The 57,671-nt window shown below is 42.7% G+C and carries 46 protein-coding genes (1 of these 46 running past the window's edge); 21 read left to right on the top strand and 25 right to left on the bottom strand.

Going from position 1 to position 57,671, the window contains the following annotated elements:
* Both ccoO and ccoN read right to left on the bottom strand, forming a co-directional pair.
* Positions 1-94, bottom strand: the 5' end (the start) of a protein-coding gene (ccoO, locus tag R7044_RS21370; RefSeq protein WP_005377475.1) for a cytochrome-c oxidase, cbb3-type subunit II. 527 nt of this gene lie to the left of the window's left edge; 94 of the gene's 621 nt are visible here — the first part of the coding sequence; its start codon is at positions 92-94; the stop codon falls past the left edge of the window.
* A 12-nt stretch (positions 95-106) separates the two neighbouring features.
* A complete protein-coding gene (ccoN, locus tag R7044_RS21365; RefSeq protein ID WP_033905306.1) occupies positions 107-1,534 on the bottom strand; it encodes a cytochrome-c oxidase, cbb3-type subunit I in 1,428 nt (475 codons plus the stop codon).
* A gap of 257 nt (positions 1,535-1,791) precedes the next feature.
* Here ccoN and R7044_RS21360 point away from each other — a divergent pair, with 257 nt between their 5' ends.
* The 3 genes from R7044_RS21360 to R7044_RS21350 all read left to right on the top strand — a co-directional run bounded on the left by R7044_RS21360 (position 1,792) and on the right by R7044_RS21350 (position 5,154).
* On the top strand, positions 1,792-2,148 hold the full coding sequence (locus R7044_RS21360; protein ID WP_005377473.1) for a hypothetical protein: 357 nt from the start codon (positions 1,792-1,794) through the stop codon (positions 2,146-2,148).
* A 113-nt stretch (positions 2,149-2,261) separates the two neighbouring features.
* On the top strand, positions 2,262-3,443 hold the full coding sequence (locus R7044_RS21355) for an FIST signal transduction protein (protein ID WP_017634895.1): 1,182 nt from the start codon (positions 2,262-2,264) through the stop codon (positions 3,441-3,443).
* Positions 3,433-5,154 (top strand): ATP-binding protein, encoded by a 1,722-nt coding sequence (locus tag R7044_RS21350; RefSeq protein WP_064377240.1) that lies wholly within the window; start codon positions 3,433-3,435, stop codon positions 5,152-5,154. The genes R7044_RS21355 and R7044_RS21350 overlap by 11 nt, the downstream gene beginning before the upstream one ends.
* A 638-nt stretch (positions 5,155-5,792) precedes the next feature.
* On the opposite strand, the gene R7044_RS21345 is transcribed toward R7044_RS21350, so the two are convergent.
* From R7044_RS21345 to matP, 3 genes are all read right to left on the bottom strand, one after another.
* Positions 5,793-6,116: a hypothetical protein gene (locus tag R7044_RS21345; protein ID WP_025766620.1), complete on the bottom strand. Its 324-nt coding sequence runs from the start codon at positions 6,114-6,116 to the stop codon at positions 5,793-5,795.
* 114 nt (positions 6,117-6,230) lie between these two features.
* Entirely contained in the window at positions 6,231-6,542 is a 312-nt protein-coding gene (locus R7044_RS21340) for a DUF3634 family protein (RefSeq protein WP_005377468.1), read from the bottom strand.
* Positions 6,543-6,557: 15 nt separating this feature from the next.
* Positions 6,558-7,007, bottom strand: coding sequence for a macrodomain Ter protein MatP (gene matP, locus R7044_RS21335; protein ID WP_005396497.1), 450 nt, complete (start codon positions 7,005-7,007; stop codon positions 6,558-6,560).
* 210 nt (positions 7,008-7,217) lie between these two features.
* Here matP and R7044_RS21330 point away from each other — a divergent pair, with 210 nt between their 5' ends.
* A complete protein-coding gene (locus R7044_RS21330) occupies positions 7,218-8,858 on the top strand; it encodes an AAA family ATPase (protein WP_171346171.1) in 1,641 nt (546 codons plus the stop codon).
* 70 nt (positions 8,859-8,928) lie between these two features.
* Positions 8,929-9,447 (top strand): bifunctional 3-hydroxydecanoyl-ACP dehydratase/trans-2-decenoyl-ACP isomerase, encoded by a 519-nt coding sequence (fabA, locus tag R7044_RS21325; protein WP_005390081.1) that lies wholly within the window; start codon positions 8,929-8,931, stop codon positions 9,445-9,447.
* Positions 9,448-9,587: 140 nt separating this feature from the next.
* On the opposite strand, the gene rmf is transcribed toward fabA, so the two are convergent.
* The 14 genes from rmf to R7044_RS21255 form a co-directional block, all read right to left on the bottom strand.
* Positions 9,588-9,761, bottom strand: coding sequence for a ribosome modulation factor (gene rmf, locus R7044_RS21320; RefSeq protein WP_005377453.1), 174 nt, complete (start codon positions 9,759-9,761; stop codon positions 9,588-9,590).
* A gap of 181 nt (positions 9,762-9,942) precedes the next feature.
* Positions 9,943-11,676: a DUF3466 family protein gene (locus R7044_RS21315; RefSeq protein WP_206957982.1), complete on the bottom strand. Its 1,734-nt coding sequence runs from the start codon at positions 11,674-11,676 to the stop codon at positions 9,943-9,945.
* Between the two features lie 7 nt (positions 11,677-11,683).
* Positions 11,684-13,603: an ABC transporter ATP-binding protein gene (locus R7044_RS21310; protein ID WP_005377449.1), complete on the bottom strand. Its 1,920-nt coding sequence runs from the start codon at positions 13,601-13,603 to the stop codon at positions 11,684-11,686.
* A complete protein-coding gene (locus R7044_RS21305; RefSeq protein WP_017821808.1) occupies positions 13,581-13,823 on the bottom strand; it encodes a glutaredoxin family protein in 243 nt (80 codons plus the stop codon). Before R7044_RS21305 ends, R7044_RS21310 begins: the two co-directional genes overlap by 23 nt.
* A 21-nt stretch (positions 13,824-13,844) precedes the next feature.
* Positions 13,845-15,965 (bottom strand): bifunctional 23S rRNA (guanine(2069)-N(7))-methyltransferase RlmK/23S rRNA (guanine(2445)-N(2))-methyltransferase RlmL, encoded by a 2,121-nt coding sequence (gene rlmKL, locus R7044_RS21300; protein ID WP_053350765.1) that lies wholly within the window; start codon positions 15,963-15,965, stop codon positions 13,845-13,847.
* Positions 15,966-16,451: 486 nt separating this feature from the next.
* Complete coding sequence (locus tag R7044_RS21295) at positions 16,452-16,994, bottom strand: cell division protein ZapC (RefSeq protein ID WP_017634282.1); 543 nt, start codon at positions 16,992-16,994, stop codon at positions 16,452-16,454.
* Between the two features lie 168 nt (positions 16,995-17,162).
* On the bottom strand, positions 17,163-18,173 hold the full coding sequence (gene pyrD / locus R7044_RS21290) for a quinone-dependent dihydroorotate dehydrogenase (RefSeq protein WP_017634281.1): 1,011 nt from the start codon (positions 18,171-18,173) through the stop codon (positions 17,163-17,165).
* Between the two features lie 311 nt (positions 18,174-18,484).
* A complete protein-coding gene (locus R7044_RS21285; protein WP_005377441.1) occupies positions 18,485-23,326 on the bottom strand; it encodes an NAD-glutamate dehydrogenase in 4,842 nt (1,613 codons plus the stop codon).
* Positions 23,327-23,527: 201 nt separating this feature from the next.
* A complete protein-coding gene (locus R7044_RS21280; protein ID WP_005377440.1) occupies positions 23,528-23,746 on the bottom strand; it encodes a DUF2835 domain-containing protein in 219 nt (72 codons plus the stop codon).
* A gap of 65 nt (positions 23,747-23,811) precedes the next feature.
* A complete protein-coding gene (gene pepN / locus R7044_RS21275; protein WP_025766613.1) occupies positions 23,812-26,418 on the bottom strand; it encodes an aminopeptidase N in 2,607 nt (868 codons plus the stop codon).
* Positions 26,419-26,644: 226 nt separating this feature from the next.
* The gene (locus R7044_RS21270; RefSeq protein ID WP_005377438.1) at positions 26,645-27,310 is read right to left on the bottom strand and encodes a hypothetical protein; all 666 of its coding nucleotides are present in this window, start codon (positions 27,308-27,310) and stop codon (positions 26,645-26,647) included.
* A 194-nt stretch (positions 27,311-27,504) separates the two neighbouring features.
* Positions 27,505-29,511 (bottom strand): carboxy terminal-processing peptidase, encoded by a 2,007-nt coding sequence (gene prc / locus R7044_RS21265; RefSeq protein ID WP_033905323.1) that lies wholly within the window; start codon positions 29,509-29,511, stop codon positions 27,505-27,507.
* Positions 29,512-29,528: 17 nt separating this feature from the next.
* Positions 29,529-30,155 carry an RNA chaperone ProQ gene (proQ, locus tag R7044_RS21260; RefSeq protein ID WP_005377435.1) on the bottom strand — a complete coding sequence of 209 codons (627 nt, stop codon included), beginning with the start codon at positions 30,153-30,155 and terminating at the stop codon, positions 29,529-29,531.
* A 97-nt stretch (positions 30,156-30,252) separates the two neighbouring features.
* Positions 30,253-30,726: a GAF domain-containing protein gene (locus tag R7044_RS21255; RefSeq protein ID WP_005377433.1), complete on the bottom strand. Its 474-nt coding sequence runs from the start codon at positions 30,724-30,726 to the stop codon at positions 30,253-30,255.
* Positions 30,727-30,818: 92 nt separating this feature from the next.
* On the opposite strand from R7044_RS21255, the gene R7044_RS21250 reads away from it, so the two are divergent.
* The 4 genes from R7044_RS21250 to rsmF all read left to right on the top strand — a co-directional run bounded on the left by R7044_RS21250 (position 30,819) and on the right by rsmF (position 38,118).
* The gene (locus R7044_RS21250; protein WP_017634277.1) at positions 30,819-32,615 is read left to right on the top strand and encodes an ABC transporter ATP-binding protein; all 1,797 of its coding nucleotides are present in this window, start codon (positions 30,819-30,821) and stop codon (positions 32,613-32,615) included.
* Positions 32,616-32,639: 24 nt separating this feature from the next.
* Positions 32,640-33,890 (top strand): paraquat-inducible protein A, encoded by a 1,251-nt coding sequence (locus R7044_RS21245; RefSeq protein ID WP_213874484.1) that lies wholly within the window; start codon positions 32,640-32,642, stop codon positions 33,888-33,890.
* Positions 33,883-36,531 (top strand): MlaD family protein, encoded by a 2,649-nt coding sequence (locus tag R7044_RS21240; RefSeq protein ID WP_225455796.1) that lies wholly within the window; start codon positions 33,883-33,885, stop codon positions 36,529-36,531. The genes R7044_RS21245 and R7044_RS21240 overlap by 8 nt, the downstream gene beginning before the upstream one ends.
* A 150-nt stretch (positions 36,532-36,681) precedes the next feature.
* Complete coding sequence (gene rsmF / locus R7044_RS21235; protein WP_225455795.1) at positions 36,682-38,118, top strand: 16S rRNA (cytosine(1407)-C(5))-methyltransferase RsmF; 1,437 nt, start codon at positions 36,682-36,684, stop codon at positions 38,116-38,118.
* A gap of 283 nt (positions 38,119-38,401) precedes the next feature.
* Here rsmF and R7044_RS21230 read toward each other — a convergent pair whose 3' ends face one another.
* Positions 38,402-39,235, bottom strand: a complete 834-nt coding sequence (locus tag R7044_RS21230; protein ID WP_042523003.1) for a S1 RNA-binding domain-containing protein — start codon at positions 39,233-39,235, stop codon at positions 38,402-38,404.
* A 192-nt stretch (positions 39,236-39,427) separates the two neighbouring features.
* Between R7044_RS21230 and R7044_RS21225 the strand changes: the two genes are divergently transcribed.
* Positions 39,428-40,780: a hypothetical protein gene (locus R7044_RS21225; RefSeq protein WP_005377421.1), complete on the top strand. Its 1,353-nt coding sequence runs from the start codon at positions 39,428-39,430 to the stop codon at positions 40,778-40,780.
* Between the two features lie 33 nt (positions 40,781-40,813).
* Here R7044_RS21225 and R7044_RS21220 read toward each other — a convergent pair whose 3' ends face one another.
* Complete coding sequence (locus R7044_RS21220; RefSeq protein ID WP_005377418.1) at positions 40,814-41,311, bottom strand: DUF4442 domain-containing protein; 498 nt, start codon at positions 41,309-41,311, stop codon at positions 40,814-40,816.
* A 372-nt stretch (positions 41,312-41,683) separates the two neighbouring features.
* Between R7044_RS21220 and R7044_RS21215 the strand changes: the two genes are divergently transcribed.
* Positions 41,684-42,742, top strand: a complete 1,059-nt coding sequence (locus tag R7044_RS21215; protein WP_005390197.1) for a 3-deoxy-7-phosphoheptulonate synthase — start codon at positions 41,684-41,686, stop codon at positions 42,740-42,742.
* 21 nt (positions 42,743-42,763) lie between these two features.
* Positions 42,764-43,246, top strand: coding sequence for a YajQ family cyclic di-GMP-binding protein (locus R7044_RS21210; protein ID WP_005377415.1), 483 nt, complete (start codon positions 42,764-42,766; stop codon positions 43,244-43,246).
* Between the two features lie 102 nt (positions 43,247-43,348).
* Here R7044_RS21210 and R7044_RS21205 read toward each other — a convergent pair whose 3' ends face one another.
* Positions 43,349-44,269: a bifunctional precorrin-2 dehydrogenase/sirohydrochlorin ferrochelatase gene (locus R7044_RS21205; protein WP_033905330.1), complete on the bottom strand. Its 921-nt coding sequence runs from the start codon at positions 44,267-44,269 to the stop codon at positions 43,349-43,351.
* A 460-nt stretch (positions 44,270-44,729) separates the two neighbouring features.
* Between R7044_RS21205 and R7044_RS21200 the strand changes: the two genes are divergently transcribed.
* The 6 genes from R7044_RS21200 to R7044_RS21175 all read left to right on the top strand — a co-directional run bounded on the left by R7044_RS21200 (position 44,730) and on the right by R7044_RS21175 (position 49,966).
* The gene (locus R7044_RS21200; protein ID WP_033905331.1) at positions 44,730-45,758 is read left to right on the top strand and encodes an amino acid ABC transporter substrate-binding protein; all 1,029 of its coding nucleotides are present in this window, start codon (positions 44,730-44,732) and stop codon (positions 45,756-45,758) included.
* Between the two features lie 73 nt (positions 45,759-45,831).
* A complete protein-coding gene (locus R7044_RS21195) occupies positions 45,832-45,957 on the top strand; it encodes a hypothetical protein (RefSeq protein WP_258516054.1) in 126 nt (41 codons plus the stop codon).
* Between the two features lie 19 nt (positions 45,958-45,976).
* Positions 45,977-47,182, top strand: a complete 1,206-nt coding sequence (locus R7044_RS21190; RefSeq protein WP_033905332.1) for an amino acid ABC transporter permease — start codon at positions 45,977-45,979, stop codon at positions 47,180-47,182.
* Position 47,183: 1 nt separating this feature from the next.
* Positions 47,184-48,281: an amino acid ABC transporter permease gene (locus R7044_RS21185; RefSeq protein WP_005389988.1), complete on the top strand. Its 1,098-nt coding sequence runs from the start codon at positions 47,184-47,186 to the stop codon at positions 48,279-48,281.
* 23 nt (positions 48,282-48,304) lie between these two features.
* Positions 48,305-49,054, top strand: a complete 750-nt coding sequence (locus R7044_RS21180) for an amino acid ABC transporter ATP-binding protein (RefSeq protein WP_017634609.1) — start codon at positions 48,305-48,307, stop codon at positions 49,052-49,054.
* A 249-nt stretch (positions 49,055-49,303) separates the two neighbouring features.
* Positions 49,304-49,966: a Bax inhibitor-1/YccA family protein gene (locus tag R7044_RS21175; RefSeq protein ID WP_025766607.1), complete on the top strand. Its 663-nt coding sequence runs from the start codon at positions 49,304-49,306 to the stop codon at positions 49,964-49,966.
* Between the two features lie 76 nt (positions 49,967-50,042).
* Here R7044_RS21175 and R7044_RS21170 read toward each other — a convergent pair whose 3' ends face one another.
* Positions 50,043-50,417, bottom strand: a complete 375-nt coding sequence (locus tag R7044_RS21170; protein WP_005377398.1) for a chromosome partitioning protein ParB — start codon at positions 50,415-50,417, stop codon at positions 50,043-50,045.
* Positions 50,418-50,825: 408 nt separating this feature from the next.
* Between R7044_RS21170 and R7044_RS21165 the strand changes: the two genes are divergently transcribed.
* Positions 50,826-51,155, top strand: coding sequence for a TusE/DsrC/DsvC family sulfur relay protein (locus tag R7044_RS21165; RefSeq protein WP_005377396.1), 330 nt, complete (start codon positions 50,826-50,828; stop codon positions 51,153-51,155).
* A 2-nt stretch (positions 51,156-51,157) separates the two neighbouring features.
* Here the strand turns inward: R7044_RS21165 and yccX are convergent, their stop codons facing one another.
* A complete protein-coding gene (gene yccX / locus R7044_RS21160) occupies positions 51,158-51,430 on the bottom strand; it encodes an acylphosphatase (protein ID WP_033905335.1) in 273 nt (90 codons plus the stop codon).
* A gap of 90 nt (positions 51,431-51,520) precedes the next feature.
* Between yccX and R7044_RS21155 the strand changes: the two genes are divergently transcribed.
* Both R7044_RS21155 and R7044_RS21150 read left to right on the top strand, forming a co-directional pair.
* The gene (locus R7044_RS21155) at positions 51,521-52,924 is read left to right on the top strand and encodes a methyl-accepting chemotaxis protein (protein WP_033905337.1); all 1,404 of its coding nucleotides are present in this window, start codon (positions 51,521-51,523) and stop codon (positions 52,922-52,924) included.
* Between the two features lie 160 nt (positions 52,925-53,084).
* Positions 53,085-54,278, top strand: coding sequence for a class I SAM-dependent methyltransferase (locus tag R7044_RS21150; RefSeq protein WP_025766603.1), 1,194 nt, complete (start codon positions 53,085-53,087; stop codon positions 54,276-54,278).
* A gap of 53 nt (positions 54,279-54,331) precedes the next feature.
* Here R7044_RS21150 and R7044_RS21145 read toward each other — a convergent pair.
* Positions 54,332-57,671 (bottom strand): VWA domain-containing protein (locus R7044_RS21145; RefSeq protein ID WP_225455794.1); only part of this gene is annotated, 3,340 nt, incomplete at its 5' end.

The raw sequence follows: 57,671 nt of genomic DNA, 5'->3' as shown, positions 1-57,671 counted from the left end.
GAGCACCCCAACTGATAGCAAACACGATAAAAATAGCCAACAAACCGACATTACGTTCTAAGATTTCATGGCGATTATTAGAATTATTACTCATTCTTAAATCTCCTTATGCCGGATGTGGGATAGCTTTTAGGCTTTCTTTAGGTGCACTTACCGTTTTGTACGTGTTGTATGCCATTAGGAACATACCAGATAGGAAGATAAATCCGCCTAGGAAACGTACAAAGTAGAACGGATAAGACGCTTCTACAGATTCAACAAAACTGTAAGTTAGCGTACCGTCAGAGTTAACCGCGCGCCACATAAGACCTTGCATTACACCAGAGATCCACATCGCAACGATGTAAAGAACGGTACCGATTGTTGCTAGCCAGAAATGCACATTAACTAGACCAACAGAGTACATACGCTCTTGGCCAAATAGGCGAGGTACCAAGTGATATACAGAGCCGATAGAAACCATCGCAACCCAACCTAACGCACCAGAGTGAACGTGACCAATGGTCCAGTCTGTGTAGTGAGAAAGTGCGTTAACCGTCTTAATCGACATCATCGGGCCTTCAAAGGTAGACATACCGTAGAACGACAGTGAAACGATTAGGAAACGTAGGATAGGGTCATAACGAAGCTTATGCCATGCACCAGATAACGTCATAATACCGTTGATCATACCACCCCAAGAAGGAGCAAATAGAACCAGCGACATAACCATACCTAGAGACTGAGTCCAGTCTGGTAGCGCTGTATAATGAAGGTGGTGAGGGCCTGCCCAAATATATAGAGAAATAAGTGCCCAGAAGTGAACGATAGATAGACGGTAAGAATAAACAGGACGTTCAGCTTGTTTAGGAACGAAGTAGTACATCATACCTAGGAAACCAGCGGTCAGTAGGAAACCTACCGCATTGTGTCCATACCACCACTGAACCATCGCATCCACTGCGCCCGAGTAAATCGAGTAAGATTTACCAAGTGACACAGGAATAGCCATGCTGTTCACGATGTGAAGTACTGCTACTGTGATAATAAAGGCACCGAAGAACCAGTTTGCCACATAAATATGTGACGTGTTTCGCTTCACTAGTGTGCCGAAGAACACCACCGCATATGATACCCATATTAGCGCAATTGCGATATCAATAGGCCATTCTAGCTCAGCATACTCTTTACCCGATGTTAAACCGAGAGGCAAAGTAATGGCTGCTGCCAGGATGATTGCTTGCCAACCCCAAAAGGTGAAGGCAACGAGTGGGCCACCAAAAAGACGTGTTTGACATGTGCGCTGTACAACATAATAAGACGTTGCGAACAGAGCACTGGTACCAAACGCAAAAATTACCGCATTAGTATGCAGTGGACGTAAGCGACTGTACGTCAACCACGGCGTATCAAAGTTTAGCTGTGGCCAAACTAATTGAGCGGCAATCAAAACACCAACAGCCATACCAACTATGCCCCATAAAATGGTCACAAGGGTAAATTGGCGAACGACTGTATAGTTGTAGTTTTGTTCAAGCTGCTTTACTTGGCTCATTTGCATGCTTCCAATTTCTAATTAACTACACTTTTACTTCCAACACGACTTGCGTCGTAACACCACCCAAGTAAACTCTAGAATTCAAGTGTTATCATCACCTTATTTCCATTGCTGACTTTAATAAAAAGTGGCATTTTCAGCGTGACACTATACTTGAATTAACAATTCAATGACAGGGTAGTAACCTTACTGGACCTCTGGAAATCATTTTTTATTTAAAAAGTTTGAAGTTTGTAACAAGGATATTAGTAATTATGCCTGCACAAAAGTTAACAAAGGCGCGACTTGCACAAATCTTAATCATGCTCAGTGTTTTAATAGGCGCATTTTTCTGGCGTACCTTTACACACGAGAGCGTTAATAGCGTTGACTGTTCACAAAAAGAACGATGCGATGTAACAATTGAAGGAGAAATAATCACGATTAATCGTGACTCAATGGGAATTTCGCTCGAAACGACAGAAAGTAGCACTCTAAAAATTGATCTAAATCAATCTGGTAATTTTATCAATCTCAACGAAAAGCATAAGTCAGTAGAATGGGACATCATGCCTGAATCGAAAAAAATCACCTTTAAAAAAGGTGAAAACATTGTTGTAGTTCAATTATAAATACGATCTATCACGAGATAATCGTAACTTATTAATGAAATTAACACCTTCTTACCTAGAGAAAATTGGTTGGAATGGTATAACAGCAGAGTGATATCCAATTATAAAATCGTATGCATTGCCAATCAGTTTTTACTCATATTAAAGATGAAGACTCAGCGATAAAAACGCTCAGGTCAGAATTGACACAACAGAACTTGTCTTACGTGATGTGTTACTACACGGAAGAATACAATTTCGAGTTGATTCGAGAAGCGTTTCTTGCGCATTTTCCTGGTGTGCCTTTTCATGGCGCCAGTTCATGTCAAGCCGTAATGACAGATCAGGGCTTTCATACAGGACCAGTAATTGCGGCACTTGCTGTTTATGATACAGGTCCTCATGCTTATGGTACTGGTATTTCTAATCACAACTCAGGTGACAGCGTCACCAAGGCTTTGGATATGGCCCTTGAGAACGCAAACCGTGTAGGAGAGGTACCAAACTTAATTCTACTTCATGCTACACCAGGGCAAGAGGAATCAATCATTGCGTCTATAGATGAAAGATTTGGAACTCTAATTCCAATTATTGGTGGTTCGGCCGCTGATAATAACATCGCTGGGAAATGGTCTGTGATAACCGCCCAAGGCTCTCAAACTTCAGGTTTAAGCTTAACTCTCTTTTACTCCTCTCAACCTGTTGATATCGCTTTCAGCGCTGGGCATACACCAACTAATATCAAAGGTGTTGCAACCAAGACCAACGATAGATGCTTACTTGAAATTGATAATGAACCTGCGCTCAATGTTTATAGAAGGTGGACAAATCACCAGGATAACCAAGTAGGTAAAGATAATATGCTGTTTACAAACTCGAGTGCTTATCCATTAGGGCGGATCGCAGGTCATCTCTATGATCGCCCATATTACAAGTTATCCCATCCGATCCGTGAGACGCCAGATGGTGGAATCGAGTTGTTTACACGAATAGAAGAGGGTGACGAGCTCACATTAATGAAAGGAAGTCGTGAGCATCTCGTTGCGCGCGCTGCAAAAGTCGTCAATGCCGCTTTTAACCAAAAATTAGAAGAGTCTCGAAAAATTGGAGTGATAAATATCTTTTGCGCAGGTCCCATGTTGCACTTAATGCAAGACATGAATAGCGTTTGTGAACAAATTAACCAAGAACTAGAACATTTGCCTTTTATTTGCCCTTTTACTTTCGGCGAGCAAGGTAGATTTATTGGTGGTGAGAATGGACATGGAAACCTGATGATTTCATCGGCTATATTCCATAAACCTTATGAAAGATAAATACTTAGACATATATCAACAGGAAGCGCTTCAAGAAGCGTTAGTTGAGCTAAAGCAGGCTAGACAAAGAGAACGACTACTCGCTGATGAAAACAAGGCCATTCTTTCCGCGATATCTGCGATGAGTGAGGCAAAGAATCGGCATGAGATATTTACGGGATTAAACAATGTCCTCAAAAAGTACATCAACTTCGATGATTTTATTGTACTGACTCGTGATGGTGAACGATATCCCTTCAAGACATTGATATCAACTAATAGCGTATTTGATAATGTATCCTGGTTACACGGTAACACCTATCAAAGAGCTCTCAATGGTGAATGCATTCTACTGTTCGAGCCAGATAAACTCGCTGAGTTTGTTAACTTAAACAGCTTTATAAAAAGCCATGTAAACTCGGTCGTTTTAACTGGTATACGTTCAGAAGTAACGCAAACCGTAATCCTACTTATTGGAGCTCAGAAAGGGCACTTTAGCATAGAGAATAAGGAAACCTTGAGGCGGTTTCGTCCCTTAATTGAAAGGGCGGTCATTGATATCGAGACCAAAGAGAAGTTACAACGTATCGTTGAGGTAAGAACAACTCAGCTCGCTAAAGCAAGAGAAGAAGCAGAGCTTGCGAACCGCTCTAAGTCGGAGTTCTTAGCGATGATGAGCCATGAAATAAGAACCCCTTTAAATTCCGTTCTTGGAATGCTAGATATACTGAAGCAATCAACCTTGTCAGAAGAACAAATTGATGCGTTGAGCCAAATGGAGTGCTCTGCAGAGTTACTTCTCGCGATAATCAGTGACATTCTTGATCTCTCTAAAATCGAGTCAGGTCGCTTTCAGCTCAATGAACAATGGATTAATTTAAGAGACACTGTCACTTTTGTCATTTCTCAGCAAAAACAAATAGCTAAGAAGAAAAATCTCCAATTTAAACTCAACTGTACTGTCACTAATGACAAACAATTTTGGATTGACTCCACGCGGTTATCTCAAATCCTGTTTAATCTAATAGGGAATGCAATAAAGTTTACAGACGAAGGTGAAGTAAAAGTTTCTGTATCTGAGCAAGATGCTGAACTTGTGATCTCAATATCTGACACTGGAATTGGTATATCTAAAGCAAAGCAAGAGCACTTGTTTACGGCATTTCATCAAGGAGACCGTTCCATCACGAGACGCTTCGGTGGTACAGGACTGGGGCTCGCAATAACCAAGCATTTAGTTGAAATGATGCGTGGAAAGATTGCCGTTAAAAGTGATGAGCATGTTGGTTCAACCTTTACGATTTCGATTCCAGTTTTGACTCGTTGTAATCAAAATCGTCCAGTTAGAATCGAAACCAATCAACCGACAAAAGCAATGGAACTTCTCGTCGTAGAAGATACCGAGTCGAATCAGTTCGTAATAAAGCTTATCTTAAATAAGCTTGGCCATAATGTTCATATCGCAAGCCATGGAGCAGAGGCATTAACATTTTTAGAAGAGAATGAGGATTTAATCGATTTGATTCTCATGGATGTCTCGATGCCAGTGATGGATGGAATTACCGCAACAAGACTTATTCGAGATAAAGGTCTCAGGACCCCAATTATAGCGTTAACTGCACATGCGCTAGAAAGCGATAGAGATAAATGCCTGGATGCCGGTATGGACGGATTCATTTCTAAGCCAGTTAGAAGACAAGATATCTTTGAAGCTATACAGTCATTTCAATAAGTAAAAAGGCGTTAATATAGATCTTAACAATCGATAGATTATTAAGATCTATATTAAGTATTTTATGGTAAATAACCATTATGTTTAATGCTCACAGTAAGGCCCTTAAATTTAAAATCTGCAGGGGAATAGGAGCATACTCAGACAACATTTAGCGTACGGCGATATACAATTTAACATAACACATATAATGCGCACCAAGGGGTGGGATCTCAAAGCAATAATGTCCGGTTTTAGCTACTTTAAAATGTCCTCCTAAGATTAACAACATTGTTTGCTTTTGAGGCTTTAACCGAGGTTCCTGTGGACTTGCAATCGCTAGTTTGGTTTGTGGTTATGCTTACGAAGCAAATCAAATCTCTTATTGAAAATTGATGCGCGCTTAGTCCTCGACTTACTGGCGTGTTCTTCCGTAAGTACCTGAATCAATCTATGTATGGTGATGATGGCCAACTCACTGAATTTGCCATTCAATGGCATCACGATTACTAACTTAAGCACTACCAAACAAAAAAGCCTTTCATACTCGCCTCGTACAACAGCAAAAATCAGCTCAACGCTCTAATCGCTCCGCAACGAAATCTGCCAAAAATCACGAGATCAGTTCACTCGCTCTTAATCAAGGCGTTCTGAAACATTTATAAGCCTGTGGTTATATGGAGGCGAATGTACTTTTCGGGGTATTTGTAACGATAGCGTTTTCCTTTCTTCAAGTTGGACTTAACGTACCTACACACTTTTTGGTCACCACTACTGGTTACTCTTTTTATTACTGCGTTTTTACTTTTGTGCTCCATTTCTATCATGACGTCACAATAACCTTGATAGCCATCAAACTTATTGTCTACTTTCTTTTGAAGCTTAGTCTTAATCTTTTTAGCCAACAGGTTCGTTTCTGAATCGTCAGCAAAAACTGAATTACTTGCAAAGATCAATACCATTAAAGTTACAACGTATCTCATCGTTTTGGTCCGTTTATGTTGTTGATTGTTCGATGATAAGTAATTTTTCTGTAGATACGAAAATGGGACGCCACATTGCGTCCCATTTAACATGATGAAGTAACTGATATGTAATTAAGCGCGCTTCTTGCCTTTGTTTGCTTTGAAGCCCTGGTGCGGAAAAACGTTACGAATCCTCTGTTGAACTTTTTTGGGAATGCCTTTGGAAAAGCTTAAGCGCATTCCTGTTCGTTGGCTATACACCTTCATTTCACCAGTAAACGGGTTATGCTCACTAATATCCTGTAAGTTGTGTTTGAAAGAAGGAGGTAGATGCCCTTTTACGTTACTAATATGGCCATTATCGAACTTTACTTTTAACACCGGCCTATCGACTGCGATCAACCAAAAGATCACGATGGCTGCAATTAAGATTACATATAACATTTGGCACTCCCTATCCTAGCTAGATAGCAATTTACTCAAATCCTCTTTAATTGAGGTAACTTTTTGACTCGCTTTTTCACTTCTCGACGCTTCGGAAAGCAAATATTCAATTGCGTCAGATAACGTACAACCAAGTTCATTCGCTCTACTAGAAAGCTTTTCCCAAACTCGGTAATCTAAATCAATGGATTTCTTCTTTGTATGGACTTGCTCTGCATTGAAGTGACGTTTCCGTTTCGCTCGGATAGCCTGCTTGAGTTTATTATCTAACTCTTCTGACATGTGGTTTTCTATCCAAGCCAAGACAAGTGTAGGCTCGTGTTCAAGGCGTTTTAGTTCTGCGACCGCTGCATCTGCTTCGCTTGTATCAATATGTCGGGTAATCGCTTCACCATCTTTCCATTTTTTGATGAGATACTTCCATTTCCACCCACATTCTAGATTCTCAAGCTGCTGATATTTCATTTGTTCCGACCCATAAACATAACCTAGTGACAGCGTAACCCAGATGGTTTATTTGGGCAAATAAAACTCTTAGAAGTATCGATGTTGATCACTCATTTGTCTAAGTATTGTTCATTGAGAGTTGAATGCCGTGAGCAAACCAAATTGGTGCTAGGGTGTTATAGTCCGTTTCGTTATAATGTCGGCAAGATTGAATTACGATGAATTTTAATGAACCAACTTAATTGGCAAGACGTAACACCTTCACTTGAGCAGTACGAAGCACTTTTAAAGTCTGCACCTTCGTTACCAAAGAAGTCTTTTACTGAGCTCCAACCGAGAATGTCGGCAACGATATCTCGTTTTTCAAAAATTTCTGGATTGACGCGAGTACTACTCATTAACTGCGTAGATAATTCTGTCTATAGAGAGTTCATCAGTAAAGCTCTTCAGAGCCAGTCTAACGCTGCGATTGTTTTGTCGGAATCACTTGATGCCAAACGCTTATTTGACCGTTACAGTGTCGATTTAAGTGGTGATATTGCCTTCCAACCTGGCTTAATTTCACAGGCAGATAGCGGTTACTTAATTGTACCGGCTAATCTAATTTTGGCTAACCCAGGACTTTGGCCAAATATAAAGTCTGCAATTCAACAAAACCTTATCGAGCCACTGAACCTAAGCCCTACTCGTTTACCTACTTCAGTACCGCAAGCTAAAGCTTATGATGTAAAACTGATTGTAACAGGAGAAAGAAGTCAGTTAGCAGAGCTAGAATACATCGATGACGACTTCTGTTCTGGCTTTGCCATGTATACGGAAGTTGAAGAAGATATTCATCTGTCAGAGCAGAATTTGACAGATTACTTTGGTTTAGTGAACTGGATTTGTTCTCAATATCAACTGCCTCACTTAACTGAATGTGGTTTTAGAAGATTGTTGCTGGCCGGTATGAGATTTACTGAAGATCAACATTATCTGCCTTTAGGAGTAATGTGGCACTCTCAACTTCTAACGCTTGCCAGCCAGTTCAGTGATGGCCACGCATTAGATTACAAGTCGTTAGATAAAGCGATTGACGACAAGTATTACCGAGAATCTTACCTTCCTCAGCGTGCCGTGTACGATATTTTAGATGGACAAGTCATCATTGAGACAACTGGGGAACAAGTTGGTCAAATCAATGGCCTAACCGTTATTGATATGGCTGGGCACCCTGTCAGCTATGGTGAGCCTGCACGAATATCTTGTGTAATTCATTTTGGTGATGGCGATGTTTCCGATGTTGAGCGCAAAGCTGAGCTTGGAGGCAATCTACATGCAAAAGGCATGATGATTATGCAAGCTTTCTTGAGCTCTGCTCTGAAACTGGATGAACCACTGCCTTACTCTGCCTCCATCGTATTTGAACAGTCTTATAGTGAAGTTGATGGTGACAGCGCATCTCTTGCAGAACTTTGTTGCTTGGTGAGTGCTTTATCTGAATCTCCAATTAATCAACAAGTTGCTGTTACAGGAGCTGTTGATCAGTTTGGTCGAGTGCAAGCCGTCGGTGGCTTGAACGAAAAAATTGAAGGCTTTTATCAGGTTTGTAAACATCAAGGTTTTACAGGAAATCAAGGTGTTGTGATGCCAAAATCAAACCTTAAACACCTTGCATTACATAAAGATGTAATAGAAAGCATTAAAAATGGTGAGTTCCATATTTGGTCCGTTTCTACCGTAGATGAAGCTATTCCGATTGTAATGAATAAACCTTTTAGAGGTGAAGACGATAGCATTATTGGCAAAATAGCGGAACGTATTGAAAACTTTGAAAGACATGAGCATCCAGAAGGAATTGTGCAGCGCATCAAAAACTGGTTTGTCTAGTACTGATCGGAGTTGTTTAGCGTACACGTGTTCACTAAGATGCAGCTATCAAAAATTGGAGTAATTGATAATGCAAAACAAACGTGATTCTTATAACCGTGACGATCTACTTGCTTCTAGCCAAGGCGAACTGTTTGGGCCTGGTTACCCTCAGCTTCCTGCGCCAAACATGCTAATGATGGATCGTGTTACTAAAATGTCTGAGACTGAAGGCGATTTTGGTAAAGGTTTGATCTTGGCGGAATTGGATATTACTCCAGATTTGTGGTTCTTTGACTGCCACTTCCCTGGCGACCCTGTAATGCCGGGTTGTCTTGGCCTTGATGCGATGTGGCAACTTGTTGGTTTCTTCCTTGGCTGGGTTGGTGGCAAAGGAAAAGGTCGTGCTCTGGGTGTTGGCGAAGTGAAGTTTACAGGTCAGATCCTACCAACAGCGAAAAAAGTGACGTACGAAATCCACATGAAACGCGTTGTAAACCGTAAGCTTGTGATGGGTTTGGCTGACGGTCGTGTATGTGTGGACGGCAAAGAAATCTACGTAGCAAAAGATTTGAAAGTTGGCTTGTTCCAAGATACTTCAAGCTTCTAATCACGATTTTAATCGATTTATTAAGGCTCCTATTTAGGAGCCTTTTTGTTATCGAGTGTTAACCTACTTCCCTATGTCCCTATAATGTAGAAAAGGCTCCGTAGAGCCCTTTCGAATCCTTCTTTTTGTATGTGGAGAGTTTATTTGTAGAGACCAGATTGTCTTTCATCTCTGGCATCACGCCAACCACCTAACCAATACGACCGAGCATCAACTTGTTGATATGGGCAAGCCTCTTGAGACCTTCCATTCAACCCAGCTTTGTAGCCTTGAGATTGAGCTCGTTCTAGGCGATCACGCTTTTGTCTCTTCATAGTTAATTCCTCATACAGGTCCATTTACTAACGTACAGCTGTTATTGTGAAACTTTGATGGAGTTTTTATGACTCCACTTATAAGAATCGATCAAAGTAGGCAATTTCTCAAGGCATAAAAAAAGCAGAGACTCAAATGTGTGAGCCTCTGCTTGATTTAAAAATTACTGACGACTTTTAACTATTTTCTACGGAACCCAAACAATCCAAGCATGGTCAAAGCTAACCAACCAAGGCCTGCACCTTGACGCTCTGTCGTCGTTGAGTCAATGCTTCGAGATACGATGTCGTCCTTAGTTGCGTCAGCAATAGGTACTAGTTTGACTGCTACAATTTGCTCTTCAGAGCTACATGTCGCATTGTTTGCTGTTGTGCTATAACCACCTGCACATTTCATAGCAGTACCAGAGATCACACCTGCATCATTGATATCAGTTGCGTCGATAATACGGAACTGATTGTTTTGTTCAGAGTAATCACCGCCATTAGTCAAACTGTCTAGGAACCAAGCTTTTCCATTGAATAATGTTGCAGCACGTTCACTAGTCTCGCCACCTACGCTATATGGATAGATAAAACCGCGCTTACGACGTGGCTTGCCATCGTCTTCACGAGTCGTTTCCGCATCAAGTTGCCCGACGATTTCATTGTAAGAGTTGATACCGCCCATCTTACCGCCCGCACCGCTAAAGAAAATGCCAGTAGTTGGGTAAAAAGCGCTAATAGAATCCTTACGAACATCATCTACGATAAAGAGACGATTCGGAGCAGAGCCCGTTGGCATTAAGTATCCGCCCGAACGTTTCGCTTCACCAATAGCAACAAAATTAGAGTTAACGTCGGTTAAGCGTGAGTTTGTATGAACCGTATCATCACCTTCGCGCTGTCTAGCTCCTACAACAACTTTATTTTTCCAAGTTGCGTTTTCAACGCTACCTTCGGCTTCTAGAGTTCCGACAAAAACAGTCGCATTCAGGTAGTTATCATCACTGTAAGTGTTGTAACCTACGCCATAGACCGTTGTTCCATCAGTGACAAGGTCACGCATGCTCCCTTGAGCTAACCTTTCTCCATCTTTAGATGTGCCACTAGGCCAAGCCAATTCACTGACGGTTCCGCTTTGATCCCAAATCGCTGCTTTTGATGTGTGGTGAGATCCATTGGTATTGCTTGCTGTTCGAGAAACACTGCCAACAGTAAAAATGCCGTCTGTGCTCCAAGCATGGCTTTGCACAACACTTGCGTCACTATCGCCAGTAAGAATATTTGGCTCTACTGGTGCAACTACGGTATTTCGTGTTTCTAATGTAGAAGTATTTTCTGTGCTAACTTTACTCTGATTACCGACAGCTGCACCACCCTCGGTAAGCTGGTTGATAACATTGTTATATTCATTTTTATAAGCAGTAGAATCTTCTTCTATGAACGCTAACGCATTAGAAGTAAAGTCTTTACTACGTTCTTTATTCCACGGCGTCCAGTTTACTGAAGCCCAAGAGTCACAGGTGGAATAACGAAGCTGGTTGTAACAGTAACGCTCAAAGTCTTTGAGTTCTTGGATGTAATAAAAGCCAGCGTCTAATCCGAATGGGATTTCTTCACGATAGCTGTTCCCATCCACGGCTTGTGTCGCTGAAATCGGTGTAGTGCGAGTTTCCATTGCAAGTTTAAACTGCTCTGGCGTGCAGTTTGCTGCTGCATCAAAGCAGCCTAAAGCGAAAGGTGAACCTGTTGAAGGATCTGTACCTGCATCGCCCTGTTGAATTGCAACCCCGTAAGCCGTTTGGTAGTCACCGTTTGAACCATGATCCTGAGGTGAAACCTCAACAACTTGATACAATGCCGCCTGTGCGTTCATTGTGGTACCAACCATCATTGCAATGGCGGTCAATTTGAATTTATTACTACAATTCATTGAATTCTTAACTATCCTGTTGCATTGCTTCGAGTTCTTCCCATCTCTCGAATGCGATTTCCAACTCCTGCTCTAGTGCAGCAAGCTGTTCCAATACCGGCTGAGTTTGCTCTACAGGTTTAGCAAAGAACTCTGGATCGTTCACTTGCTCCTGAAGGCTCTCGATATCCGACTCTAATTGTTCAAGTTTAGCTGGTAGAGCCTCTAATTCTCTTTGCAGCTTATACGATAACTTCTTCGAATTGTTCTTAGGTTGCGTAGTTTTGGGAGTTTCCTCAACCACTTTCTCTTTCTTCGTTGGTTTTTCAACCTGACTGCGCGAAGCAAGAACTTGGTCACGCTGTTGTTTAGCATCATGATAACCACCAACGAACTCTTCGATTATACCGTTACCCTCAAAAATCCAGCTTGTTGTTACTGTGTTGTCTACGAACTCACGGTCGTGACTCACTAACAATAATGTACCCTGATAATTGGCAAGCATTTCTTCTAAAAGTTCCAACGTTTCGATATCCAAATCGTTAGTTGGTTCATCAAGAATAAGTAAGTTGTTTGGTTTCAACAAGATACGGGCTAGCAATAATCGGTTTTTCTCACCACCAGAAAGTGCCTTAACCGGGGTTCTGGCGCGCTTAGGTGCAAATAAGAAGTCTTGAAGATAACTCAGCGCATGACGCTGACGTCCCCCAACCATTACTTCTTGTTTCCCATCCGCTAAGTTATCGATCACTGTCTTTTCTGGATCCAAAATCTCTCGGTACTGATCAAAGTACGCGACTTCTAATTTTGTTCCGCAGTGTAAACGACCAGACTGCGCTTCCAATTGCCCTAGTAGCAATTTAAGTACCGTACTCTTACCGCAGCCATTTGGTCCGATAAGTGCAATACGGTCACCACGCATGATGTTAAAGCTAAAGTCGTCGACAATTGTCTTGCCTTCGTAAGCAAAAGATACATTTTCTGCTTCAAATACAATCTTACCTGAACGAGAAGCATCATCGATGTTTAGGTTAACTTTACCTTGAACTTCACGACGGTCACGACGCTCTTCACGAAGTTTTTTAAGGGCTCGAACACGGCCTTCATTACGAGTACGACGTGCTTTAATACCTTGACGAATCCACACTTCTTCCTGAGCTAGTTTCTTATCGAACTCAGCATTTTGCATTTCTTCGACGCGAAGCATTTCTTCTTTGTCATTCAAATACTGTTCGTAATTACCAGGGAAAGAAGCTAATTGACCGCGATCTAAGTCGACGATGCGTGTCGCCATCGACTTGATGAATGCACGGTCGTGAGAAATAAAGATGATCGAGCCTTTGAAGTCTTTTAAGAAGTTCTCTAACCATTCGATCGTTGTCACATCGAGATGGTTTGTTGGTTCATCAAGAAGCAATACATCAGGATCACAAACCAGCGCACGAGCTAAAGCAGCTTTACGTTGCCAGCCACCGGATAGATCGGTCAGTTTGGTTTCTGGGCTTAGTTTTAAAGCGCCAAGTACGTTCTTAACACGGTCATCAAAGCGCCAAGCGTTAGAATGATCAAGTTGCTCTTGAACTTTCGCCAAACGGTTAATGTTCTTCTCACTTGGGTCTTGAGCAACAAGATCGAGAAGATCGTGATAGATCTTCAATTGTTCGCCGATTTCAGCCAAACCGCCAGATACGTATTCGTAAACCGTACCCTCTTGATTGCGCGGTGGATCTTGTTCAAGCCGAGAAACTACTACGTCTTGAGTTATTTGAATCTTGCCATCATCCAACAAAATGTCGCCGGCAAGCACTTTCATTAACGTGGACTTACCTGCTCCGTTACGACCAACTAAACAAACGCGTTCGTTTTCTTGAAGAGCGAACTCCGCTTTGTCTAGCAATGGGTGGTCACCAAATGCAAGTTGTGCGTTATGAATGGTAAGTAATGCCATTATTATCCAACCAATGTGTGAGTTGTTCTAAGTCAAACGGCCAGTTCAACTCAGAATCTTGATATTTTAATACGGGTATTGTGACGCCGTAACGAGAAAATAGTACATCATCGAACGCAATATCAATGATATCTGTTTGCTCGGCCAAACCGACTTGGTCTACTAGAGCAAATGCCATCTCACAAAGATGGCATCCCTCCGTGCTATACAATATCAGCACGTATTAATCCTTTTGTTTATACTACGCGTGCGTTACTAGCCAACAGTTATGAATCTGTTTATTACGCGCAAAATCTAATGGTAACGTTTGAGAAGAAATATTCTGAGCCTTCAAACCCAATTCAGCGAGTGATTCTTCATCCATCTTGAAGTGACGTTTGTTATTTGAAAATACGATTGTGCCTTCACTTCTCAGTAAACGTTTGAGGTTCTTCATTAGCTTAATGTGGTCACGTTGTACATCGAATGATGTTTCCATACGCTTAGAGTTAGAGAACGTAGGTGGGTCAATAAAGATCAAGTCGTACTCACCTTTTGCGTTTTCTAGCCATTGCAAACAGTCCGCTTGTTCATATTTATGTTGGCGCCCTACACAGCCATTAAGCTGCATATTGTCTTTCGCCCAGTTCAAGTAGGTGTTTGACATATCGACAGTTGTAGTGGAACGCGCACCACCAACTGCAGCGTGCACTGTTGCACTACCAGTGTAAGCAAACAAGTTAAGGAAATCTTTACCCTGTGCCATTTCGCCAAGACGACGACGAGTGATCTTATGATCCAAGAACAGGCCTGTGTCTAGGTAGTCATGAAGGTTCACGATCAGCTTCACACCGTACTCGTTTACTTCGAGCGTCTCTGATACCTGACCTAATTTTTGGTACTGGCTTCGACCTTTCTGCTTCTCACGAACTTTCAGTACAACTTTGTTCGCTTCGACACCTGTCACCTGAATCGTCGCACGGATAATGTCCGTTAGACGACGCTTGGCTTTTTCTTCAGGGATGTTCTTAGGTGCTGCGTACTCTTGAATCACAATTTGATCGCCGTACACGTCGATCGCTACGTTATATTCTGGAAGGTCTGCATCGTAGATACGGTAGCAGTCTAGTTTCTCTTTGCGCGCCCACTTGCCAATCTTGCCAATGTTTTTCTTCAAACGGTTTGAGAAGTCTGGTGCGATTTGAACGTTAGTATCTGCACCTTTAACTTCATCAGCGCTGCGCTCGGCAATGCTGTAGTTCTTTTGGTGACACGGTAACGCACCATTGTTCAATTTAAACTGTTTATCAGCGCGCATACGAAGGCAACTCAAGAGCTCGTCTGAGCTAGAGAAGATAGATGCTTTACATCCGCCAAACTCAGATTTTAGCTGTCCACCGAATGCGGTATAGAGCGCAATCAGCCCCGGCTCAGTTCCTAGACGCTCACCGTAAGGTGGGTTTGAAACGATAACACCGTGTTCAAATCCTGCGGGACGAGTAATAGTTGCAGCATCACCTTGCGCAAACTCAATCAACTCTTCAACACCTGCTCTGCGGGCGTTTTCTTGAGCAACTTTTAATACTTTGGGGTCGTTATCGAATCCAAAAAACTTAGCGTCAACTTTCTTGACACCTCGTCTAGCTTGAACATTAGCCTCTGATTTAATCTCAGCCCAGGTCTCCGGTTCAAAATCTTCCAAAACTTCGAAGCCCCATTGTTTGCGCTTAACGCCAGGTGCCATGTTGGCTGCCATCATCGCCGCTTCAATAAGCAAAGTACCAGAACCACACATTGGATCGAGTAATGGTTGATGCCCATCCCAGCCACAACGCATGATAATCGCAGAAGCAAGCGTTTCACGTAATGGCGCACGACCCGATTCTGGTCGATAACCACGCTGATGAAGACCACTACCTACCATGTCTACCCCAAGCAACGCTTTATCTTTATGCAAACGAACGTGAATACGAATATCTGGGCGTTCTTTGCTGATATTAGGACGTGGCAAGCCTTTATTCTCAAAGCAATCTACGATGCCATCTTTGACCTTCATAGCTCCGTATTGGCTATTTCTAATCTCACGGTTTGTGCCGTTAAAGTCCACAACAAAGCGTTTAGAGCTATGAAATTGGTTAACCCAGTTAATAGTGGAAGTGGATAGATACAAGTCCATGTCGTTGTTACACGTGAACTCAGATAAAACACGTACAAATCGAGACGCTAAACGGCTCCACAAACAACAGCGATAAACCTGTTCGTTTGTCGCTTTAAATTTTACGCCTGCCTGTACTGGTTTCGCATTTTCAATGCCTAGTTTAGTCAGTTCTTCAACAAGCAAATTTTCCATGCCATTTGAAGTTACCGCGAGATATTGATTCATAGTGTTCTTTCGCTGATAAAAAATGGCTTCAATTATACCTGACTTTACGATCAATGCCTCGTTTTTAAAGGTATTTTCCCACCCGTTAGTTCAAATCATCACCACTCAAATGATCTAAAACTTTCAACATCTTTAGTTTGAATGTTTTTCATTCATGAACGTATTTTGTTTCATTTAGAAGAAGTGAATACTTATTTACATGCATTTTGGTATATACCAGTCGGGATTGGTTGATGTAAGTTACTTACAAATACCCTTTATAGGGGAATAAATAGGGTTGTTTTAGGCGCTAGGTTGCCTAATTAAAGGAGTAATCAAATTGAAATAAGTAAAATAAAAGTGACCAGCTTCATGTTTGCATGCATAGAAAACAAACAGTTTCATGGTCTTTCGGATTGGAGTGTCTGAGGAAAGGACAAAAAAAATCGACCCAATAAGGTCGATTAAGGCAAACAAAGGAACGAAATAAAGAAAAATTAAACCGCTTTAACCCACCATTGCCATAGGGGTCATTGCAAAGAGGTGGTTTGCACAAGCCATGCGATCATGCATTACTTTAATCGGCTGCCCAAATTGAAGCGCCTTATTGCCATCAAGAACAAAGGCTTCTTGGTTAACATAAGCACATAAGCTCGATGTTTCGCCTGGTTCTAGAACGATGAACATACCATCAGAATATTGATTTGTGAGAAAGACCATGTCCCCTTCTTGAGGTTCATAATCAGAGGTCTGTGCATCGAAGAACCAGCTCTTAGGCTGTACAGGTTTATGAAAACGCTTTGCAGCAACACAATACAGTGTTAATTCAGCTTGGCGATATTCACTGATATCGAGACAGCGAATGCGCTCATTAAACGTTTGAAATGCGCTGGCGTCATCAACGGTAAATTCACTGTTTGAGAAGGCACAGTTAACCAACAATTTTCGGGATAGATTGGTTTGGAAAATCATTTCCTCCCCCAGATCCAGCATTAAGCAAGCTTTTTGCTCGTCAAAATACCAATTCCATTTGTCGCTGGGTTTAAGCATTATTCCGTTCTCTCTTGACTAGTTAAATCAGTGGTAAAGAGGTAAGACGCTTAATTACCTACTCGTGATTTTTAAATTCTACAAACGAACGGATAAAAAAAAAGAGGAAACAAAGTCCTCTTTTTTATGTAACAGGTACTGATTTTTCAGTAGTTTTTGATGTATATGTTAAAGATTTTTAACAATATCACGTACGAGACCTGGGCCGTGGTAAATAAAGCCAGTGTAGACTTGAACAAGTTTAGCGCCTGCCATGATCTTTTCTTTGGCTGCAACATAGGAATCTACACCACCAACACCGATAATTGGAAGTTTGTCTCCAAGCTCTTCATGAAGCTTACGTACGACCTCCGTAGAGCGTGATTGCACAGGGCGACCACTCAAGCCACCTGCCTCATTGGCGTGTTTCATCCCTTCTACGATCGTGCGATCCAAAGTTGTGTTAGTCGCGATCACACCATCTATATTGTTTTTCAATAAAGAATCGCAAATTTGGCAGATTTCATCGTCACTTAAATCTGGCGCAATCTTTAATGCTAACGGGACGTACTTGTTGTACTTCTCTGATAACTCCGCTTGTTTCGCCTTTAATTCGGAAAGCAGTTCATCAAGCGCTTCACCATATTGAAGTGAACGAAGGCCTGGAGTGTTTGGCGATGAGATGTTTACTGCAATATAGCCAGCATACTCATACACTTTTTCCATACAAATCAGGTAGTCCTCTGCCCCTTTCTCAATTGGCGTATCTTTATTTTTACCGATATTAATTCCGAGAACACAATTGAATTTTGCTCGTTTAACATTCTCGATCAAATTATCAACGCCTAGGTTATTAAAGCCCATGCGGTTGATGATCCCTTCTGCTTCCACTAAACGGAATAGGCGTGGTTTATCATTACCTGGTTGTGGTCGTGGCGTTACAGTGCCGACTTCGACAAAGCCAAAGCCCATGGCATCAAATGCTTCAATACATTCGCCGTTTTTATCTAAACCAGCCGCAAGACCAACAGGGTTACGGAATGTTAGACCCATACACTCAACTGGACGAGTTGGTAACTGTTGGCGGTAAAAGAGATCAAGTGGTGTGCCGTTAAAGCGTTGGAAGTTCTTGATTGCAAGATCATGTGCCTTCTCGGCATCGAGTTGGAAAAAGCCAGTTCTGGCTAGACGGTAAAGCATTGTGCCTCCGAAAGAAAAAAGCCCCGTATAAACGGGACAATATTATTTACCGTTTTTCATCGTAATTCAATGAAAATGAACGTAATAAGTAAAAACCTATATCTTTATAAGATTTTTAAATATAAAACAAACAATTACAATCAAGTTTCTGCGATAAAAATCGTAACTAACCGCTTAAAAGCAATCGATTTCACTCTGTTTTAATTTCAATTCAATGTGACAATGTAACTATTTTCGTTCCAAATGTGAATAATAGATAATAAAAAGCCCCGTTAAATAACGAGGCTTTTACTTATGACTTGATTATTCCACTACTCTTTCGATGAGCAGTTGAGGTTTAAAAGTACTAGCTCTCGAAGTGCTACAGAGAACTTAGCAAATTCGTGTACTGAGCCAACTTTGAACTCGTTTAAGATACTCTCCCAGCGGTGCAACGATTGTTCGTTAGTTTCAATCCAATCTTCTAACGCAGCCATCACGTCAAGCTCTTCGGTTGAGCAGCCACAAGTCAGTACCTGAGCGGTAAGTTGACGTTGTTGCCAGTCCAGATCTTCACGGAATGCCGCTCTTGCAAGTGCTTGCCAGTTGTTATCAACGGCTTGGCTATTAATTTGCTTCAAGAACCAATGCAACGATAAACGGTCACCCAAGTTAAAGTAGAGTTTCGATGCTTGCTCAACCGTTTTACCTGTTTCACTTGCTACTGATGAAATATCCAGTGCAGATTGTAAGCTTGATAAGCGGGCAACTTGGTGAGCGAGTTTCTCTTCAACCCCTTTCTCTATCCAACCTTGAGCCAACTCATTGTGTTCTTCAACTTCAGACTCAACTAACATAGTGTCTAGGGTTTCAGTGATAACATTGACATCTTGCTTGTAGATAGCAATCAACTCACCGACCGTGCATTTGCCGCTACGGTTACGAAGCAACCAGCGTGCAATTCGACGCAGTGCTCGGCGCACGTAAAACATAATTTCGTATTGAGCTTGCGCTGTCGCAACGTTATCAAGTTTGCGAGTTTGCTTGAGGATTTCTTCTAAATCAAAGATTTCTCTAGCCGCACTGTAAGCGTTGGCAATATCGACAACACTTGCACCAGTTTCTTCTTGCAAACGAGTAACGAAGTTACAGCCCATTTCATTAACCATCTGGTTAGCCAATGCTGTAGCGATAATTTCAGCTCGCAGTGGGTGATTAACCATTTGATCTTTATAGTTACGTCGTAACGCACTTGGGAAATATTCAACAAGTTGTTTTGCATGGAATTCATCATTTGCGATTTCATCCGTAACAAGTTGCTGTTTAAGTACCATTTTACCGTAGGCAACTAACACTGATAGCTCAGGGCGAGTCAGACCTAGTCCCTGTTTTTCACGCTCGATTAGCGTTTCATCATCAGGAATGTATTCGAGAGCACGGTCCAAGTACCCTGCTTTCTCCATAGTGTGGATGAATCGAATTTGCTCCTTAACAATGCCAACACCTTGCTGTTCAGTAACAGAGATCGACTCCGACTGACGGTAAGCATCATCCAAGACAATTTCACCCACTTCGTCTTCCATAGACTCTAGAATTTGGTTACGTTGCTTAACCGTAAGATCGCCATTTGAAACCAGTCCATTGAGGAAGATCTTGATGTTGACTTCATTATCCGAACAGTCAACGCCACCTACGTTATCAACGAAGTCCGTGTTCACTCGACCGCCAGTTAGTGCGTATTCGATACGACCAAGCTGAGTCATACCCAAGTTACCACCTTCGCCAACCACTTTGGCTCTTAAGTCACGGCCGTCAATGCGCAGCATGTCGTTAGCACGGTCGCCAACATCTGTATGAGTTTCTGTCGATGATTTAACGTAAGTGCCGATACCACCATTCCAAAGCAGATCGACTTTCATTTTCAAGATCATCTTTATCAGATCGTTAGGCGCTAAAGATGCTTTCTTAGTACCTAACATTTTCTGAATTTCTGGCGTCAACTGGATCGATTTTGATCGACGAGAGAAGATGCCACCACCTTGAGAGATCAAGTCTTTGTTGTAATCTTCCCAGCTTGATCTTGGCAAATTAAACAAGCGGTTACGCTCTTCCCAGCTGCTGGCTGAATCTGGATTTGGATCAATAAAGATGTGCATGTGGTTAAACGCAGCTTGCAATCGAATATGCTTCGATAACAGCATACCGTTACCGAACACGTCACCTGCCATATCACCTACACCGATTGCAGTAAAATCAGTGGTCTGACAGTTGATGCCCATTTCACGGAAGTGACGTTTAACAGATTCCCAACCACCTTTTGCGGTGATTCCCATTGCTTTGTGATCGTAACCGTTTGAACCACCTGAAGCGAATGCGTCACCTAGCCAGAAGTTGTATTCTGCAGAAACAGAGTTTGCCAAATCTGAGAAGGTTGCTGTGCCTTTATCGGCAGCCACTACTAGATATGGGTCATCTTCATCGTGACGAACAACGTTTTGTGGTGGTACCACCTCTCCTTCAATGATGTTATCTGACACATCTAGCAGTGCACGGATAAAGCGTTTGTAACAACGCTGACCTTCCGCAAAAATTTCATCACGAGTGGTGAGAGATGGCTGGCGTTTACAAACGAAGCCGCCTTTTGCACCCACTGGTACAATTACAGTGTTCTTAACCTGTTGCGCTTTTACTAAGCCAAGAATCTCCGTACGGAAGTCTTCTTGACGATCTGACCAACGCAAACCACCACGAGCCACTTTTCCACCACGAAGGTGAACACCTTCAATATCTGGTGCGTAAACAAAGATCTCGAATGCAGGTACAGGCTGCGGAATCTCAGGAATATCGCTTGGCTTCATTTTCAAAGATAACCAAGGCTTAGGCTGCTTATTCTCGTCTACTTGGTAGTAGTTGGTACGAAGCGTCGCCATGATCATTTCAATATAACGACGAATAATACGATCATCATCCAAGCTCTCTACACGATCCAACTGCTCTGTTAGCTTTTTAATTAGATCGTTTTGGCCTTTCTCGCTGCCTTTGTGTTTCGGATCAAATCGCTTGGTGAACAGCTTGACTAGACCTGTCGCTAAGTCTGGGTAGTGGCTTAGCGTGTCTTCGATGTACTGCTGACTGAATGGGAAGCCGACTTGGCGCATGTATCGTGCGTAAGCACGAAGAATGGAAATCTCACGGCCAGATAACGACGCACCTAATAACAATCGGTTGAAACCATCACTTTCAAGATTACCCGCCCAAATGGCAGCAAATGCTTGTTGGAAACGATCACGAGCTTCACGAAGGTCAACGGTTTTCTCGCTCTTATGCAGCATAGAGAAGTCAAGGATCCAGAAAGTCTGCCCGTTGTTTTTCTCGATCTCATATGGCGATTCGCCAATCACACGCAAACCAAGGTTTTCCAACATCGGCATTACGTCAGAAAGGTGAATTGGTTCATCGCGATGGTATAACTTTAAGCGGACAGCTTTGGAATCTGCTCCCTCTTCTTGAGGTCGGTAGAACAACATACCAAGTTTATTATCATCACTTAACGCTTCTAAGCGCTCGATATCTGCAACCGCAGAACCTGGCATCATGTCCTCTTTGTATGAGCGAGGGAACGCACTCATATATTCTTTTGAAAGAGGAAGGCCTTTACTTTCACCAAAGTTAGCAATGATGGATTCTTTTAGTCTGTCATCCCAAGAGGTAGAAACTTCCATTAGATTTTGCTCGATCTTTTTCACGTCTACGTCAATGTTGTTATTGTCTACACGAACAATGTAATGTGTTCTCGCTAGTGGGCTTTCTGAGAAGTACGTTGTAAATTCAACCTCTTGCTCGCAACCAAAGTACTGCTTAAGAATGCGTTGAGTTTGACGACGCAATTCTGTGTTGTAACGATCTTTAGTGACATAAACCATGCAACTGAAGAAACGACCAAATGGGTCTTTACGAACAAACAAACGCAGCAAGTCACGGTCTTGCATTTGTACAACACCCATTCCCACCTCAAGCAGCTCTTCTTCATTAGCTTGAAGCAACTCGTCGCGTGGGTAGTTTTCTAAGATATTGTGCAATGCTTTGTATGAGTATGATCCGTGGCGGTATCCACTTGCTTCAAGGATACGGTCAACTTTTTCACGGATCAGAGGAATACTTTGTACCGCTTGGTTGTAAACGGCGGAGGTATATAAACCAGTAAAGCGATGCTCACCTATTACTTTACCGTTTTCATCAAACTTTTTAATACCGATGTAATCAGTATAAGCCGGACGGTGGATACGAGATGCTTTGTTACCTTTGGTGATGATCAGAGCGTATGGTTTTTTCGCTTCTAATCGCGCTGAATCTGATAATTCAGAGAGCTTGACGCTACGCACGCGCTTGTCATCAGCAAACAGACCTAGTCCTTTTTCTTTAGCAGGAACAAGTTCGGTATCACCATTGACCTCTTTTAAGTCATAATCTTTATAACCCATAAAGGTAAAGTTATGATCTTCTAGCCAACGAAGAAATGCGATCGTTTCATCCATACGATCAGTTTGGATAGAAACACGATCTTTATTTTTCTCAAGTTCATCAGTAACAAACTTAAGCTTATCAACCATCTGCTTCCAGTCATCAACGACTAAGCGAGTATCAGATAGAATTCTTAACAGCTCTTCTTTAAGCGCTTGCATCTCGTCTTTACTAGTAAGGCGGTCTACCTCTATGTGGAAAAGTGATTGAAGAACACCACCCTCACCGTTTACGTCTGTAACTTGGCCTTTTTTATCACGCTGAATCTGTGTTGGGTTATTCAACATTAGGTGACAAACAAGATCCAAACGTGCTAAAGCCATTTTGACTGAGTCCACTAAGAATGGACTATCTGGAACAACAATTTCTACGATTGTGTGTGTGGATTGCCAGCCTTGACGACTTACGGTCGGGTTAAATACTCGAACCGAAATCTCTTCTGGTTTTTTTTCATTGATATGGTGCCAAAGGCTAACGACAGCACCATAAAGGTCGGATTCGTTTCGCTGAATTAGATCATCATCAGCAATGTTACTGAATAAGTGTTGAGCAAGTTTAGTTACAAGCGTTTGGTGAGAAAGCTCGAGTTTGTCTTGAATCAGTTGGTAAACCTTTTCAAGCAGAACCGGCACTACATTTTCACGCGCGGTCATATTCACACTCCACATTAGAATTGTTGTTTTGTAGGGGGACTTAGTAGCTAGGTTGTTACCTTAGAAACTAAGCATAGGTAATGCATGTGCCCATTGTAAAAGCATAATTACAAATGTTTAACAACTAATCGTAGTGGTAAGAGGTGAAATGTCCGATTCTGTGACTAAGATTCCTATTTAACTCTCTGCAAATACAATACATCACAGAGTTTCTAACTTAAGAAACTTATTATTTTGGTCAGTTGTTAGTCTAAACTGGCCTCTAACGCCCAATTGACTAAGAAATGGTCTAAATCTCGCGGCGGGTAACTGCAAACGCAAACCGTTGTGTGTGACAACTTGAACAACACTTGCCGCACCAGAATAATGAGATAAAAACGTTTGATATGAAATGTTGAGATTGAAGTAGTAATAGTTCATGAAGTGAAAACTAAGTGACATAAACAAATAAGGTGGTCTTAATGACCACCCTATTGTGTTGTTTACTATTCGTCTAGTGCTTTAGTCACTTTTTCGAATAGATCTTTAGCAAGATTATCCATTGCTTTGAGCTTTTCAAGTTCTGCACGAATCATTGCTTGGCGAGCTTCATCGTATTTACGGAACTTAAGCAAAGGATCAATCATTCGAGAAGCTACTTGTGGGTTCGAATCATTTAGTTGGCGAAGAATTTCACCGGCAAATTGGTAACCTACACCGGATTTATCATGGAAACGTACAGGGTTCGCACTTAAGAACGAGCCAATTAAGCTGCGCGTACGGTTCGGATTTTTCAAACTAAATGCTTCGTGGTTCATGGTTGCTTTTACTTTTTCAAGAGCATCCTCTGCAGGATTGCTACCTTGCAGTGCAAACCACTTATCCATAACCAAACCATCGTGCTTCCATTTATCGCTATAATCAGCCATAAGTGCTTCACGACACTCGAGCTGAGCGTTATTTGCAGCACTCATCGCAGCAATCGTATCTGTCATGTTATTTGCAGATGCGTACTGCGCGTTGACTAAATCATTACCTTTTTCCGTATATGCTAGGTACTGAAGGCAACGGTTACGTAAAGCACGCTTGCCAATAGCAGCATGGTCGATCGTATACTCTGTTTGCTTAAGCGTGTGATAAGTCGCACTTAGCTCATCTTCTAATTCCTTAGAAAGTGACACTGTAATGCTGTTTAGCACTTTGTCTACGGCATCGATATCAATTTGCTGGTACCAACCAGTAATCTCATTGATTGAAGGCATAGAGAAAACTTGAGCAATGAAAGCTGGCTCAAGCGTTTCATCCAACAGCACACCGCGGAAAGCATCTATCACACCTTCAGAAAGCGATACTTCTTGTCCCGCTTGAACGTTTTTCACATTCTGACGAATGTATTTAGCCAATAGCATTTGGCTAGCGTCCCATCGAGCAAAATCGTTCGTTGCGTGCTTCATCAAGAAGACTAACTCGTCATCGCTGTAATCGTATTCTAATTTGACTGGTGCCGAGAATTCACGCAACAAAGATGGCACTGGCTGTTCTTCGACATTTTCAAATACGAACGTTTGCTTATCTTGTTTAATATCCAGCACGTTATTAACTGATTCACCGTTAATCACCAGTGGGATAACTCGACCTTTCGAATCATACAACTCGATATCGAACGGAATATGCAGCGCTTGTTTTTCTGCTTGGTCTTGCGTCGGCTCCGTAAATTGCTCTACCGTTAGTGCGTAAGTTTTTGCATCAGCGTTGTATTCGCTATTTACGCGCAGCGTTGGTGTACCCGATTGGCTGTACCACAGACGGAACTGTTTTAAATCAACACCGGTGGCATCTTCCATTGCAGAAACAAAGTCTTCACACGTCGCGGCGGTACCATCGTGACGTTCAAAATAAAGTTTCATTCCTTTTTGGAAGCCCTCTTCGCCAAGGAGTGTATGGTACATACGAATAACTTCGCTGCCCTTTTCATACACCGTTAGCGTGTAGAAGTTATTCATCTCAATGACTTTGTCAGGACGAATCGGGTGAGACATTGGGCTTGCATCTTCCGCAAATTGAGGACCACGAATAATACGTACGTTATCAATACGGTTATCAGCACGAGAGCCTAAGTCAGAAGAGAATTCTTGGTCTCGGAATACGGTTAAGCCTTCTTTTAAACTTAGTTGGAACCAGTCACGACAAGTGACACGGTTGCCAGTCCAGTTGTGGAAGTACTCATGACCGATCACAGCTTCGATGCCTAAATAATCACGATCTGTCGCAGTTTGATCGTTCGCCAGCACATATTTTGAGTTAAAAATGTTCAAGCCTTTGTTTTCCATTGCACCCATGTTGAAGAAATCAACAGCAACGATCATGTAAATATCCAGATCGTATTCTAGGCCAAAGCGTTCCTCATCCCACTTCATCGAGTTGATCAGCGATGTCATCGCATGGCCTGCACGATCTAAGTTACCTTTATCAACAAAGATTTCTAAATCAACACTGCGACCTGACATCGTTGTATATTTGTCACGCAATACATCAAAGTCGCCTGCAACAAGGGCGAACAAGTAAGCTGGTTTTGGATGCGGATCCTGCCATTGAACCCAGTGACGACCGTTCTCTGCATCGCCTTCTGCAATTCGGTTACCATTGCTCAGCAAATATGGATAAACCGCTTTATCTGCGATCACTTTTGTTGTGTATTTTGCTAGAACATCCGGACGGTCTAGATAGTACGTGATACGGCGGAAGCCCTCAGCCTCACACTGAGTACAAAATGCGCCGCCTGATTTGTACAAACCTTCGAGTGCTGTATTCGCTTCAGGATCAATTTTGGTGACGATTTCAAGTTCAAACTCGGATGGAAGATCGGTCAGTACCAGCGATGACTCCTTCACCTCGTGATGAGCCCAATCCTCACCATTTACTTTTACAGCGCGTAGCTCAAGCCCTTCGCCATCGAGTTCTAGCGTTGTTGTATCGCCTTTTTGAGCAACTTTTGATACCGCCGTAACGATTGTGTCATTGTCATATAGATCAAAAGTAAGATCGATATCAGTAATCGCATGAGATGGCTCTTTATAATCTTTACGATATTTGGCCAGGGGAGCTTGAGACATGAGCATAAATCCTTGTATGTCGAACAACAAAAATACCAGACTGCATGATCAAAAATGCAGTTCTGGTATCACTATATAAGCTATTTGTAGGGGTTGTGGTATCAGAATACAAGTCTTTCCATCAAAAAACGGAGCTTTTAGTGCTCTAGCTCCGTTTTTTGATTAACATTTAAACAACATTAATGACTTACCGTACGCACGCGTAATTTGGCGCATGTTAAAGGCATCATGGCGTAACTCTATTGAGTACGGCGTACATATCACCATTGGAATCTTCGATCGTTAGCTCATTCTTGTTGAGCTTATACGTGGTTCCATGCTCGCCATTTTCATACAACAGAACCAGAAACTCATCTTCTGTGTAAAACACACCTTGTTTGATGGACTCATCCCCTTCTTCGTTCGAAACCCTAAACATGAACACGAAATCAGGTTGAAGTATCAAATCCATCTGATTAATGTTGTTTGCCACAAGACCGTCGCCAGATACGTGAGAGCTAGACCAAATACCTGCAAGTGAATTGGATAATCCCTTAGTGAATGTTACACCATTAAGATCAAGCGTATTATGGTTGTTGCGATAGGCATAAATTTGAGGCTCGTCGGTGTTTAAACCAAGAACGATTGTGTCTTCATTTGCGTTATACAGCCCTTCCCAATGGTCAACGGAATAGTCTTTCTTTTGAATATCAATAGAAAAGCTGTAGTCAGAACCTAATGAGAGTTTGATCGCACGAAAGTTTTCAGCCGACTCTTCGGGGTTTGGGTTCATCAAATACCAGTCTCCGATGAGAAACGGCGTGTCAAAGTGACTTAATTCATCTTCTCTGGTGTTTTCTCCACCAAACACACTAAAGCAGCAAAAGCTAAGTAAAATAAAGAACCACTTCATATCGGCATCCTTATCGTTTTCTTTTAGCTTAGCCAGTAGTCCTCACTTTCGCGAAATTTTAGATGTAGATCACGTAAATTATTGGGGGAAAATAAGCGAATATCTTGCTCGATATCGAGACAGCGGAAGACAAAAAGGCATAAAAAAAGAGTGAATCTGAAAGACTCACTCTTTTTATTCTAAATTGCCAGTTCTTATGACTGATTTTCCTGCTTAAGTAGATCGACCATAATCGCGACAGACTCATCTAAATAAACATCAGGAGCCTCGTAGTCTTTTGGTATGTCATCCAATGTTTTGAATGCTTTTTTACCCAAAGCAGCTTGACGTTCATTTATGCGTTGTAATCGAAGTGCTTCCGCTTTATCCGATTCAGCTTTACGAACTTTCTCGTTCAAAGACAAAGTATTATCGTCTTTTTCTTTACGATATTTCTCGATGTCTTCATTGATAAAGCGGAACTCCATCTCATCAGAAATACGCTTGTTATGAAGAGCAGTAAGTTTTTCAACTAAGGCGTCGTTACTTGGAAACGTTTGATATTGTGCTTTATCAATCTGATCCCAAGGTAAAGCATTGTCTTCAACACTTTCACCAGTTTCAGAAGCCTCAATTGGCGTTGGGTACGAAATATCTGGTGCAACACCACGATTTTGCGTACTTCCACCGTCAATACGATAAAATTTCTGAATCGTGTACTGAACATAACCTAGCTCTTTATCGAAAAGATCATAAATATGATTCAGTGAACGATGTTGCTGAACTGTACCTTTACCGAAAGAGTTTTCACCTAAGATGATTGCACGATTATAATCTTGCATTGCCGCTGCAAAAATTTCAGATGCTGAAGCACTGTAGCGGTTAATCAATACCGTCAATGGGCCATCATAACTCACTTTTCCATCGGTATCGGCATTCACCTTGATGCGGCCATAGCTGTCACGGACTTGAACTACAGGGCCTTCTTTAATGAATAGACCTGTCAATGCCGTTGCTTCTGTTAGCGCACCACCGCCATTGTTGCGTAGATCAACGATTACGCCGTCAACGTTTTTGGTTTTCAACTCAGCTAGTAATTTATCGGTGTCTTTCGATAAGCCGACGTAGAAACTTGGTACTTCTAAAATACCAATCTTCTTACCGTCTTTTTCGATGATTTCTGACTTAACCGCACGATCTTCTAAGCGAACTTTGTCACGAACAATTGTGACAATGTAACTCTTAGCATCGTTACCTTCTGGCAAGATCTGTAGATTAACCTTTGTGCCTTTAGGGCCTTTGATTAACTGAACAACATCATCCAGACGCCAACCGATCACGTCGACAATTTCTTCACCGTCTTGTCCAACACCAGTGATTCGGTCCCCTTCACCAAGTTGCTTACTCTTTGAGGCCGGACCGCCAACAACAAGTGAACGAATTACTGTGTAATCGTCTGTCATTTGCAAAACGGCGCCGATGCCTTCTAGAGAAAGATTCATTTCCGATTGGAATTGCTCGGCATTACGTGGAGAAAGGTAGCTTGTATGAGGGTCAACCTGTCGCGCGAAGGCATTCATATACAACTGAAATGCGTCTTCATTGTTGGTCTGTGTGATGCGCTTCATCGCATTGTTATAACGCTTCTCTAAAACTTCTTTAATCTCTGGCCACTCTTTGCCAGTCAGTTTCAGATTTAACGCGTCATATTTCACACGCTTGCGCCACAACTCGTTGAGCTCTGCTTCGTCTTTTGGCCATGCGGCTTCAGAGCGGTCTAACTCTATCTCGTCATCGGTATCAAACTTGATCTCTTCATCGAGTAGAGTTAACGCATAAGCAAAACGATCGAAACGCTTCTGCATTGAGAGGTTGTAAACATCAAAAGCAATTTGGTTGTTGCCCGATTTAAGCTGATCATCAAGCTCGACTGACCAATTTTTAAATGAATCGATGTCTGCTTGAGTGAAAATATTTCTATTGTAATCAAGCAACTCTACATAGCGTTCAAAGATCGCTTTAGAGAAATCATCATTGAGGCTGAAGTGCTTATAATGAGAGCGGGTAAATCGCGAGGTGACTCGTTTGCTAGCTGTTTCATGCTGAACTTCAGGAGAAAGAACCGGCAGGTCATCTTTATGTAGTTTGGCTTCAAGAGCCTGAGCTGATGCTGCTAGCCATAAGCTAGCAGCAATCAGGGTCACTTTTGAACGGCAATTCATGCGTAGGAGTATCTCCTTTATGCGCGCAAGTGCTCCGCTTTCACAACCATTTGTAGGCCGTTAGCAAGTTGAACACGTACATCATCCTTATTGATTTCAACAATGGTCGCTGCCATGTTTCCTTTGCCCATGTTCACGTTAACTGCGTTACCTACTGTGATTTCATCAGCATTTAGAGCGCGCGTTTCTACAGGCTTAGTTGGTTTTTGTACTTTTGGTTTATTAGTACGACGAGGCTGTTGAGGCTTTTTAGCCGCAGGTTTCGCTTTCGCCTTACCCTCTTCACGAGCTTTTTGTGCTTGTTCTTTACGACGAGCCTGAACTTTCGCCTTGCTTTCTGCAAGTGTCGCTTTCGCGTGTTCAACGTGCTCTTCTTCTAGCTCACCACAAGGGTTGCCATCTAGGTCTACACGTACTGCACCTGGTTTTACACCGTGTAGGTAACGCCATGATGAAGTGTACTGTCTTAACGCTGCACGAAGCTGTGTTTTGCTTACTTTTTCGTCTTCATTTAGACGTTCCGCAAGATCTTGAAAAATACCAATTTTCAGAGGTTTTGCTTCACCTTCTAAAGTAAAGCACTTAGGGAAACATTCAGCAATATATGCAATAACTTCTTTGCTGTTTTTTAACTTTTCAGTCATGAGGGGTCCTGATTTGAGCGGATTTCCGCGAGCATTAAGAAAAAATATTCTCGTATTATAGTGACATGCCAAGGAAAAACCACACTCGAAGGCTAATTTATGCGTCGTTCGCGTGTGAATTAAGCAGCTTTTCTACTTCAACCATGAAATGAGTGAGACCTTCTTCGTCTGTTTCATTAAATCGGCCAATACTTGGACTATCAATATCAAGTACACCAACCACCTTTCCATTAATAGAAAATGGAATCACAATTTCTGAATTGCTCGCTGCATCGCACGCAATATGCCCCTCAAATTCGTGAACGTCGTATACTCTTTGTATAGTATTAGTTTGTGCAGCAGTACCGCAGACGCCTCGACCCATTGGGATACGAACACAAGCTGGTTTTCCTTGGAACGGACCAAGAACAAGCTCTTCACCTTTTGTTAGGTAAAAGCCTGCCCAGTTAAGATCGTCAAGTTCCATGAAAAGCAATGAGCTCAAGTTTGCTAGGTTCGCAATAAAGTCTGGTTCAGACTCAATTAGAGCAACAGCTTGTTTGGTTAGTCTTTGGTATTGTTCTAAGTTCATATTAACTTCCTACTTACTATAAAAGCTTCCATTCTCAATGTATGGCGCTAAAATGCAGCCCTACTTTATAATAGGACTTATTCTCAATTACAATGCTTCTGAAAAATGACACTATTAGCCGTTCTTGGTTGATAACACAAGTAAAAAAGCACAAGTCCAAGCTGATCATAGCGAACTTGATAGCGGTGCTTGCAACCTTGATTAGTGTTCCAATCCCCCTCCTCATGCCTTTGATGGTTGATGAGGTCTTATTGGACCAACCTGCAAAAGGCTTAGATGCCATGAATGCCATTCTCCCTGAAGCGTGGCACACTCCGACAGGCTATATTTTCTTCACCCTGTTCTTGGTTGTTCTTATGCGAGCTGCGAGCCAAGGATTAAATATCCTTCAAAGCCGACAATTTACGCTTGTTTCAAAAACCATCACGTTTGAGATGCGCAGTAAAATGATCGACAAACTCGGCCGTATCAGCATCCGACAATACGAAACCAAAGGTAGCGGAGGAATCAACGCACACCTTATCACTGACATTGAGACCATTGATAAATTTATTGGTTCTACGTTAGCAAAATTCGTTATCAGTTTTCTGACTGTTATTGGTACTGCTATCGTTCTACTTTGGCTCGATTGGCGACTTGGTCTGTTTATCCTGTTAGTTAACCCTATTGTCATTTACTTCTCACGTAAACTAGGCAGTATGGTTAAACATCTGAAACGGAAGGAAAATCATTCTTTTGAAATTTTCCAAAACCGCTTAGTTGAAACATTAGATGGAATCTACCAACTACGCGCGGCCAATAAAGAGCGAGAATTCCTCCAACAACTCAAAGACAGTGCGAACCAAGTTCGCGTTGATGCAGACAAGTATGCTTGGCAATCTGAAGCGGCTGGTCGCGTATCTTTCCTTCTCTTTTTGATCGGCTTTGAATTATTCAGAGCTGTCGCAATGTTAATGGTCATGTTCAGTGACCTTACTATTGGCCAAATATTTGCCGTTTTTGGTTACCTATGGTTCATGCTGTCTCCTGTTCAAGAGTTGCTTGGGATTCAGTTTTCTTGGTATAGCGCTAAAGCGGCATTAAAACGCATCAACGACTTATTAGAGTTAGAAGAAGAGCAGAGACCGGTTCCTAAGGTAAATCCTTTCAAAGAAGGTAGAGAAGTTGATGTTAAAGTAGAAAACATTAATTTCTCTTACAATAATGAAAACAAAGTCCTAGATAATCTTTCTTTACATATGCCGGCAGGAAAGAAAGTGGCGTTGGTTGGTGCAAGCGGCGGTGGTAAGTCAACCTTGATACAATTACTTATTGGGGTTTACCGTCAAAACTCCGGTAGCATTCGCTTTAATGATGAATTAACAGAAGATATTGGTTTTGAAGTAATTCGCGACAAAATTGCCGTGGTATTACAGCAACCTATACTATTTAACGATACCTTGAGGCATAATCTAACGCTTGGTGGGAATTTTGACGAAATGTCACTTTGGCGTGCGCTTGAAGTGGCTCAGCTGCAAGATGTTATTTCTCAACTGAACCACGGCTTGGATACTCAAGTTGGTCGTAATGGCATTCGTTTGTCAGGAGGTCAACGACAACGGCTTGCCATTGCTAGAATGGTGCTGAGTAATCCTCAATTTGTTATTTTAGACGAAGCCACGTCTGCGCTAGATACCGCTACTGAAGCGGCTTTACACAAAGCACTGACCGAGTTCTTACGTGGTAGAACAACATTAATCGTTGCGCACCGACTATCCGCTGTTAAACAAGCCGATTTGATCTACGTGCTTGAAGATGGGAAAGTGACGCAAACAGGTACTCATGGTGAGTTAGTTGAGCAAGAAGGCTTATATCAAACCTTATATGGGGGCATACAGTCCCACGCTTAAATCGTTCAAGCTAGAGAGGTCGTTATGATCTCTCTGTCTAAGCACGCCATGCAACCCAATAACGTACGTCTGTGCCAAGGTTGTGAATTGCCTGTCGACATCGTCGACTTACCCCATGGCAAAAATGCACACTGCCCTCGTTGTGGTACACAATTATATCGCGGAGGTAGCCCTAGTCTCTCTGGTAATCTAGCCGTCGCGATAACCTGCATCCTACTATTTATTCCATCGCACTTTTTTAACTTTATTAGCATCCGACTCTTTGGTGTGATGATTCCGGCAACCCTGCCTTCAGGGATGATCACATTGATGGAAGAAGGATTTGTTCTTCTTTCATTGCTCATTCTATTTTGTAGCTCTCTAGCGCCACTGACGGTTTGTGTTTCAGTGGTAACGGCGCATATTTCTTTACATCAACGATGGTTCCGTGGGCTTCGTATCTCACTGTGGCTAATTCAACATTTGAAGCATTGGGTTATGTTGGATGTGTTCTTAGTTAGCATCGCCATTTCCTGTTTTAAACTCCAAGATTATTCCGACATTTTCGTCGGTCCAGGGTTAATTGGTCTGGTTCTTTTGCAGATATTTACCGTTTTGTTAGTTTCAAGAATCAGCGTGCGTCGTTATTGGGAAGCTTGGAAACCAGAAAGTTTATATGCTTTTGAGCATAAAGATGTGCATTGCCATGAATGCCACTTGTCCCAGCCTGAAGGTGACCATTGCCAGCGTTGTCATCACGAGTTATATCATCGCAAGCCAAACTCCATTCAGAAAACATGGGCTTACCTCATCGCAGCAACGGTCGCCATCTTCCCTGCTAACCTGATCCCTATTTCCATCTTGCTTACCAATGGTAAGCGTTTGGAGGACACTATTTTTTCAGGCGTGGCTGGTTTGGTAAAAAGCGGCATGTATGGAATCGCTGCGATCATTTTTGTTGCCAGTATCGTTGTCCCGGTGATTAAAATACTTGGGCTCGCCTACATCATGCTTTGCATCCAATTCAAACGTTCGGTGTTTAAGAGACAACGAATGATGGTTTACTTTGTTGTTAAATGGATCGGTAAATGGTCTGTGATGGATTTGTTTGTTATTTCTATCATGATGACTTTAGTCGATCGTGGTCAGATACTGGATTTCACACCAGGATATGGCGCCGTAGCATTTGGTGTTGTCGTAGTGTTGACCATGCTTGCAGCAGAAAGTATTGATCCAAGGCTAATCTGGGACCAAACAAGCCCAAAACAATCAGAAAAAGAGTCAATGAATGAGTGATCAGAACAGTTCTCAAACGTCATACGTACCAGATGTAAAGCGGAGTAAAGGCATATCTCCTCTTTGGCTGTTGCCAATTTTGACCATGGTCTTAGCTGGCTGGCTTGTGGTGAAGTCGATACACGATGCAGGACAACGAGTGCAAATCTATTTTTCTGATGCCGCTGGTCTTGTCGCCGGCCGAACCACTATCCGTTACCAAGGATTAGAAGTCGGCATGGTAAGAGACATTAACCTCACCGAAGATCTCGGCAGTATTTATGTCGATGCTGATATCTATCCTGAAGCTGCAAAGTTACTGAACGATAAAACACGCTTTTGGTTAGTAAAACCAACAGCTAGCCTAACGGGAGTTTCCGGACTGGATGCGCTCGTCTCAGGTAACTACATCTCGATTCAACCCGGAGATGGTCAAGAGTTTGAGACAACATTCCATGCGTTAGACTCTGCCCCAACAGATTTACGCGTTTCTCAAGGTTTGAATATTAAGCTCAAAAGCCGTGATTTAGGTGGTGTATCGGTTGGTTCTCAAATTGTTTATAAGAAAATCCCAATAGGTGAAGTGTACAGTTACCAGCTAGATGAAGATGCAAAATCTATCACTATTCAAGCCAACATTCAGGATCAATACCGACATATCATTAACAACCGCAGTCGATTCTGGAACGTCAGTGGAATTGGTGCCAGCATCGGTTTTGAAGGTGTCGATGTAAGACTAGAAAGCATGAGTGCCTTACTAGGTGGCGCCATCGCCGTCGACTCTCCGGATGATGGTGAGCCTGTAGAAGAGAACACCGAGTTCCGTTTGTATAAAGATTTGAAAACTGCTGGTCGAGGCATCGCGGTTAAAATTGTCCTACCTGATGACAGCAAGATCAGCGGAGAAGGCGCTCCAATTATGTATCGCGGAATTGAAATTGGCCAAGTTACGGACTTGAGCCTTTCCGAAGGTCGAGAAGTGATATTGGCGTCAGCGGCAATTCAACCCGCTTTTAGTGACATGCTGACGACAGGTACTCGATTTGTCTTAGAAGAAGCAAAGGTGTCCCTTTCTGGTGTTGAAAACATTGCTAATTTAGTGCGAGGAAACTTCTTAACGATCGTACCGGGCGCGGGTGAACGCTCTCGCCGCTTTACTGCGATTCGTAAAAACGTGTTTAACCAACAGCAAGAAAAGTCCATCGCGATTCGGTTGGTGTCCGACAATTCGTTTGGCCTAGATAGCGGTGCCAATGTACTTTATAAAGGCATCGTTGTTGGTTCAATCATCAAAGTGGGCCTAGTCAAGGAAGATAAAAAATCACAACACGAAGTATTTATGGATGTATTGATTGACCATGAATACAAACATCTGATCAAATCAAACAATCGTTTTTATGTAACCGGCAGTGCATCAGCAGAGTTAACTGAATCGGGGCTCAGCGTTACCGTTCCTCCAGCAAAGCAGTTGTTAACCGGGTCAATTAGTTTTGTGAGCGAAGGCAAGCAGGATATTCAAAAAGAGTATCAACTGTTCCAAAATGAATCATTGGCTGAATTGGCGCAGTACAATCAAAGTGGCTCTAGGGCGCTAACACTATTTGCTTCTGAATTGCCGCCGATTTCCAAAGGCAGTCCTCTACTCTATCGTAATCTTCCAGTTGGTAACGTCTCCGATTTCCAACTAGTTGATGGCGGAGTACTAATTAAGGCTACTATCGAAAACCGCTTCGCTTATCTTGTAACGCCACAAACCGTTTTTTGGAATCGTTCAGGGATTGAGATAGATGCATCATTAGCCGGAGTCAGTGTGAAAGCGCACCCTTTAAAATCGTTAATCGAAGGTGGCATCGCTTTTGACTCCGTACCAGGCGTTGAAAACAAAATCGGAGAAAACTGGAAGCTGTATTCTGATCAAAAAACCGCTCGCAAGTTTGGGCGCGTCATTGCTTTAGAAACCGACGGTTCGCAAGAGATTGCTAAAGGAATGCCGATTGAATATCAAGGTGTTAAAGTTGGTGAAATCACTCTGGTTGTACCGAATTTTCGTCGTAACATGGTTGAAGTCACTGCAAGGATCCTACCTGAATACGTAGAAAACATTGCAGTTGAAGGCTCACATTTTTGGCTAACTGAACCAGAAATTGGTTTAGGTGGCGTTAAAAACCTCGGGGCGTTGGTGTCGAAATCCATCAGTGTTGAGCCAGGTAAAGGTAAAGCTAAATTTGATTTTCAATTAGAAAATACTTCCGAACGCGTGCATGGAATCATGTTTACGTTACAAAGTGAACAGAGAGGCTCAGTACAAGTCGGTACCCCTATTCTTTACCGCCAGATGGAAGTTGGCCAAGTGACCGACGTAAGCCTAGGAGAATTTGCTGATCGCATCGTCACGACTATCAAAATACAGCCTGAATATGCTTACCTCGTTCGTCAAAACAGTGTGTTCTGGAATGTTTCAGGAGTAGATGTTTCCATCGGGCTTACCGGCGCTAACATCAAAGCGGGAACCTTTGATAGTTTAGTTCGCGGAGGAATTGCGTTTTCAACGCCAGAGCAATCGACTATTCCACCAGCGGCAAACAGTGGGCAATCTTTCTTTTTGTATCCACAAGCTGAAGAAGGTTGGACTCAATGGCGTACAGCGATTCCTAAGCCGTAGAATAAAGCTCAATTCACGTACAATTGAAGTTTGATCACTTTAAAAGAGCAGCAATCGCTGCTCTTTTTTATTGCTCGGCCCTTGTCACTATTCGTTTCTGCTTCGCTTTCGTATATTATTTGCCACAAATTCTGCAAACGAGATCCCACATTGCATCCTAATGTTTACATCCCAGACGCGTTTCTGGAAAAAATCCAAACTATCCTTCCTGCTCACCTCAACATGGAAGACTTTATCGCGTCGTGCCAAAAGCCACTGCGCAAAAGTATTCGAGTTAATACGTTGAAGATCAGTGTTGAAGCGTTTCTAGAACGAGCAGAAACAAAAGGCTGGAAGCTTTCTCCTGTGCCTTGGTGTGACACAGGTTTTTGGATTGAAGCGGATGAGTCAGTTGTACCATTAGGCAACACAGCAGAACACATGTCTGGCTTATTCTACATTCAAGAAGCCAGTTCGATGATGCCGGTATCTGCTCTGTTTATGAATGGTGAATCTTACGATGCCGTGTTAGATACCGCAGCCGCTCCAGGCTCAAAAACCACTCAAATTGCAGCTTTAATGAACAACGAAGGTGTACTTGTGGCCAATGAATACGCCGCAAGTCGTGTAAAAGTACTGCACGCTAATGTGGAACGTTGTGGGGTACTTAACGCCGCACTAAGTAACTTCGATGGACGCGTTTTTGGCGGTTGGCTACCAGAACAATTTGATGCGGTTTTGCTCGACGCGCCTTGCTCTGGAGAAGGCACCGTTCGCAAAGACGAAGATGCGATGAAAAACTGGACGCAAGCTTCCGTACTCGACATCGCTGACACACAGAAAGATCTTATTGAAAGCGCCTTCCATGCATTAAAGCCCGGTGGTGTGATGGTTTACTCAACATGTACGCTCAGTACAGAAGAAAACCAACAAGTTTGTCAACACTTGAAAGAAACCTTTGGGGATGCTGTAGAGTTTGAAAGCCTTGAGAACTTGTTTGAAAACGCAGAGGCAGCTCTAACTGAAGAAGGCTTTTTGCATATTTTCCCACAGGTCTACGACTGTGAAGGGTTCTTTGTTGCAAGAATTCGCAAACAGGCTGCTGTTGAGGCGCCAGAAGTCAAAAAGCGCATGGGGAAATTCCCCTTTGCTAAAACGTCAAAAAAAGAATCGACAGAAATTGCTCAACAACTCCAAAGCGCGTTAGGTATTAAACTTCCAAATGACAGTTCTGTATGGCTTCGCGATAAAGATGTCTGGTTATTCCCTAATGATTTAGAAGCGATGATCGGCGAATTACGCTTCTCCCGTATGGGTATAAAGATCGCTGAAGCCCATAAAAATGGCTACCGTTGGCAACACCAAGTCGCGACTGCCCTGGCGACAGGTTCTGAAAGCAACGCCATTGAACTCAGTATTGAAGAAGCGCGCGAATGGTACATGGGGCGTGATGTTCGCCCACAAACCATTCCTGAGGGAATGAAAACAGGTAAAGGCGAAGTGCTTGTCACCTATCAAGGCGCAGTTATTGGCCTTGGCAAGTGGGTAAGCAACCGAATAAAGAATGGTCTCCCTCGCGAATTAGTACGAGATAAGAACTTATTTTAAAAGACGTAACGAACCATAAATAAATGAAAAGCCATCGTATTTGCGATGGCTTTTTAATTCGTAAGTATGAAAGCAAGTGGGCTCGCTAGCGATCCGGACACGCTGTACTAAACTAGTTGTATCAAAGTAATGCTTTGATGTGGCATTTCTCTCTATGTTCACCAACAAAATTATTGTTGGACAAGTTTAGCGCAGGCTCTGCGGAGCCGTTTCCCCTAGGCCCAAAAAAAGGAAAAGTTTGGGCCGTTTTTTTGGCTGTAGTTCCACTATACGTGAGTTTGGACTACGCTATACGAATACCGTCTTTCTCAATGACAATTTTACCCTGCTTGTATAAGCCACCGATGGTCTTTTTATAAGTCCCTTTACTTGTGCGGAAAGCATCAAAAATCGCTTCAGGAGAAGACTTGTCATTCAAAGGCAAAAATCCGCCTTTCTTCTCTAGCAAGTCAAGGATCTTACTAGAAAGATCGTCCATTTTCGCCACACCGACTTTTTGTAGAGCAAGGTCGATTTTGCCATCTTCACGAATGTGCTTAATAAAGCCTTTCAGCTTTTTACCGATGTAAAGCTTACCAAAAACATCCGATGGGAAAATCATGCCCCAATGCTTACCGTTAACGATAGCTTTATAACCAAGTTGACTACGCTCTGCGATGATCAAATCAACTTGCTCGTTAACTTCATAATTCGCTGGAGTTTTATCTAACCATTTATTGAACTTAGTCGTACCAACAATGCGACCTGACGCTTTGTCGGTATAAACATACACTAAAATGGTTTGTCCGGCAGAGAAGCGAGTGCGTTGCTCACTAAAAGGAATCAGTAAGTCCTTTTCTTTGATGCCCCAATTTACAAAAGCACCTGTCGCATTCACACCCTCAATCTTCATTAAACCCCACTCACCCACTTGGGCAATTGGTCTTTCAATGGTCGCAGCAAGTTGGCTTTCTGAATCGAAGTACAGAAATACGTCTACATGCTCACCAATTTCAGTACCCTCTGGTACATACTTACTAGGTAGTAGAACAGAACCGTAATCATCGCCATCCAGAAATACGCCAAAATCAGCCTTTTTAATGACTTCTAAGCTGTTAATTTGACCAATTTTAATCATTGATTTTGTCTCTTTTTAAATTTACGTGGAATTATACCTAAACTAACAAGAAAATCAGAGAGAAAAGCATAGTGCTCTGTTATGCTGTTGTCGTTCAGCTATATGCCCCAGTCACTCTTTTAGCACTCTTATACTTACCTGCTCAACGGAACGCATAAGTTAAGAATGCTTTAGCAAAGTCAGGAGCTTTCTTTGGTCACCGTCGATAAACAAGACTCAATAACATTAAAAATCAGTCATGCACTCGCAAAGAGCAAAAGTGTCGACCTAGATATTTACTTTTTTATACCTGGTGAGCTTGGTTTAAACGCCGATATCATCAGTGAATCCGAATTTTATTACACCTCAATCACACAGCAACGATCTTATTACAGTACTGAAATCCTTCTTCCGCTAGTACACAGTCGACTTGCCAAACGTGGACGCCTGTCGAATCAGCAATACCGAGTAAGTTTGAGTTTGTTCGCTTACCAATACGTTATCGCGCTAGACAAAGCGGTAGCAAGTTTAAACAAGCATGAGAACAACTCCGTAACGGAAGATGAAGTGGACGAAGTTATCGAGCTCACGCTTGAGATCTTAAAGCGCTTGCGGCGTTCTATTCCTTATGAAGAGAACTTAAAACGCTACTACGTTAACATCGATAACTATCTGTCTTGGTATACCGAGCAAAAGTTCCTGTCACTGGTGGCCCATCTACCACGTGAAGGCGACTATGGCACGATCAAAAAGCGTCTGATCACGCTATGTGAGAAAGAGCAAGCCCATCGTAAACTCAACAAATACAACTCATCAAGAGTCGTTGAAGACGTTACTCGCCTATCTAACAAAATGCGCTTGCTAAGGCGATTGATTGAACACCCTATCGTGCTTCGTGAAGAAACCATATCGATGGGTAACAACATTAAGCGCGCTATCAAAGGTATTGCAACCGGTTTAGTGATGGTTGTCGTGACCTCGACCGTGATTCTCGCTCGCGATTATCTGGGGGAAATTTCTGCCTCATTCATTATCGCGATGTCTTTTATTTACGCTTTACGAGAAATCTTTAAAGATGATTTACGCGATGCCATGTGGCGATGGATCCGTAAAGGCAAACCAAAATGGCGTAAGAAGTACGTTGATCCAACGACGAAAAAAGTGGTTGGCAAAAAATTGGAGTGGCTCGATTATCGTACCTTAAGTAGCTTGCCGGATAAGATTCAAAGAATACGTAAAAAACGCGTCGTTCAACGTGAAGAGCAGATTCTTCATTATCACGAGAAAACCGAAATGGCGACCTCTCTTTTCTTGAGTGGTTACGAACAAACGAGAGAAACATTGAACATCAGTTTGCGCCCTATCATCCGCTTGATGGATAAAAGCTCAAACCGAGTTTACCGTTTAAATGAAGGTCAAGTAACCAAAGAGTCAGTAGAGAAACGTCATTTGCTCAATGTGATTGTCAAAGAGGACAACCACACCGATGAGCCTGTTTATTACCGCTGGAAAGTGGTCTTAAATCGCTCCAAAATCGTCTCTATCGAGAAGATTGAACTCAATTAAGCCAACGCCTTTAAACAAACGAGCCACAAACCACTAGGCAGCCTCTTTTCTTTGTTGGGCTGCTTTTTTTATCGAAAGAGTAAGCGAAAATTCAGCCATTGGCTCGTCACCATGTAAGTTAGGACACAGCGCGACAATTTTTACGTCACGATTTACTCGTTCACCCGTTGCCAAGGTGTGCTCGAGCATCTCATCAATGACATGACCATCGTTACAAACAAAGTGCACATCGGCTTCCGGGCGCTTTAAAAACTCGGCTTTCACACCTTTAAATGCTAGCGAGATCGCTTCTCCCTTTTCTTGCGCTTTACTCATAGCAAGAAAACCACCAGCAACATCAGCGCCAACGGCTAAAGCGCCGAAATACATGCTATTCAGGTGGTTCTTCGTTCTTCTGCGCAATGGGATACGAACCTCAACATGCTTGCTATCTATCGCAATGATTTTAGGGTGGCAAAGCCAAATCAGCGGCACTTTTGAAAAGCCAAACAGATTTAGATACAAATTCGCACGACGTAGAGCTGATAACATTTTGGTCTCCTTACCAATCTAGTCAGACCAGTTAATCAACGAAAGAAATAGATGTCAAAGAAATGTTAACAAAAGCTCGATCTCACGAGTTATTTAACCCTCAGGAAGTGACAGCGTCACCCGTGAGGTATGAAGTTTATCGCAGTTACTTAGATTACCTTACAGCGAGATAGATAAAATGGTTATAAATTCAAATGTATATATATTGATTTAATGATCAAGTTTTGTCATTTATACATAAGTCATTTAAATGAATACCTACACCTTTGTATACAATTCGGTATTTCCTGGCGAAGATTCCCGTGAAACGGTTTATTCCTGCCTGTAATTCCGTTATCTTTACCCCTTCGCAATAGAGAATAAAGCTATAACATGCCTATAAAAACAGATGAATTGAGAACCCAACCTTTGGGTCCAATGCCTACCCCAGCAGAGCTAGGTAGTGTACATCCTATTACGGATGACGTTGCAGACCGTATCGCTCAATCTCGTCGTCAGATTGAAAACATTTTATCGGGTGAAGACGATCGCCTTCTTGCGATTGTAGGTCCGTGTTCTGTTCACGACACTGAAGCTGCCATTGATTACGCCACTCGCCTGAGTGAAATCCAAGACAAGTACAAAGACGAACTGTTTATCGTGATGCGTACTTACTTTGAAAAGCCTCGTACAGTAGTTGGTTGGAAAGGTTTGATTACGGACCCTAACCTAGATGGTTCTTACGCACTTGAAGCTGGTCTTCATAAAGCTCGTAAACTACTACTGGATATCAACAAGCTTGGTCTTGCGACTGCTACTGAGTTTCTTGATATGATCACTGGCCAATACATCGCGGATTTGATCACTTGGGGCGCGATTGGTGCTCGCACAACGGAATCACAAATTCACCGTGAAATGGCGTCGGCACTATCTTGCCCAGTTGGTTTCAAAAATGGCACAAATGGCAACGTAAAAATTGCAATTGATGCAATTCGCGCATCGAAAGCATCGCATTACTTCTACTCGCCAGATAAGAACGGTCGAATGACGGTTTACCGCACAAGTGGCAACCCTTACGGTCATATTATTCTGCGCGGTGGAGAAAAAGGCCCTAACTTTGATGAAGCATCAGTCAAACAAGCATGTGATGCTTTAGCTGAGTTTGGATTGCCACAACGTTTGGTTGTGGATTTCAGCCATGCAAACTGTCAGAAGCAACACAGAAAACAAATCGACGTAGCTCAAGACATTTGTAACCAAATTAAGTCAGGCAGCACTCGTATTGCGGGTATCATGGCTGAAAGCTTTATTCTTGAAGGCAATCAGCCAATGACTGACATCAATAACCTAACGTATGGTCAGTCTATTACAGATCCATGCCTAGGTTGGGAAGACACTGCTACAATGCTAGATATGCTGGCAAGCGCTGTTAAGTCCCGAAAGTCCCTATAACAAAATAATCAAGGAATCTTCATGCCATCGTTTGATATTGTTTCTGAAATCGATACGGTTGAACTACGTAACGCCGTTGATAACGCTAACCGTGAATTGTCTACTCGTTTCGATTTCCGCAACGTAAATGCGAGCTTTGAGCTAGTAGAAGAAAACGTAAAAATGTCTGCGGAAGGTGACTTCCAACTTAAGCAAATGCGCGACATTTTACGCGGCCACTTAGCGAAGCGTAACATTGACGCGAACGCAATGGATGCACAAGACCCAGACGTTACTGGTAAAAACTGGCACCAAACTCTGCTTTTCCGTCAAGGTATTGATACTCCAACGGCGAAAAAAGTAGTGAAACTTATCAAAGACGCAAAGTTAAAAGTACAAGCTTCTATTCAAGGCGACAAAGTACGTGTTACTGGTAAGAAACGCGACGACCTGCAAGCGACAATGGCAGCGATTCGTGAAGCAGAGATGGGTATCCCATTCCAGTTTAACAACTTCCGTGATTAATCAATCTGAGAAGTAAGTAAAAACGCCAGCGCATAATCCGCTGGCGTTTTTTATTGGCTTTTGTGTAACGAACTACGTATCCACTTTTAGCATTTGGCATTGCTAGATAACCAAGTCCTGCCCTTGCAGCAATACGAATTCGCTCGTTCCTTGCGGTATGAACACGCAAATTCGAAGCTTTTCAGCTTTAGCCTTGGCCAGCATATCCGAAAGCTCAGCAGCGCTCGAGAAAGCTTCTCTTTCTGCATCTCTGCGTATTAGTTCTAACACATTCGCTTCACATCGAGTTGAGTACAGAGCCAGCTCCGCTTGTTGCATATAGCGTACGGCTTTTATTGGCAACATCTCAACATCTTTCCCAACATGTATCCAAGTACAACTTCCCTTTTCATCTAAAGGTGTTGCCATGGTCGCTTGGTAAATTGCTTCTAACTCACGATTATCTCGCGCGTTTTCCACCTCGGGATTCGAGAAAAATTGCTCCCAAAACTTGCGGCGTAAATCGACGCTAGGCAGTGCCTCTTTAATTGAGTTTCGCTTTGAGTTAGCAAAATCCGCCATCAACCCCATGTTTTGTGGCAGTATCGATTCAAGCTTTTCACGGATGTTTCGAATTAAAACTGGCGAAGCTCCACCACTAGAGATAGCGATTTGGATGCGGCCACGATTAATCATTGACGGCGTGATGAAATCACAATAAGGCTTATCATCCACAACGTTAACCAAGATGCCTAGCTCTTTGGCATCTTTGTACACTTGGTGATTTAGCTCAGGATTGTCTGTCGTCGCCCACACTTGAACAAAGTTTTTAGTGACAATGTCACTCGAATAGAAACGTTGTACCCAGCGCAGTTGATGCTCAGAAGCAAGCTTAGACAGAAAATCAACCAACGTCGGAGAAACGATAGTCACATCCGCCCCAGCCTTTAGCAACGCTTCCACCTTTCGGCTTGCCACCTCACCGCCACCCACGACGAGAACGGGTTTATTAATTAAATCTAAGAACAGAGGAAAATATCGCATTTCAATCCATGATTACTCTAATTAGCTGTTGTAGACCATGCTACCAAAAATGGGGCAAGCTCATCACCCTGTTTCGGTATCACAAATAATTTTTGTTTGAATTTTTACTGAACTTCACCTTGCTCAGCTAATGACAGTTTTAATAACAACTTTTTATTCTTTTGTATTGTTCACTCTTCTATTGATTGTTCTGATGCACCAAATTGTCCATGAATTGCACTATTTACAAACAATTAACATTTCGTCATTCTAAATCTCAAGGCACTTTGTAAGTTCTCTCAAAACTTCATTTAAATTATATATTTGAGAATTAACAGATCCTTTCCTACGCTTATAACTGGTTGATCTATCGAATGCCGTTTCTTCGAAAATCAATCACGTAGGACGATAACTCTAACGAATTGGACACGTTATTTCAGGTCACTCCTGATTAAACATGGATCATACAGGAAGGATACAAATGGCAAATAAACTCACAGTTCTTGCTTCCGTCGTAGCGGCTTCTACTGCGATGATGGCAACATCAGCTCAAGCAGCAGACACTACTCTGGACAAAGTCACAAAACAAGGTTTTCTTACTTGTGGCGTAAGTACCGGTCTACCTGGTTTCTCTAACCCTAACTCAAAAGGCGAATGGGAAGGTATCGACGTAGAATATTGCCAAGCACTGGCTGCAGCCGTTCTTGGGGATAAAACGAAAGTTAAATATGTACCCCTAACCGCAAAAGAACGTTTCACTGCGCTTCAATCTGGTGAGATTGATGTGCTTTCCCGTAACACGACCTGGACTCTCCACCGTGACACTGCACTGGGCCTAAACTTCGTAGGTGTGAACTACTACGACGGTCAAGGCTTTATGGTGAAGAAGGAACTTGGTATATCAAGTGCTAAAGAGCTTGATGGTGCGTCGGTATGTGTTCAATCAGGTACAACAACCGAGCTAAACCTTGCAGATTATTTCCGCAACCAAGGCATGGCGTACAAACCAGTGGTATTCGACACAGCGGCGCAAACTTCGAAAGGTTTTGATGCGGGACGCTGTGACGTATTAACAACTGACCAATCTGGCCTTTATGCACTACGTTTGAATTTGAAAGATCCGTCCTCTGCGGCCGTTCTTCCAGAAATCATCTCTAAAGAGCCACTAGGTCCAGTCGTTCGTCAAGGCGATGATCAATGGTTTAACATCGCTAAGTGGACATTGTCTGCGATGATTAACGCTGAAGAATACGGTATTAGTTCGAAGAATGCGGATGAAATGCTGAAGTCAACAGATCCAAACATCAAGCGTATCCTCGGTGTTGATGGCCCTAAAGGCAAAGGGTTGGGTATCCGCGACGATTGGGGCTACCAGGTTATCAAACAAGTTGGTAACTATGGTGAAAGCTTCGAACGTACAGTCGGTACTGGTTCGCCGTTAGAAATCTCTCGTGGCGTTAATGCGCTATGGAATTCAGGCGGCTTTATGTACGCGCCACCAATCCGATAGAAAGAGTTAATCAGGGCGGTTCATGCCGCCCTTTTTCTTGATTATATCTCACTGTATGAGTAAGGATCGCTCATTGGATGGCGAAAAGCGCTCGCTTGGTGGAACGGCTTTAAAGGTTCGTATGTCACCAGACATGAGAGCGTTATTCTTTAGCCAGCAAGGACGAAACTTCGTTATACAGGCCGATATCTATAACTAAGGTTTGAGGTTATCGCTGTATGAAACCGACACAAGATACATCGCCAAGTACGATGTCCAAACCAAGCGGAAGCAAGAGCCTGATTTATAATCCTGCCTTTCGTTCTGCTATTTTCCAGATCATTGCCATTGCTGCACTGGTATTTTTCTTTTACACGATTGTAAACAACGCTCTCAATAACTTAGATGCTCGTGGTATTGCAACGGGCTTCGGTTTTCTGAATCAAGAAGCCGGGTTTGGTATTGGGTTAACATTAATTGAATACGATGAAACGTACTCTTACGGTAGAACATTTATCATCGGCCTTCTTAATACGGCGTTAGTCTCCGTATTAGGTATTATTCTGGCTACTGTGATTGGCTTTACCATGGGGGTTGCCCGCCTTTCTTCTAACTGGTTAGTTAGTCGTTTAGCGGCAGTTTATATCGAAACTTTCCGAAATATCCCCCTTCTTCTGCAAATATTCTTCTGGTATTTCGCTGTTCTTCAAGCATTACCCTCACCACGCCAAAGCTTAAGTCTTGGTGAAGCTATTTTCCTGAACGTTCGTGGCTTATATTTCCCTGCACCGACTATGGAACCTGGCAGTAGCTACGTTATTGCCGCGTTAATCTTCGGGGTAATCGCAAGCTTATTAATTAATGTATGGGCGAATAATAAGCAACGTCTCACTGGGCAACAAACCCCAATGGGAAGAATAGTTTTGGGTTTAGTTGTTGGCCTTCCATTGGTTGTGTACTTCCTTGCTGGTATGCCAATTTCACTGAATTATCCTGAACTAAAAGGGTTTAACTTCCGAGGTGGTATTAGCATTATTCCTGAATTGGCTGCGCTACTTTTGGCATTGAGTGTTTATACAGCTTCTTTCATTGCTGAGATTGTGCGCTCTGGTATTAATGCGGTTAGCCATGGTCAAACCGAAGCAGCGATGTCGCTAGGCTTACCACGCTCGAAAACTTTAAAGCTTGTTGTCATTCCTCAAGCGTTACGAATTATTATTCCACCTTTAACCAGTCAATATCTCAACCTCACCAAAAACTCATCGTTAGCGATGGCGATTGGTTACCCAGATCTTGTCTCTGTGTTTGCTGGTACTACCCTGAACCAAACGGGACAAGCGATTGAGATCATTGCGATGACGATGGGCGTGTACTTGACATTAAGTCTGATTACGTCTGCATTAATGAACTTGTATAACCGTAAAGTCGCGCTGGTGGAGAGATAATATGAGTACTCATCAATTTCAACCGGATCTCCCGCCACCCGCCAATACTGTAGGCTTCGTTGGTTGGATGCGGAAAAATCTATTTAATGGCCCTATCAATTCCATTGTTACTGTCATTCTTGCGTATATTGTCGTAACTGCAATATGGTATATCGTGGATTGGGCGTTTATTAACGCAGACTGGATTGGCTCAACGCGTGACGACTGTAGCCGAGATGGTGCTTGCTGGGTATTTATCAGCGTGCGCTGGGAGCAGTTCATGTATGGTTTTTATCCAGAGTCCGAACTATGGCGCCCTCGCCTGTTCTATATCACATTAGCCATATTTACTGTTTTACTCGCGTATGAGAAGACACCGAAACGGATGTGGATTTGGCTTTTCTTCGTAAACATCTACCCATTCATCATCGCTGGACTTTTATACGGTGGTGTCTTTGGACTAGAAGTGGTAGATACACACAAGTGGGGTGGACTACTCGTTACGCTCATTATTGCGCTAGTTGGTATCGTAGTTTCATTGCCAATTGGTGTGGTGCTTGCGCTTGGTAGACGTTCAGAGATGCCGATCATTCGCAGCATTTGTACCGTCTACATTGAAGTTTGGCGTGGCGTTCCTCTGATTACGGTTTTGTTCATGGCTTCGGTTATGCTTCCATTGTTTATGTCTGAAGGCTCAGAGACAGATAAACTGATTCGCGCCCTTATAGGTGTGGTTATGTTTGCCTCCGCTTACATGGCAGAAGTGGTACGCGGTGGTCTACAAGCCATTCCGAAAGGTCAATATGAAGCCGCTGATGCGCTTGGGTTAAGTTACTGGAAAAAGACTGGGCTGATTATCTTGCCACAGGCGCTAAAGATTACTATTCCTTCTATCGTGAACACCTTCATCGGTTTGTTTAAAGACACCAGTTTGGTACTCATCATTGGCATGTTTGACGTACTCGGTATAGGACAAGCAGCAAATACCGACCCTGAATGGTTAGGTTTTGCTACAGAAAGTTATGTATTTGTCGCGTTAGTGTTTTGGGTGTTTTGTTTTGGCATGTCGCGCTATTCGATATGGCTTGAAAACAAACTTCATACCGGTCACAAACGATAACTCATCAAGATCAAGGACGTATTATGACGCAACAACAAGACTACATGATCCAATTGAAGGACATGAATAAATGGTATGGTGAGTTTCACGTACTAAAAAATATTAACCTCGACGTTAAGCGCGGCGAGAAAATCGTTATCTGTGGTCCATCAGGGTCGGGAAAATCAACGATGATTCGCTGTATTAACCGTCTTGAAGAGCACCAAACAGGCAGCATTTACGTCTCTGGTACGGAATTAACTGAAGACTTAAAGAACATTGAAGCAGTACGCCGAGAAGTGGGCATGTGCTTTCAACACTTTAATCTCTTCCCTCATTTAACCGTACTGGAAAACTGTACGCTCGCGCCTATCTGGGTGAAGAAGATGCCAAAAGATGAGGCAGAAGCAGTTGCGATGAAATATCTGGAACGTGTAAAAATTCCAGACCAAGCGGAGAAGTATCCCGGTCAGCTGTCTGGTGGCCAGCAACAACGTGTGGCGATTGCTCGCTCTTTGTGTATGAACCCTAAAGTCATGCTTTTTGATGAGCCAACATCTGCACTCGACCCGGAAATGGTTCGCGAAGTACTGGATGTAATGGTCGAACTCGCCGAGGAAGGCATGACTATGCTATGTGTGACACATGAAATGGGCTTTGCTAAAGAGGTTGCCGATCGCGTGATATTCATGGACGCAGGAGAGATCATCGAAGAAAACAACCCTGTTGATTTCTTCGAAAATCCTCAATCGGATAGGACCCAAAATTTCCTAGCGCAAATCTTACACCACTAAGATTTAGCCGAATCGACATAAAAAAGCACTGGTTTCTATGAAGCCAGTGCTTTTTGTTACTAAATTCAAAAATCTGTGTAAGAATCAACATAGCTATGCTAGGCAGTAATATTGTGTTACAAGTTGCCAAATACATAACATCTTATTTCTATTATTATTTTATCTAAATTACGTATGGTTAGGGCTTGATTTTTTGAACTTTCAATCCCATAAATGTACTTAAAAGAAAGTCTCTTATCGAGGAAGATTATGAACAGTCCAATGTTTACCCGCACTTCAACTCAAGAAAGTGCTCTACAAACGAACAAAGTATTGCGTAATACTTACGCTCTACTTTCAATGACACTTTTATGGTCGGCAGTCGTTGCTGGCGTTGCAATGGCATTTAACCTTCCACATCCAGGTATCATCCTAATGCTGGTTGGTTTCTACGGCCTATTATTCTTAACAGAGAAAAACCGTAACAACAGTCTTGGCCTTGTGTTTACGTTCCTATTTACTGGCTTCTTAGGTTACACCGTTGGCCCTATTCTAAACATGTACATTGGTGCAGGCATGGGCGATATCGTATTAACCGCACTCGGTGGTACGGCACTATCTTTCATGGCAGCATCGGCATACGCACTAACAACGAAACGTGACCTATCGATGATGGGTGGCTTAATGCTATCACTATTTGTTGTGCTGGTTGTGGGCATGATTGCAAGCTTCTTTATTCAATCAACCCTCTTACACTTGGCGTTGAGCAGCTTGTTTATCATTTTCTCTACTATGGCGATCCTGATGACAACACAAAGCATTATTCGTGGCGGTGAAACAAACTACATCTCTGCGACAGTAACTTTGTATGTATCAATCTACAACATCTTCATCAGCCTACTAAGCATTCTAGGTATTATGAACGACGATTAATCGTTTCTCGTTAAGTAGAATAAAAAAGCCCGAAGGTAATTCCTTCGGGCTTTTTCTTTGTGTGCAATTCAGTGTATTACGCCTGCTCTACTGACAACTCGATAACTTCGTCAGCTTCTGGATTTTCTCTAAAGCGTCTCACTTTGATCGTTTCCTCTCCTAACATGATTTGCTTGGCGATTCGGTGCATACCGTCAAAAACACGATAGTCACTGGTTAAGATTACCGGATACGACAAATCAGCATTGTTGATTCGTTGGCAATGTTTTGCAATTTCACGGCAGGTTGGCTGTGGCCCTTCATGACTAAACCAAGTCACTTCATTTGGGCCTTTGATATCATCAATCGAAATTTCTTCTACAGGTAAGGATTCTGCAAGTTGCCAAATACGCTCGATGGACCAAGTGGATTTTACATTGTCATTAATCTCAATGTAACGTTGTTTCGACATGACTAACTCCTTGTCATCATTGTTGTTTCTAACCTGAATACAGGCTTTTCATCAATCAAAGAGAATATCGGTCTATGAAAACAAACACAACGTTGTCAGCTATTCATTCACCCTTAAAATCCCATAATCAGACAAGTAGCCAAGAAAAAACCAAAACAAAAATGAATAAGCCTGGGTATCCATGCAATTTCGTTGGTACTCACCCCGTAAAATTTCTAACAAACTGAATAGTTTCCTATTTATTTGAATAAAAGAGCATTTATATCAAAGTGCCTAGCTCAGTCAAAAACACTCACCATTTTGTACGCTTTTGATTCGCTCGATACGACTTCGAGATTCTTTTGTTGAGAACATTCTCGGCTGTCGCTAATCTATAAACATCCATGTTTACTTAACGGATAAAACGTTATGTTCGTTTACAACGGCAAAGAAATTGAAACGGATGCTCAAGGCTACTTATTGGATCATACTCAATGGGAAGAAGGTATGATTGAGCTTTTAGCAAAAGAAGAAGACATCGAGCTTACGGATGCTCATTTGGAAGTTGTGCATTTTGTGCGAGACTTTTATGAAGAGTTTAATACCTCCCCTGCAGTGCGTATGCTTGTGAAAGCGATGGAAAAAGCGCACGGCCCAGAAAAAGGTAATAGTAAGTATCTATTCAAGCTGTTTAAAAAGGGGCCAGCCAAACAAGCAACCAAATTAGCCGGCCTACCAAAGCCAGCTAAATGCTTGTAGATTCATAAAATTTTAAAACCGCGTAACGGCTTATACGACGCAGGCTCCTGCATCACATGCTCTACTGTTGCCGTTCGCGGTCCTTCTTGTAACCATTTCGAAAACGCAACTATTTGCGCGTCTGTTCCACACGCCATCACTTCAACATCACCATTGTTTAGGTTCTTCGCATAACCTGTTAACCCTAGCTTCAATCCTTGATGGGAAGTATGGTAACGAAAGCCCACGCCTTGAACATGACCTTTTACTATAAATCTCTCACACTTTACGTTCATCTTTGTACCGCTTCTTTTTACTGAGTGATATATTCTTTTCGTCTATTCACCCCACTAAGGATAGTGGGTTTTTGCACGGTTATTATAATTATGAAAGAAATTCCATTCCGCTGGATTGATAAGTATCTCATTCACTTAAAGATTCAAGAAAAGTTCTATTTGCTCTTCGTTCTCCCTCTTCTTGCTTTAGTCATTCTCACTCTCGTCCTTAATAGCGCGGCTAATACACTGATCTCAAGTATGTACCAAGAAGAGCTCATGCTTATGAAAGGTCTGATAGAGGCAGGCAATCTTTCTCAATCTCAAGTAGCAAGCCTCATAGCGGGTTCAGAAACCGTTTCTATTGGCTCTGGTCCGCAATCCGTGTCTGTTTTAAATGGTGCGTACAGTTTGGTTGCGAACCATGAACTTTCTTTATGGACTGCCCTATCAACGACTCAAGTGAGCATCATCTGTGTGAGCTTGTTTATTCTCGCTCTTGGTGTTTACTACATCATGACGTTTATTGGCGGCGCGATGTTCACGATGAACAAAGCATTAAACACTCTTGCTGGTGGCGACTTAACTGCGAGAATGAACTTCTTCCCTGTTCGCGACGAGTTTAGTGAAATTGCTATTACGATAGACAAAGTTGCAGAACGAGAGCAACAAATGGTGCTGTCGATTCAAGAGTCTGTGGCGTTAATGCAACAAATTAGCTCAGACCTGAATCAATCGATTCATCACAGTTCAGATATTTCAGCGACTCAGCAGGAACACCTCAACTCTCTTGCGAGTGCAACTGAACAGATGGCATCAACGATTCGAGAAGTCGCGACACTAGCTCACGATTCAAGCACGCAAACCGATGATGCACGTAACGTGGCTCAGTCTGGACAAGTGAAAGTTGAGAATACGCTTCACTCGATTTCGAACCTCTCTAATGAGATTCAATCTGCGTCTCAAGCAGTAGCGGAGTTAGATGCTAATGCCGCACAAATTGATGAAGTCGTGACAACCATTAATGGGATTTCCGAGCAAACTAACCTACTTGCATTGAACGCAGCCATTGAAGCAGCACGTGCTGGAGAACAAGGTCGTGGATTTGCGGTCGTTGCGGATGAGGTTCGCGCTCTTGCGGGACGCACTCAGCAAGCGACAGTTGAAATCCAAACGATGATTGAATCGTTACAGCGTAACAGCCAGTCGCTTACTAAGCTGATGGAAGTGACAGTTAATAATGCAAATGAGGGACAAAACCTCATGACGGAAGTGAATCACGAAATCGGCTCTTTGGCAGATAAAAATCAAACTATCTCCGACAGTAGCATTCAAATTGCAACAGCAGCTGAAGAGCAAGGTGTAGTCGCGGACAATATCGCCTCAAGCGTTGAAGAAATTCGAGTTCAAGCAGATAACGTGTGCAATATGATAAGCACGACTTCACAAAACGTTGATCAACTGCGTAAGCAAAGCGACACAATGGAGTCGCTACTGACTGGACTTAAAGCATAGCAACGGAATCTGTTACAGCAAATTCAAATAAAAGGGTCACTTTAGTGACCTTTTTGTATTTAAAAGTCACTACAATGTACTGGATTGCCGAGGGATATTGCTTTTACCATTCACATCCCGGACAATACGCCCCTTTCAAAATTCAACAAGAGCTAATGAAATGACAGCTGCTATCTATTTGGTTAAAGGTCGTGAGAAATCGGTCAAGCGCAAGCACCCTTGGATCTTCTCTCGAGGCATCAACAAAGTTGAGGGCGAACCTGCTCTTGGCGAAACGGTTGATGTATTCACTCACGACGGTAAATGGCTAGCTAAAGCGGCATATTCGCCAGCTTCACAAATTCGTGCTCGTATTTGGAGTTTTGATAAAGAAGAAATCGACACCGCGTTTTTCGTTAAACGACTTAAAGACGCACAACTTCTTCGTGAAGACATTATCGAACGTGATGGCCTTACGGGTTATCGCCTTATCGCAGCAGAGTCTGACGGCTTACCAGGCGTTACGATCGACCGTTACCAAAATTTCTTTGTGTGCCAACTTCTCAGTGCTGGCGCAGAACACAATAAGCAGGCTATTGTTGACGCTCTGGTTGAGTGCTTCCCTGATTGTAATGTGTACGAGCGCTCTGACGTGGCCGTTCGTAAAAAAGAAGGTTTAAAAGAGAGCACGGGCGTCTTGCACGGCGAAGAGCCACCTAAATCAGTCGTCATCGAAGAAAATGGCGTAAAGATTAGTGTAGATATCGTTGGCGGACACAAAACAGGTTTCTACCTAGATCAACGTGATAGTCGCCAGCAAGCGATGAAATATATGAAAGGCAAAGAAGTTCTTAACTGCTTCTCTTACACAGGTGGCTTCGGACTTTACGCTCTAAAAGGTGATGCAAAGCGTGTGATTAACGCTGACGTGTCGCAACCTGCTTTAGATACCGCAAAATTCAACGCAGAGCTAAACGAGTTTGATATTTCGAAGAAGCGTGCCGTGTTCCTAAATGCAGACGTGTTTAAGCTGCTTCGTGAGTATCGTGATCAAGGAACTCAGTTCGATGTTGTGATCATGGACCCACCGAAGTTCGCAGAGAGCAAAGCACAACTAAACGGCGCATGTCGTGGTTACAAAGACATCAACATGCTAGCAATGCAAATTCTAAAACCGGGCGGCACGCTACTAACCTACTCGTGCTCTGGCTTGATGGATCAAGTTCTGTTCCAGAAAATCATCGCTGATGCAGCCGTAGATGCTAACCGCCAAGTAAAGTTTGTGGAGCGTTTTGAACAAGCCGCTGACCACCCAACCGATACCGCATATCCAGAAGGTTTCTACTTAAAAGGTTTTGCATGTAAAGTGCTTTAGGCTACGAATAAGTAAGACAAAGCAGAAGAAAAGGGCCTACTGGCCCTTTTTCATTATGGCTCTAAGTTAACCTTAGTTAGTGCGGATAACACATCTCTCTCAAAGTCCGCATTTCCCACGATTAAATCACTAAACTCTGTCGCCCCGTTTTCTATTACGATAGTTTGAATTGAGTTTCCATCGTTATGGGTTATTTCTAGAGATAAGTCATCGCCATCAATGTTCAAGTCAATACTATTGAGAAGTTCTTCTATCGTATTGTGCCCTGCATCTTCAACGACTTCACTCAGATCTAAGGTGTCCAAATCTCTCTCAAAACCTCTAATTAGATCTGTTCCTGTATCCAAGGAGTCGTTGACCCATTTAAAGACATCTGCCTCGTTATCATTACCGATCAAGATGTCATGACTTACGTCCACTTCAGCTTCAATAATATTTGCAGAGCCATTACTTGAAGCATTTACTCCTCCGTTTTCATCAATAACGAATTGCAGGGTGTTCTCACTTTGATCACCATCGTTATCCGTCAATACATAATCGAAGTCTAACGTTTCAACTGTATCACCCACCGCACCATAAAATGCATACGCACCGTCGTTTAAGTCGATTTCCAGAGTATGTTTGCTGTCGATATAGATAGTAAGCTGCATCGTTGTGTCGTCAAATGCATGCGAAATACCATCGTTATTTTCAGTTACTATTAGGTCTGAACCATCAAACGAATAAGTGACACCGTCATGTTCTATTTCGCTAATATAACCACCATCTGCACCAATACCTGTATCTGGAGAAGTGGTATACATCAAGTTCCCCCCAACAGGTTGAATCACTGACTGCAACATAACCGGAGGTAATTGAGTTACGTCAGGAACCACAACACCATCAAGGTCTTGATTCAAAAAGCCATCATATGCTACGCGATCTAATTGCTCCGGCATAAGATTAACGCCCATACCATACGCTAGGGCTGTTATCTGATTATCAGGATCGGTTAGGTGATCAATCCAACTCTGCTCGCGAGCGTCGTTTATAAATGATGACGCAGGGTTTGGCTGACCATCTGACAAGAAGTAACTAACATTCGACGCACTGGTTAACTTACCTACATCATCCCATGACTGTTTTGCTTCATTTAGCGCGTTGTTATAGTTAGTCGCGCCACCCGCAGTTAGCGTCTCAATATACGCTTTGGCCTCCTCGACCGTCAGCCACGTCGCAGCACCTATAGCGTAAGTGGATGCTGTACTGCTATAAGTAATAATTTGAACTCGCGTTTGACCGATAGACTCATATTGATTCAATAACTGAGTTGCCGAATCTTTCATTATCTGCAAGCGATTATCCGTTCGCATAGAACCCGAGACATCCATTATGAGCTGAACGTTGGCACTTTCTTTAGTTTCTGCAACTACATCGTGAATAATAGATGCAGAATCTGGTGAGTCATCTTCCACAATAACGTTGACCGTTGTGGAGTTAGTAAGACCACGAGCATTCGAGACAAGCACAGGCACCTCAATATTTAAGGTGTCTTCTCCAGATGGGTTGGAGTGATCAATCGGACCAAGAAGCTCCGTAGATACCACTCCAGTATCATTGACTGATATTTTGATAACCTCTTCACCGTTCGCTGAACCGATAAGCATTTGGTCGTTATTTGATAACGTCCACGTTACAGAGATACCGTTACTAGTAAGAGCTGTAGATGGTTCACTGAGCGTAACAGAATCAACGGTTTGACCCAGCGTCAATTGTTCTACATCAGTACTCGAGTCAGTTGTGTCATCAAAGCCGTTTAGAGCAGAGTCATCAGCAATGGCGTTGCTTAAGCCTTCCTCAGAAACGTTTAGTGTTACACCTTCTACAATTGGTGGGGCGTAAGGGTTGACAGAAAAGTACCCCGTTTTACTGTCGCCATCATTATCAGTAATAGTGTAGTTAAAATCGATATCCCCATCGCCATAAGGTGAGGTCAAAGGCAAGTATTGGAAGAACTCCCATTTTCCAGTGCTAGGTGTAAGTTGAACTTCGAATGCAAGCTCTCCATCAGCCTCTGCAATCAGTCTATTAGAGTTTTGTGGATCGACGTATATCAACACGTCTTTACCATCTAGAGTCTCTAAACCAGCCTCACCTCCATTTAAGACTATAGAACCAGGGCCATCAGCTCCATATACAGCACCGAGGTTCCCATCCGCACTAGCAATTGGCACGCCAGAGTACGCACCTGTAAAGGTTATTGATTTAACGGTAAAGTCACTGTTGTCTTCAGTATCCGGGCCATTGCCATTACTGGTCGCCTCGAGGATGATTTTATCAAAGCCTCCCTGTTGAACATTGAAATTTGCCGCGTAATCACCACTGCTTGCGTCAGAGCTGAACGATTGCTGAGCAATTAATACACCATCTCTATAAAAAGATGCGATTCCTTTCTCAAGTTCACCACCAAACATTTTCTCAAATTCTATTTCTGCTCCGTAAGCAACTTTATTGCCTAAGTCTATGATTAACTGCTCTGATACACCCTCATTACCCGCGAATCGATAATCGACTTCGTTTTCTAATTGGAAGCCGTTGTTACCAGAACTTTTAACGCCAATCCCTTCTGATGATTGATTGATTTCAGCTGTTCCCAGCATCACAGATTCGTCAGACACAAAACCGTTTGCAGTCACAACAACGTCCCCAAATGTTCGACTGGTTGCGTCTGCCTCACTTCCTGCAAAATCTATGCGCCCTGTCAGAACGTTAGGTGCACCAGTAAGCGACACATCGACGGGTTGAACAACCACAGGCACGTATGGGCAATCATCTTCAACGGCCACATTTAAGCTTTGAGATGTTGTTGTTTGTCCATCACTTACAGAAATCTGTAAATCAAAGTTGATGATGTCTTCCACATCATTAACAGGATGATCAAGTGGCTCAAACAGAGTGATAGTATAGTCCCAAGAACCTTGACCTGAAGCTGAAGGCTCGCTCAGCACAACAGTAGCAACAATGCTCAGGTGAGCAGTTTTCGCAGTCAGCGTTTGAGTACTGTTGTCCCACGTCCACGATATAGGCTCCCCTCCTGATGTTAGGTTGTTAGGGCCTGCCAATACCACTGAAACATTCGCCGTGTCTGGATCGGCAACTGTGAATGTTCCTGAGAAACTTGCGGAGTTAGTAGTGTCAGAAGGGGATCCTGTATTATCAGGGATACCATTAGCTAAACCTTCTTCCGAAACAACTGCATTCACAACATTTGAAATAGAAGGAGGAGCATCATTATCAATAATCGTCGCCATACCCGTATCACTGCCTTGTACTGCGGCAATGCCGGTTACTGTCACACTGAAATCTTCAGGGCCTTCATAAACGGCGTCATCAATGGAAGCAATGCGCACATCA

This window comes from Vibrio sp. 1402, from assembly GCF_033340275.1.
The sequence above is the reverse complement of the archived record's forward strand: the minus strand, read 5'-3'. Positions and strand labels throughout refer to the sequence as shown.

Excerpts from the sequence above, each read along its gene's own strand:
- ccoN (WP_033905306.1), bottom strand. The coding sequence starts at position 1,534 with ATGAGCCAAGTAAAGCAGCTTGAACAAAACTACAACTATACAGTCGTT.
- R7044_RS21360 (WP_005377473.1), top strand. The coding sequence starts at position 1,792 with ATGCCTGCACAAAAGTTAACAAAGGCGCGACTTGCACAAATCTTAATC.
- R7044_RS21355 (WP_017634895.1), top strand. The coding sequence starts at position 2,262 with ATGCATTGCCAATCAGTTTTTACTCATATTAAAGATGAAGACTCAGCG.
- R7044_RS21350 (WP_064377240.1), top strand. The coding sequence starts at position 3,433 with ATGAAAGATAAATACTTAGACATATATCAACAGGAAGCGCTTCAAGAA.
- R7044_RS21345 (WP_025766620.1), bottom strand. The coding sequence starts at position 6,116 with ATGAGATACGTTGTAACTTTAATGGTATTGATCTTTGCAAGTAATTCA.
- R7044_RS21340 (WP_005377468.1), bottom strand. The coding sequence starts at position 6,542 with ATGTTATATGTAATCTTAATTGCAGCCATCGTGATCTTTTGGTTGATC.
- matP (WP_005396497.1), bottom strand. The coding sequence starts at position 7,007 with ATGAAATATCAGCAGCTTGAGAATCTAGAATGTGGGTGGAAATGGAAG.
- R7044_RS21330 (WP_171346171.1), top strand. The coding sequence starts at position 7,218 with ATGAACCAACTTAATTGGCAAGACGTAACACCTTCACTTGAGCAGTAC.
- fabA (WP_005390081.1), top strand. The coding sequence starts at position 8,929 with ATGCAAAACAAACGTGATTCTTATAACCGTGACGATCTACTTGCTTCT.
- rmf (WP_005377453.1), bottom strand. The coding sequence starts at position 9,761 with ATGAAGAGACAAAAGCGTGATCGCCTAGAACGAGCTCAATCTCAAGGC.
- R7044_RS21315 (WP_206957982.1), bottom strand. The coding sequence starts at position 11,676 with ATGAATTGTAGTAATAAATTCAAATTGACCGCCATTGCAATGATGGTT.
- R7044_RS21310 (WP_005377449.1), bottom strand. The coding sequence starts at position 13,603 with ATGGCATTACTTACCATTCATAACGCACAACTTGCATTTGGTGACCAC.
- rlmKL (WP_053350765.1), bottom strand. The coding sequence starts at position 15,965 with ATGAATCAATATCTCGCGGTAACTTCAAATGGCATGGAAAATTTGCTT.
- R7044_RS21295 (WP_017634282.1), bottom strand. The coding sequence starts at position 16,994 with ATGCTTAAACCCAGCGACAAATGGAATTGGTATTTTGACGAGCAAAAA.
- pyrD (WP_017634281.1), bottom strand. The coding sequence starts at position 18,173 with ATGCTTTACCGTCTAGCCAGAACTGGCTTTTTCCAACTCGATGCCGAG.
- R7044_RS21285 (WP_005377441.1), bottom strand. The coding sequence starts at position 23,326 with ATGACCGCGCGTGAAAATGTAGTGCCGGTTCTGCTTGAAAAGGTTTAC.
- R7044_RS21280 (WP_005377440.1), bottom strand. The coding sequence starts at position 23,746 with ATGAACTATTACTACTTCAATCTCAACATTTCATATCAAACGTTTTTA.
- pepN (WP_025766613.1), bottom strand. The coding sequence starts at position 26,418 with ATGTCTCAAGCTCCCCTGGCCAAATATCGTAAAGATTATAAAGAGCCA.
- R7044_RS21270 (WP_005377438.1), bottom strand. The coding sequence starts at position 27,310 with ATGAAGTGGTTCTTTATTTTACTTAGCTTTTGCTGCTTTAGTGTGTTT.
- prc (WP_033905323.1), bottom strand. The coding sequence starts at position 29,511 with ATGAATTGCCGTTCAAAAGTGACCCTGATTGCTGCTAGCTTATGGCTA.
- proQ (WP_005377435.1), bottom strand. The coding sequence starts at position 30,155 with ATGACTGAAAAGTTAAAAAACAGCAAAGAAGTTATTGCATATATTGCT.
- R7044_RS21255 (WP_005377433.1), bottom strand. The coding sequence starts at position 30,726 with ATGAACTTAGAACAATACCAAAGACTAACCAAACAAGCTGTTGCTCTA.
- R7044_RS21250 (WP_017634277.1), top strand. The coding sequence starts at position 30,819 with ATGCTTCTGAAAAATGACACTATTAGCCGTTCTTGGTTGATAACACAA.
- R7044_RS21245 (WP_213874484.1), top strand. The coding sequence starts at position 32,640 with ATGATCTCTCTGTCTAAGCACGCCATGCAACCCAATAACGTACGTCTG.
- R7044_RS21240 (WP_225455796.1), top strand. The coding sequence starts at position 33,883 with ATGAGTGATCAGAACAGTTCTCAAACGTCATACGTACCAGATGTAAAG.
- R7044_RS21230 (WP_042523003.1), bottom strand. The coding sequence starts at position 39,235 with ATGATTAAAATTGGTCAAATTAACAGCTTAGAAGTCATTAAAAAGGCT.
- R7044_RS21220 (WP_005377418.1), bottom strand. The coding sequence starts at position 41,311 with ATGTTATCAGCTCTACGTCGTGCGAATTTGTATCTAAATCTGTTTGGC.
- R7044_RS21215 (WP_005390197.1), top strand. The coding sequence starts at position 41,684 with ATGCCTATAAAAACAGATGAATTGAGAACCCAACCTTTGGGTCCAATG.
- R7044_RS21210 (WP_005377415.1), top strand. The coding sequence starts at position 42,764 with ATGCCATCGTTTGATATTGTTTCTGAAATCGATACGGTTGAACTACGT.
- R7044_RS21205 (WP_033905330.1), bottom strand. The coding sequence starts at position 44,269 with ATGCGATATTTTCCTCTGTTCTTAGATTTAATTAATAAACCCGTTCTC.
- R7044_RS21200 (WP_033905331.1), top strand. The coding sequence starts at position 44,730 with ATGGCAAATAAACTCACAGTTCTTGCTTCCGTCGTAGCGGCTTCTACT.
- R7044_RS21190 (WP_033905332.1), top strand. The coding sequence starts at position 45,977 with ATGAAACCGACACAAGATACATCGCCAAGTACGATGTCCAAACCAAGC.
- R7044_RS21185 (WP_005389988.1), top strand. The coding sequence starts at position 47,184 with ATGAGTACTCATCAATTTCAACCGGATCTCCCGCCACCCGCCAATACT.
- R7044_RS21180 (WP_017634609.1), top strand. The coding sequence starts at position 48,305 with ATGACGCAACAACAAGACTACATGATCCAATTGAAGGACATGAATAAA.
- R7044_RS21175 (WP_025766607.1), top strand. The coding sequence starts at position 49,304 with ATGAACAGTCCAATGTTTACCCGCACTTCAACTCAAGAAAGTGCTCTA.
- R7044_RS21170 (WP_005377398.1), bottom strand. The coding sequence starts at position 50,417 with ATGTCGAAACAACGTTACATTGAGATTAATGACAATGTAAAATCCACT.
- R7044_RS21165 (WP_005377396.1), top strand. The coding sequence starts at position 50,826 with ATGTTCGTTTACAACGGCAAAGAAATTGAAACGGATGCTCAAGGCTAC.
- yccX (WP_033905335.1), bottom strand. The coding sequence starts at position 51,430 with ATGAACGTAAAGTGTGAGAGATTTATAGTAAAAGGTCATGTTCAAGGC.
- R7044_RS21155 (WP_033905337.1), top strand. The coding sequence starts at position 51,521 with ATGAAAGAAATTCCATTCCGCTGGATTGATAAGTATCTCATTCACTTA.
- R7044_RS21150 (WP_025766603.1), top strand. The coding sequence starts at position 53,085 with ATGACAGCTGCTATCTATTTGGTTAAAGGTCGTGAGAAATCGGTCAAG.